The sequence below is a fragment of the Chitinophagales bacterium genome (genome assembly GCA_019694975.1).
In the GTDB taxonomy this organism is placed as follows: domain Bacteria; phylum Bacteroidota; class Bacteroidia; order Chitinophagales; family UBA10324; genus JACCZZ01.
Window position 1 is genome coordinate 807,401 of record JAIBAY010000001.1, and the last position, 57,671, is coordinate 865,071.

Here is a 57,671-nt window from a genome sequence, read left to right on the forward strand (position 1 = left end):
TTTCCATGGCAGCGCTTCACGGTAAACGGATTCACTTATCGGAAAGACCGCGGCTATATTTTTGAGAGAAGGTTCAGCCAGAATACCGGCTTCGTGATGGACCGTTCTTTGGAAGATTACCGTCTGTATGAAGAGAACGCCACTATCCCCATCCTGCTGTTCTCACCCACCATCATCGACGACGGCCGCAGGCTGCTGATTTCTTCCACTCCGCTCTCTTACCTCACCGAACCTCCACAGCGGAGAACATCTTCGAATGATATGAAGGTGGACGGCATCGAAATTCATTCCTTCTTTGGCAGGCAGCAGGGCGCCGGCCTGCCCTTTCTCACGGCCGTGAGGATGAATTCAACCTTCCCGTACATCATGCCGAATGTTTACCTGCCTACTGTTCCCGCAGTACAGACGATGGATGCAGGCCTGCGCGACAACTATGGTTTTGAAACTACCTACCGTTTTCTGTTTGAATGTAAAGACTGGATTAATAAAAACTGTTCGCGCGTAATTATCGTGCAGGCCCGCGGCGACTATGAAAAAAATTATGAACCGGTGGTGGTGGAACATCCCTCACTCATGCAGAAAATGCTCGACCCGATCAGCAGCCTGTATGCCATCTGGAGCGATTACCAGGATTATCACCAGGATGAATTGACCGGCATGGCCGACAGCTGGCTGAACGTTGACCTGAATCTGCTTTCCTTCGAATATGTTCCGGAACAGAAAGATGAAGTGGCATCGATGAGCTTACACCTCACCACGCGTGAGAAACAAAATGTACTGAGCACCCTGCAAAATGCAGAGAACAGTGCAAAGCTGAATAAGCTGGTGATCCTGCTGTCGCGATAAATAAATAATGCCCTCACGGGAATCAGGTATTAAAGCTGCAACGAAATTTCATACCGTGCAATGAAAATAAAACCCGGTGAATTAGCGGAAAACAATTATGTGCTGCTGGAGCAACTGGCACATCATGAACTCGTTCCGTTTATTCAGACTTACATCCGTAAACGTACGATGTACTCCGTAATTTATTACCTGTGTAATCTGCTGCTGCTGGTACTTACCGGATATTTCATTCTTGACGGCTATAACCTGGCCGGTTACAATGTAGGTGACCGGCTGACTGATTTCTCTTATGGCATTGCCATTGCTTTTGCCTTAGTACCCCTGCACGAATACATTCATGTTTTGGCTTATAAATCGCAGGGAGCCGTCAATACTTCGTATGCAGCTAACCTGAAAAAATTTTACTTCATGGCCCTGGCCGATAAATTTGTCGCGGATAAAAAAGAATTTGAAGTGGTAGCACTTGCTCCATTTGTAGCCATCACGGCTATGTTTAGCCTGTTGCTCTGCGTTGCAGGTGAACCCTGGACATTAATCATTACCGGAATTTTATTGGCACATACGGCCATGTGTTCCGGAGATTTTGGCCTCCTCAGCTACTTTGCATGCCACAGGGATAAACAGGTAGTCACCTTCGATGATGTTGCAGGGAAGACATCATATTTTTATGTAAGAAGCAATGAAACAAAAAATGGAATGATCCATAACCATTGAATGCTGATCCGTTAACAATAGTGAACAGCATTATTTCAGCAGTAGATTCGTAACCTTTTTTGTTGCTGTGTTACATTGTCGTGATGCCCTGGTGATTGATATTTCACGCCATGATACAAATGCAAAACGTGATGCCGCTACCAATCAGTGCTGATTTCTTCCCTTCCGCTTTGTTTACCCGCTGCACAAGTCGCTTATTAATGGCGCAAAAGTCACAGCAGCAACTTACTTTCATTTTGCCTTGCGTTATAAGATTGCTGCAGGATAAATACCTTTCTTCGCTTCCTTCATTTTTTGCTGAACAACACCTGACTTTTGCAGCAGCGATGCAGCGCCAGTAACCTTCGTATGAAAAACAAAATTTGCGTATTGCTTATGCTGCTGGCAGGACAGCTTTCCGGCCAAAATAAAAAACCGGAAGACTATGGCTTCCGGCATCTGCAGATGGTATTCAGGACCGATACTGTTGACATACTGATAAAATCAGAAAAGGGTGAAGAAAATGTAAGGAAACCGCTTTTTCTTTTCTGCCAGGGCAGTCTGCCGCAACCATTGATTAAGCTGAGTGCTCAGGGAGTATATGGCGTTTACCCATTCTACACAGACAGTTTAGTTGCAGAATATCACCTTGCCATTATCAGCAAACCTTACATTCCGCTTATTGCTGATGTCAGAACACTTAACAGTGATATGACTTATAGGGACTCGACTACCGGAAGATTTCCCGCAGCGTACAGCGACAGAAATCACCTCGATTATTATGTTGACAGAAATAGTGCTGTAATTGACTACCTGCTGAAACAGGATTTTATTGACCATAAAAAATTAGTTGTCGCAGGCCATTCGGAGGGAAGTACAATCGCTGCGAAACTTGCATTGAAAAACAAAAAAGTGACACACCTGATTTACGCAAGCGGAAACCCGTTAGGCAGAATGCAGTCAATCATCAATCAAAGCCGGACCACTGAAACGGACACTGACAGCACGCGCTATGCAGAAAGTAATTTTGCATACTGGCAACAGGTTGTGACGGATAAGGACAACTTAGATGCTACACATGGTGATACGTATAAAGCAACCTATGACTTCTCTTATCCGCCCATTAACTATTTGATGCAACTGAAGATTCCCGTGCTGGTTTGTTACGGAACAAAAGATATTGCATTGCCTTTTAATGATTACTTACGGGTGGAAGCCATTCGACAAGGGAAAAATAATTTTACTTTCAAGGCATACATCGGCCTTGAACACAATTATTTCCCTTTGACGGAAACAGGACAAATCGATTATGACAGATTCAACTGGGATACCGTAGCGGATGACTGGCGGAAATGGGCAGCAATAAAGTGAAATCCAGTAACCCCGGAAAATAAACTACACTTATTATCCAGTTTGCATGGTGCCGTCGCAGCAGCGCTTGCTCATTGAATGACTAACTTCCTGGCCAAAGCGGCATTTTCCATTTCCATTACCAGGTAATACATGCTGGCAGGTAATACGCCATTAAAATCTAACGCAAATTCATGTTTGCCAGTGGACACTAACAGGCCGGAAAACACCTGCACCCTTTTTCCCGATTGATCATATAAAGAAACTACTGCTCCGGCATTGATCTGCGACATGCAGGAAATGACCACCTTATCGTGCACCAGGTTTCCGCGGAGCTCAAAACTAAATGGCAACTGTAATACAGGGGAAATACCGGCGGGGCCGGGCAACGTAAACTGTCCTGCCATCGAAGGCAGATCAGGTATACTGATATAATGATAGGTGCCTGCTTTGTTCACCACATAGCTGAAACTCGTATGGGCGCTGTCGAGCAATGCATTCCATTGCTGTGCACCATCCGGAATGCCATTCGCCGTAGTGGTATGTATGCCGGATTCCCACTGCCAGGTGATGGTATCACCACTTGCAACCGTCATCGTGTCAGGCGAAAACTGGAAATCAGCGGCGGTAATGATATGTGTCGCAGCGGTGGCAATACCCTGCAGGCAAAATGACAAGGCAGTGAGGAAAATCAAATGGTAAATATTTTTCTTCATCATGCAGTTTTTATGGCAGTAGCGAAAACAACTTCAAAATTATGTTTTAATAAAGCAGTCAGTAAAAATCAATAAAAGATCACTTCACGCAAGCTGTTCTCCCGCAACATCAGAAGAAAGCGGTTTTATAAGGATAACGCTCCATGTAAAGCTGCTTCACCAAATCATATATCTTAGTTCGAAGCGCATCAATGTTTTGCTTTTGTGCAGCCGAAATAAAAATCGCATTGCCATTCGTTTGCTTCGACCAGCTTTGCTTTAAATTGCGAAGTAACTCTTCTTTCACTTCAGGTGGCAGTAATTCATCAAATTGCTTTTCCTCATAAACATCCATTTTGTTAAACACCAGCAATGTGGCTTTCTCCAGCGCACCCAATTCCGCCAACGTTTCATTCACTACCCGAATCTGTTCTTCAAACTGCGGATGCGAAATATCCACCACGTGTAACAGGATATCTGATTCGCGCACCTCATCCAATGTTGACTTAAAGCTTTCCACCAGGTGATGCGGCAGTTTCCTGATGAAGCCGACGGTATCACTTAACAGGAAAGGCATCCTGTCCATCACCACCTTACGCGTTGTGGTATCAAGTGTTGCAAAAAGTTTATTCTCTGCAAACACTTCCGATTTGCTGAGCACATTCATCAAGGTTGATTTACCCACATTGGTGTAACCCACGAGGGCCACGCGGATCAACTCACCGCGCGACTTCCGTTGCGTGCGGCTTTGCAGATCAATTTTCTCCAGTTCCTTTTTCAGCAAAGAGATTTCCTGTTTTACAATACGGCGGTCAGTTTCAATTTCTTTTTCACCCGGGCCGCGCATACCGATACCGCCACGTTGCCTTTCGAGGTGTGTCCACAATCCCTTCAACCTTGGCAATAAATATTGTAATTGTGCCAGCTCCACCTGCGCGCGGGCCTGCGCGGTGCGTGCCCTGCTGGCAAAAATGTCGAGTATCAGGTTGCTGCGGTCGAGTATTTTGATCTTCAGCTCCTTTTCAATATTAAAGATCTGCTTGCCGGTGAGGTCATCATCGAAGATGGCAAGATCCACCTGCTTTTCCGACACATATTGCCGGATCTCCTCCAGCTTGCCTTCGCCGATAAATGTACGCGGATGCGGTGCAGGTAATCTTTGCGTGAAGCGCTTTAATGTGATGGCTCCGGCGGTTTCTGCCAGGAAAGCCAGTTCATCGAGATACTCTGTGAGCTGTTCTTCCTTTTGTCCCTGGTAAAGAAGACCAATCAATACTGCCTTTTCCTGCTGATGCTCTGCTTTTTGAATTAACGACATGTAGGTGTTACCCGGATAGTTGGTAAATTGAGGTTGCAAGATAAAGGTTTATACACTTACGACTGATTACCGCGTGCAACTCTCTTTCAATGTCCACTGAGCATATTTCAAAATTCCCCTGACGGGAATCAGCAACTGCTGCGGAGAGATCAGCTGAACGCAGCTTCTTGATGCATGATACCCGGGTTCATTAAAAATTGTTTTTATTCACCGGCACTTTATACAAGCAATTGGTGGAGCTCTGTTGCGGCATGATATTTCTCTTTCACGTCTGTTTTAATTCCTGAAATCAACGCTTGATGCTAATTCCATTTAAACGTATATTGTATGTGTTATACCCGGGATTTTCACCATTTGGATTTTGTGGAAATACCTCATTATGAAACGTGGTAGCACAGGGAAAGGCAAACAAAAAAATGCAAAGCATATTTATTGACAGTGATGCAAAAGAAAATTCGCGGACACAAGAAAATACACCGACAAATTGAGTCCTGGCGCAATGCTTATCTGCATCCCGACCTCGATTTGTTAAACGAGTACAAGCGCTTGTATGTAAAAATTATGATTCATCCGTTTTGTGATATTTCTGTCACGAACAGTAAAATCCCGTCTCCTAAGGGAAAGACTAAAATCCTGATGCTCTCCGCATTACTTGACATCTATGACAGTTGGAAAAACAAACTTGATAAAACAGGGCAACCTTACTATCTAAAACTTTGGCTTTTTGAACCAAGGTTTTCAAAGTCTCAGGTAGTCTGTGCCATGGGCGACCTGGTTGATTTTTATAACAACACATTCAGGAAATCAGCGAAAGCGGAACCACTGAACACAACGCAGTATGGAAAGTTGCATGCTAGATTGAAAAATTATTATTGGGAATTGCATCTAGACGAAGACATATATGCAAAGGAAGAAAAAGGCGAACCGGGTTTGGATGAACCCTCCAACAATAGCGACATAGCAAAAAAATCAAATGAATCAACAGGTGATATGCTGGATTGTTTTGTAATTTTAAAAGGGAATGTTTGGTTAGGCAGCAGACAATAAATTGAAAGCGGACTTTGCTGTCATAAACCTTAGTGATGAAATAAAGCATTTAACACCCGTCCGAATCTGTTTTTTATTGGTGCTTAACAAGATTGTTGAGACGCAGTGATGCTTCATCAAAGGGTAACAACCTTCTATTTCAAAACCTATATTCATAAAACGGCATGCTGAACGCTCAAAAGACAATGATAAAAAACTCAACCATTCAGCAAAATGGACAAACAACATTTTTTCCTGAAACTTAATCCGCCGCGCACCACATTTATGATGGATATGACGGCCGATGAAAAAGCGATCATGCAAAAACACGTTGTCTATTGGAACGGACTGCTCAATGAAAATATTGCCATTGTATTTGGCCCTGTCATGGATCCGAATGGCGGGTATGGCGCAGGTGTGGTTTCGGTGGACAATGAACAGCACCTGCTGCAGATTATCGCAAACGACCCTGCCAATGGATTGAACCAATATGAATATTATCCAATGAGGGCTGTATACAAAAAAGCATAGCCATGGCAACTGCTGATCTAAAAGACGGGAACTACTGCAGGGTAGTTGCTGGTACACATAAAGGAAAATCAGGGATTGTGCGGGACATTAAAACCAGCAAAACCGGATATCTTACCCTCACGGTTGTACAGGAAAACGGTGTACGGTTTAAAACATTGGGTAAAAATGTGGTTGTGATAAAAGACCGGTGAATCACCCTGTATCAGCAAATGCTCACATTGCCTTGCAAGCCTGCATGGCAGGTACATCATGCCACAGGCAGCATGCGCAGTCTGTTTACCTGTATGCCCGTTATTTCTCCTTTTTTGAAGTAAATTTACGTTCCTTTTTCATTTTGGTGGCGGCTGCCCTGTATGATTTGATAAACAGCTGTACACCAGGTGTCAGTTGTAAAAATGCCACACAAAAAAGCCATTGCGATACTTGTTATTCTTTTTCTGTTGCCCGGTTTTCTGCGGCATGCAACGGCGCAATATTGCATTCCCGCTTATACAAACAGTTGCAACACGGGTGCGTATATCAACAAGTTCACTTTCAACACCCTCATTAATTCAGGCAGCGGCTGTAACGGTAACCCTGAAAATTACATCTTATATCCAGCCATCGGCAATACCACCACCGCTGTAGTGCTTGGCGGTTCATTCAGCCTGTCGGTGAAGTCAAACAATGCTGACGGCATCGGCATCTGGATTGATTATAACAACGATGAGGATTTTGATGACGCAGGCGAATTTGTTTACACTTCACCATTCTATTCGAATACACTGTTTACCGGCACCATCATTATACCCAACAACACCGCCTTTATCGGTGAGCGGCGGTTGCGTGTGCGCGGAGTGCTGCAGACATTACTTTACGAGAATCATGCCTGCGAAACATTTACCAGTGGTGAAACGGAAGACTATATCATCACCATCAATCCGGCGCCACCCTGCACGGGTACTCCGGTGGCCGGCAACCTCACCGCATTCCCCTCTTCCATCTGTGCGGAAGGAAACACCAGTGAATTGAACCTTAGCGGTTATAGTGTTGCTTCAGGCATCGGCATAACATGGGATTCCTCCGCTGACGGCGCTGCATGGAATACCATCAGCGGAGCCACGAACAGCAACTACACAACAGCGCCATTGTTTACTTCCGCTTACTACCGGGCAAAGGTTGCGTGCATAGAAAGCGGACAGTTTTCCTATTCCAATGAGATAAAGATTAACGTGGGCGAAGTAAAAATCCTTTCGGTAACTAATGACTCATTATGCGGCCCGGGCACAGCCGAACTGCAGGTGCTCTCCAATGCTACCACGGTAGCATGGTTTGCCACCGCAACATCTGTTTCGCCGCTCTTCAGCAGCACCTTTCCGTTTAAGTTTTCACCCGCAGTAACGGGTACCTCCACATTTTATGCATCCGGAGCATCCGGTACAACTTACATCGACAGTGTGGGCATGAAAGATAACCTGACAGGCAGCGGATCCGATGCTTATGAGAGCGACTACCTTGTTTTCAATACGCTGCATGCCTGTAAACTTACCGGTGTTCACGTCTATCCTTCCGAAGAAGGGCTGGTAATCATACAACTGAGGGATAAGAATTTTATTCCCTTGAAAACGGATACATTCCAGGTGATTGCATCGCAGGTTAATCAGAAGGTTTACATCGAATTAAATTTCAACCTGGAACCCGGCAATGGCTTTCAGCTCACCTTGCTCGATGGCAGCGTTCCTTTGTGGAGTAATCAGTCCGGCGTAAATTTTCCCTATGATATTCCCAACGTGCTCTCCCTATACACCAGCAACCTCGGGCCCAACTATTATTTCTATTTCTATGACTGGCTGCTTAATTATACCAACCAATGTGAAACTCCCCGTGTGCCGGTTACGGCTGTGGTCAGCGTTCCTCCTCCACTATCAGTTGTCACAACACCTGCCAACGCGTCTATTTGCGGTAACAGCGGCCAACAGGTGGAGATCAATGCATCGCAGGGCTTCCTGTATTATGCATGGTCGCCTTCCACAGGATTATCTGTCACCACAGGCATGCAGGTGAATGCCACACCGCTTGTAACAACCACATACACAGTTTGGGCATCAGACAGTATCTGTCAGAATGAAACCACCGTAACCGTGGTAGTAGCCAACACACCTTCCGTCAGCGTTATTTCCTCAGCAGATTCCATCTGTGCGGGTACCTCCGCACAACTATTTGCTACTGCAACACCGTTGCTCAATTATGCTGTTGATGAAATTACTTTCAGCCCTGAAACAGGAGCAGGCGACACGGTCTTATTGCAGGAAGACGAGTTGAGCAGCCCGCTGCCTATTGGCTTCACTTTTAAATTTTTCGGGAATTACTACGATCATTTTGAAATTGGCTCCAATGGCTTTATCACCTTTGATCCCGCTGCTGCGGATGGATGTTGTGCCGGACAGAAATTACCGGAGATAATCTCACCTAATAATCTCATAGCTTTTGCCTGGGAAGATCTCTCGCCGCAGCTGGGCGGTTCCGTATCTTATTTCACCACAGGCACTGCACCGCACCGTAAACTGGTAGTGCGCTTTGACGGGGTGCCTCATTTTTCCAATAGCGGCAGCAGCGATCCGGTCACCGCACAGGTGCAACTGTATGAAGGCAGTAACCTGATTGAAATTCATACCACTTCCATGCCCGGCAATCCATCCGGCTTCTGGTTGAATCATACCATGGGCATTGAAAATGCCAACGGCACGCTTGCTGCAGTGGTGCCCGGAAGAAATGCCAATGCAACGTGGACGGCCGCTGCCGATGCATGGCGCTTTTCGCCCAATGAGTATGCCTACAGCTGGCTGCCTGCCGGCACACTGAATAACCCCAATGTATCAGATCCTATTGCCACGCCGGCAGGTACAACGATCTATACGGTGACAGTGCTCGATACCGCAACGCAATGTGCCGGCACTGCTGCTGTTCAGCTCAAGCTGATCAATAAGCCGGTGCCCGGTGAAATCAGCCCTGCCTTTAATGCATTTTGCGAAGAGGGCAGCGACACCCTGCAGCTGGAAGGTTATACTTCAGGCGCCACCATACAATGGTTACAATCATTCAATAGCGGCGGGCCGTATACAGCAACCGGTGTTACAGGTGCTGAGTATGCTATTTCCCTGCTCGATACTTCATCGTATTTTATTGCTGAAGTTTCCTGCAGCAGCACTTCGTATACAGAAGAAGCCGCCTTGCAGGTGCTGCCTGTTCCGCCACCGCCTTCCGGCGATTCGGTTCACCGGTGCGGCGCCGGGAAGGTGGTACTCGTGGCCCAAGGTTCAGGTGGCAGCATCTGCTGGTACGATGCAGCAGCAGGAGGCAATTACCTGGGTCAAGGTGAATCATTTACTACGCCTTCCATTGCACAGCCAACCATATTCTGGGCGGAAGAAGGCCCGCCACCGGCAGCGCCATTGCCTACCACATTCATTGGCGGAAATATTACTGATGGAAATATGTTTAGTATCACAGCTATTGAGAATATAATGATCACCGGATTCGATGGACATATGAGCACCGGACAGTCCGCTGATATAGAATTATACTATAAAAAAGGATCGTATGCAGGATATGAAAACGATCCTTCGGCATGGCATTTTTCAGGCGTTGCCAATGCTGTGGCTGGCATGGGCGTCGGTATTCCCACGCCTTATCCACTGCCGCTGAACCTGATGATACCGGCAGGAAACACCTATTCATTTTATATCACATCAAAAACAAACAACATAAATTATACACTGGGCACACTGGAAGGAAGTGTGTTTGCTGCTGATGATATGCTGGAAGTGAAGGAAGGCATTGCCATCACTTACCCATTTGGTGCTGAAGTGCATCCTGTAAAATGGAATGGTATCATCCATTATCAGCAGGTAGGTTGCGCCAGTGAACGTACACCGGTTAATGCCATCGTATATCTGCCGCAGATTATTGCTGCTGCTGACAACAACAGTATCTGCCTCGGTGATACGATTATGTTAACTGCTCAAAACACAGGATGGGGAAACTACAGCTATCAGTGGCAGCCGGTTCTGCCATCAATGGTTCCGGCGGACGGCACAGGCGACGTGGTGACTATTGCTCCGCTTACCAGCGTCACATTCACGCTCACAGCCACAGCAGTGAATACCGTTTGCGATACCTTGCTGTCGGTGCCGGTAGCTGTGCACCTGCCGCCTTCCGTAACTTTTGCGGGTTTGCCTGATACGGTCTTTTTGAATGATGCTCCTTTGCTGCTAACAGGCAATCCCGCCGGAGGAACATTTTCCGGTATCGGCGTTTCCGGCAATATGTTTGATCCGGCTGCAGCGGGAGCCGGTGGTCCATATACTGTTTCATATTCCTACACCGATAGCTATGGATGCACCGGCGACACTTCGCAATCAACCATAGTGTTAATCAATACAGGCACCGGAGACTGCAATGACGTATACCTGTTCAGCGTTGCACCCAATCCATCGGCCGGTGTATTTATGATGGATGTATATCTGCCAACAGCCGCCGGAGAAATCCGGATCATCATACAGGATATGTATGGAAGACTGGTGTATGATAAACAATCAGATCTTTCTGATGGACGGTTGCAGCAAGCATTTGACTTCAGCTATGCGCCAAAGGGTAATTACCTTGTTGAACTGAAGGCCGGTGACATCATGCTGCACCGGAAAATAACTTTGCAATAGACGCTGCTGTTGCGGACAGGTACTTCTCAGGTTTTATTTCAAACCATATTTCTGCTTATAAACCTGGTACAACTGTTTTTGCGAATTGTCGAGATTGATGTCGCGGCCCTGAATAAATGCACGTTCGATATTGCTGCTGCGCATATCCAGCACATCTCCGGTGGAGATGATAATGTTTGCATCTTTCCCTGTTTCCAGCGTACCAGTTCTGTTTTCAATGCCGAGAATTTTTGCCGTATTGGCGGTCACTGATTTCAGCGCATCCTCTTTACTCACACCGTGCGCCGCAGTAGTGCCTGCGATGAAAGGCAGGTTGCGTTGCTGCCAGTATCCGCCGGTGCTGAGGCAATACAGCACACCGGCCTGTTGCAACATGGCTGCGGTATGATAAGGCACATCCACTTTTGTATCATCGCCATCGGGCAGTGAATGTGCGTCGCCTAAAATCACAGCCACACCACTCTCTTTCAGCAAGGGAGCACATTTGTATGCGTCACTGCCTCCCACCAATACCATTTTTATTCCGAAGTCCTTGGCAAACTCCACGGCATTCATGATTTCGCGCACGTAATTAGTATGGATAAATACGGTTTTGGATTTGTCGAACACACCTTTCATCGCCTCAAAGTTGATGTTGCGCTCGGCATGTGCAGGCTGCAGATTGTATTGTTGCGCCTGGGAGAAATAGCTGCGTATCTGCTGCACCTGCTTTTCATAGTCATCGCTGGTGGTTACGGCTGCGCCGTTATCGTTGAAATCAAACCGGAACCATGAAGGCCAGTTGAGATGAATGCCATCATCGGCTTTATACTGCGCGTCTTCCCAGTTCCACGCATCGAGCTGCATGATGGAAGAGGCGCCCGATATGATACTACCTTGCGGCGCCACCTGTGCCAGCAAGATACCGTTGGAGCGCACCGTCGGGATCACTTTTGAATCGGTGTTGTAAGCAATAAGGCTGCGTGTGCCGGGATTATAGTCGCCCACCTCCGCATAATCATTCGTGGCGCGTGCTGCCTCAATCTCATTCAACCCAATGTTGGTGCAAGGCGCGATCAAACCGGGATATACTTGTTTGCCGGTTGCATCAATCACTGTTGCGCCTGCAACAGGTGCATTGGCAGCTGTGCCGACATAGGTAATGATACCACCGGAAAAGCCAATGGCTCCCCTTTCAATCACCTGTCCGTTGCCGGTATGAATGGTTGCACCGGTAATTAAAACAGGTGTGGACTGTGCTGCAACAGGCGCAATACGCTGCGCAGTGGATCTTACTGAAAATGAAAATAGCAGCGCGATGGTGATAGCAAAATATTTCATGGTTAAAAGGTCAGCATTTTATGGTAAGAAAAAAGTAGAGATAACGGATCATTGAAAATGTACAAACGGTGAGCAGGCATTTTACTACTGCCCGACGTCCGTTCCATCAGTCATCGAATCGCAATCCCATTCCCGGTTGAATTCAATTTTTATTTTTTCAGTCGGTGCACCGTTCTTTTTCGCCTGCAGCATCTTATTAATCAGTCGCATGCGTTCCTGCTGCATCTGCTGCTGATGTTGTGCGTCCTTTTCCAGGCTGAAAAAACAAATACCATCCACCAGTGTCATCTCCGGCGAGGCGTAAATGGAAAGCGGATCATTATTCCATAACACTACGTCAGCATCTTTGCCGGCTTTAATGCTGCCGACCCTGTCATCCACATGCAGCATCTTTGCAGGGTTGAGCGTGCATAACTTCCAGGCTTCTTCTTCACTCAATCCGCCGTATTTGATGCTCTTTGCCGCTTCCTGGTTCAGCCTGCGCGCCATTTCAGCATCATCGGAATTGACGGCTGTAACCACACCCACGCCGGTAAGCAGGGCGGAGTTATAGGGAATGGCATCATACACTTCATATTTATATGCCCACCAGTCGGAGAAGTTGGATGCATTGATATTCCTTGCCTTCATCTTATCCGCTACCTTATAACCCTCAAGAATATGAGTGAAGGTATTTACCCTGAAGCCCATCGAATCTCCGACATGCATCAGCATATTTATTTCCGACTGCACATAGGAATGACAGGTGATGAATCTTTTTCCATCGAGAATCTCCACCAATGCATCCAGCTCAAGATCGCGGCGCGGCGCCACGGCTGATGCCTTCTGCTTTGCAGGAATCGCATTGTAAGCTGCCCATGCTGCTTTATAATCTTTGGCCCTGATGAACGCATCATACATGGTTTGCTCCACACCCATCCTCGTTTGCGGAAAACGGCTCGTATTCATGTCGCCCCAATTGGATTGCTTCACATTTTCACCCAATGCAAATTTGATGAAGCCCGGCCAGCCTTCGAATTTCATGGCTTCCGGTGAATAACCCCACCGCAGTTTGATCAGTTGCGTCTGCCCTCCAATGGAATTTGCCGAACCGTGCAAAACCTGCGCAGCGGTGACGCCTCCGGAAAGCTGCCGGTAGATGTTGATGTCGCCCGGATAAATGATATCGGCCACTCTCACTTCCGAGGTAACCGATTGTGTTCCTTCATTCAGTCCCTGTGCCGCGGCGATATGCGAATGCTCATCTATAATGCCCGATGTCAGGAATTTTCCGGTGGCATCATATACCTTCACATCGCCTTGCGGTACCGGCAGGTTCTTCCCGATCTTCTGAATCTTTCCACCGGAAATAAAAACATCCGTATTACTTAAAATACCTTCACTTTCATTGGTCCATACCGTTGCATTCCTGAACAGAAAACTTTCCTGCTTCGGCAGCGTGGCATTTCCATATCCGACAAAAGGATATAAAACAGCTCCTTCTGCTTCAGGTTTTTCCTTTTGTTTCGAGGTATCGGCTTTTTCACGGTAGGGTGCAGTAAGATTCGCTGTCCAGCTGATCCAGTTGCCATTGGGGTCCTGCCCGCTGCCTGCCAGATCTTTATCTTTCCGGTAGCCGCTGAGTCGATACATCTCTTTACTGCTGTCGGCAGGATAACGGAATGAAATGGTTACAAGATCATCTTTCATGCTCATGCTTGTTTTCAGCTTTTCCTTTTCATTCAGCCTGACCGACGCTTCCGGTGCATTGGCTGTTCCTTCCACCACCAGGTTTAAGCTGGCAAGTGTGCCGGCAGTCAGCGTATAGGTGCCGCGCAGATCCTGCAGGTTATAACTGTTTACCACATAAGGAGACCCTTTTACCCAATTCTGATAAATGATGTTTTTTTCATTGAAGATGTCGGAAGAACAGATGATGAAGTTAGCCACCTTGCCTTTTTCCAGTGTGCCAACCTGATCGAGCACTCCCACCAGGGACGCCGGTGTGTAGGTGAGCGCCTTTAAAGCAGCAGCGGGACTCATGCCGTAGTCAATGGCAGCCCGCAGGTTTTTCCAGAAATCATTTTTTGATTTGAGTGAAGCAGACGTAAGGGCAAACGTGATGCCTGCCTTTTCCATGGCAGCCGGATTGGACGGTGCCATTTCCCAATGCATCAGCTGCGACAAGGGAACCTGTTCCGCATCATAAGGATCTTCGACATCCAATGCAAGCGGAAAATTCAGCGGAAGAATAAATGCATCACCGGTTGCTTTCATATCATCAATACGCTGATATTCATCGCCGGCTCCTTTTATGATGTACCGGATGCCGAACTCATCACCGATTTTGTCGGCACGTAAGACAGAATACACATCGCCCACTTCGAAAACCTGCGGCAGCTGCAACTCTTTGTTCAGCGCATCCAGCGAGATATTCGCCTCTGCCTTGCCATTTGTTGATTTATACCATTGCGCATCATAATACGTCTGCCGCAGCAAAGCGATACTGCCCATCAGCGAGGAAGGATAATCCTGCGTAGAAACACCTTTGTTGAAGGAGTAATAAGCTGCCGCCTGATCCTTCAGTAGCATCTCATTGCTTTTTTCTTCTCCCAGTAACACTACGGCTCCTGTGCCACGCATGATGCCATCTTTCTGATGGGATGACACGGTACCAAATCCCAGCTCGCGGAGATCTTTAGCCTGATCGGCTTTCACTTCAAATAAGCTGCTGCCCTGTACTTCCGGATGCACGGCCTGATTCCAGCTATATGCACCGCCTTTATTCGTCAGAAACTGTGGCCCTCTCGGACCCTGATCCTGCGACCTCACTACTGCAGGCATGCCATAATCCGAATAGATATCAATGAAGGAAGGGTAGATAAATTTTCCCTGCATATCCTGCACTATTGCTCCTTTCGGAACCGGCAGATTCAGTCCGACTGCTTCAATTTTTCCATCACGGATTATCATCGTAGCGTCTGCCACCAACGTCTGATAGTCGGTGTAAATGTTGGCGTGGGTAAACGCATACAGTTTTTCACGTTCATCTTTTACGCCGTTACGCGGAAAGGTTGGCTGCGAAAACAAGGGCTGCGCAACAATCAGCAACAGGAAGGTGGTAACTATTTTCATAGCAGGATAAGAATTGAAATGATTTGCAGGCATGCAAGTTCTGTTCTGCACAAATGTGCGACAATGTAAAAAGAAAATCCTCCTTTGCATTTATCCTTCGACAAGCAGTTGATTTCAGGCAACGTACTGCATGTAATACAAAATGAATTGCGCTGACAACGGCAAGGCATCTTATACTATTTATTCGTTGCGCATGTTTCATTTCCATTTTTTCAGGAAAACAATACAAAACAGCGCAGGGCTGATTCTGCTGTCGTGTTTTCTTTTGCTGAATAGTAGAAGATATCTCAAAACAGGCAATCAATGCTGTCATACCGCATTTATTCCGGCATCTGTCAATGCATGTAAGTGATACTGATCCCGGTCAATCCGAACAGGATGACTCCGGTTATTTTTGATATAGCTTCTATGTGGATGAAACTATACAACTATAAATCTTGCCGGATGCCCTGAATATTCAGGATGATGGCTCATTTAACCTGCCAATAAGCCGTGAAAAGTGATAAAACCCCGTTTTTCCACCCTACATCAGTTATCAACATTTTTATAAATATTCCGGATAGAAATGATCCCAGCTCAACCACCGGAATGAGCAGCTCCGAAATGGCTCCAATCATCTAAAGTTATTGCTGGACAAGCGTTTTACGAAGATCATCCATTCGAAATACCCTGCCTGAAATCACCGGTTTTATACTTCCAAAAATGTTGATAAAAATATTATTGCTATCTTGGAAATCCGTTTGAGTTGATACCAGACGACATTCCCTTAAAAAGCGCCGTTCAATGAATTTCGAAAAGGACGTATTTATCAGCTACGCTCATGTGGACGATGTGCCGATGACGGAAGGCATGAAGGGCTGGATTTCAGAGCTGCATGAGTACCTGCAAAACCGAGTTTTCCAGATCACCGGTGTCAAGCCTGTCATCTGGCGTGATGCAAGGTTGCAGGGCAACGACTTCTTTGCACCTGAGATCGTTGCACAGTTTCCCAAGCTGAAAGTGCTGGTGTCTGTCATCACACCAAGATATCTGAAATCGTCGTGGTGCACCAAGGAGGTGGAAGAGTTTTTCAAAGCTGCCAACGAAAACGGAGGTATCAGTGTAGAGAACAAGGCACGTATCTTCAAAATAATTAAGACACCCGTCAAGCGCGATGAACAACCTGAAAAGATCCGCGAAATATTAGGATATGAATTCTATAAAATAGATTCCGCATCAGGCAAGTTTACGGAGTTCGACAAAATGTACGGGCAGGAGATGCAGCAGGCTTATTGGGCAAAGGCCAATGATGTGGCACAGGACATCGCTAAACTCATCATGGCACTCGACGGCTATGATCCGTCTAAGTCGAATGGAAACGGACAGCATGCCTCCGCCGCAATAACCTATGATCCCGGAAAAGTAAATACCGGCAAGAAAATCTACCTCGCTGATACTTCTTATGATCTGAAGGAATACCATGAAAATCTGAAGCGGGAACTCGAAGATACCGGCTTTACAGTACTGCCGAACAAGCACCTGACACCCGTAGCAGCATTGATGAAAGAGGAAGTGGAAAGCTTTATGAAGGAATGCACGCTTTCTATCCATGTCGTCGGTGCTTCTTACGGGCTGGTGCCGGAAGGATCGGAACAATCCATTCTCGCTATTCAAAATGAAATTGCCGCCAGACAGAGTGCAGAGCACGGATTAAGCCGTTTGATCTGGATACCACCTAACATGGTGGCAGAGGATGCAAGGCAGATAGCTTTTCTTGATCAGTTGCGACACCACGAAGTATTGCAAAGCGGTTCTGACCTGCTCGAAGGCACTATTGAAGAATTCAAGTTTGCCATCTTCGATACGATTCGTAAAAAGGAGGCTAAAGAGAAAGAAGAGAAGGAAAAGGTGATGGAAGAAGCACGCCGTAAAGCGGAGGAAGAAGAGAAACGGCAGCAGGCTAATAATAACACAACGGCTGCAGCATCGGATGCCGCTGATACCGGCCCAAGAATGGTCTACTTCATCTGCGATCAGCGTGATTTGAATGATACGAAAGTGATAGAAGATTTCCTGTTCGACAGCGGCTTTGAGGTGATATTGCCGGTTTTTGAAGGAGCTGAAGCCGACCTGAGAAAAGAGCACGAAGAAAACCTGCGCACCTGTGATGCCATTCTTGTTTACTATGGCAATGCCAATGAGCTCTGGCTGCGCAGCATGACACGCGATATGTTACGCATTCCGGCACTCGGCCGCACTAAACCTTTGCTTGCCGGCATCGCCTACCTCGCCGGCCCTTCATCACCACAGAAAGAAAGATTCCGCTCTCATGAGCTTACCGTAGTGAATGGACTGGCCGGATTTAATCCTGATCTGTTTAACGACTTCAAGGCAAAACTCAAATAACCACGGCATTTGATGGCTGACAGCACCAAAATGAAAAATCCATTTGTCGGGTTACGCGCGTTTGAGGAAAACGAGGACTATCTCTTTTTTGGAAGAAGCAATGAAATAAATGATTTGCTGAAGAAGTTTGCAGCAAGCCGCTTCCTGGCTGTCATCGGCTCTTCCGGCAGCGGCAAATCATCCCTGGTCAAGTCGGGTTTATTGCCGGCCGTTTACAGCGGGTTTCTGTCTGTGGGCACCAACTGGCGCGTTATCACTTTCCGGCCGGGTAATGATCCTATCGGGAATATGTCAAAAGAACTTGCGCGGGAAAGCGTTTTGTATGAAGACGTTGCTGCATCACGTATTCCTTATCAGCCGATCATCGAATCCACCTTGCGGCGCAGCGGCGGCGGACTGATTCAGGCATACCGGCAGGCACACCTGGCGCCGACGGAAAACCTGCTCGTGGTGATTGATCAGTTTGAAGAACTCTTCCGCTTCAGCCGGTATGAAGCTGAAGCCAATGACGGGAAAAGTGATGCACTGAATTTTGTCAATCTCCTGCTGACTGCCACGCAACAGCAGGATTTCCCCGTTTATGTGCTGCTGACGATGCGCTCTGATTTCCTCGGCGACTGTGCGCAGTTCCGCGGTCTGCCTGAAGCCATCAATGCAGGTCAATACCTCGTGCCACGCATGACGCGCGAAGAAATCCGCGAGGCTATCACCGGCCCGGTTGCCGTCAGTGGTGCGCAAATCGCTCCGCGTCTCGTTACGCGCGTGCTGAATGACATCGGTAATAATCTTGACCAGTTGCCGATCCTGCAGCATGCCATGATGCGTACATGGGATAACTGGTATAGAAAAAAACAACCTGCCGTTCCCATTGATATCGCGGATTATGAACAGATCGGTACCATGGACAAGGCACTGTCGCAACATGCGGAAGAGGCCTTTGCCGAATTAAAAACAGAAAAGCAGCAACACACCTGTGAGCTGATGTTTAAAGCGCTCACCGATAAGGCAGCCGACGTGCGCGGCACGCGCAGGCCGACGAGCGTGGAAGATCTCAGTGTACTGAGCAATGCCGGCGCAGAACAGGTAATAGATATTGTTGAAGTGTTCAGAAAACCGGGACGTACCTTTTTAATGCCGCCGCCGGATGTTCCGCTAACTGAAAAATCTATCATAGACATCTCGCATGAGAGCATCATGCGGGTGTGGGAACGATTGTCAAAATGGACTGATGAAGAGGCGATGAATGCGGAGGTTTACCTGCGGCTGTCGGCAGCGGCACAATTGTATGAACAGGGAAAAACAGACCTCTGGCGCAACCCGGAGCTCGATATTGGTCTGAAGTGGTATAAGACGAATCAACCCACGGCGCTGTGGGCGGAGCGTTATGACAATAACTTCGCGAAAGCAAAAGCCTTTCTGTTTAAGAGTGAGGAAGAAGCCATTGCGCTGCAGAAAGCGAAAGAGCGCGCTGCCCGTAACAGGCGCCGCATTGCCGCCGGAGCCATCATCATCCTGGCACTCTTCTCCGCCACTGCCTTATGGCTTTGGCTGCAGGCAGACGCTGCCAGGAACAGGGCGGAGATCGCTCAGCAGGCGACCGTTGTGGCGCTCGATTCTGCAGAGGTGAGAAAGACAAGAGCGGATACACAGAAAGAAATAGCCGTAGCAGCAAAGCTGAAAGCAGATACTGCCAAAATAGTGGCCGACTCACTGAGGCTTGTAGCAGAAGAGCAGACAAAGATCGCCAACGCCGAGAAAAGCAGAGCGGTGATACTAAAAAACAAAGCAGACAGCCTGCTGCAGGAGACCTTAAAACAAAACCGCCGCATCGCCGCATCAGAGTATCAGAAGTTGATACGCGAAGGGCCAACCGATGCGGATTCCATCAACCATGGATGGAACTATAATTATTACTCTTACTGGTGGCATCTCGTAAATCTGCAACAAGACCCGGGCAACAAAGCGGATGTCCGCAATAATGAACTCTACGACAAACTCTATTACAGCCTCGTGCTGGGTAATTACAAAAATGACAGCAAGAAGAAAAACAAAGATTTCGTGATGGATAAAATCAGTGACGGTGGCCCGACCGGCTACCTGCCTGATGCCTGTTCACTTGGAAATGGTCATGCCGTAACTATCAGCAACGACAAGCTCAGGGTGCAATACAACAATTCGTATCAGCTCTTGCCGCGCAGGATCAGCGCGCTTGACGCCGACAGTACTGATCTGATGCTGCTGATCGCCACAGAAGATAATGTGCTCACGGTTGAAAAACTCAACAATGCATTGGAGCCCGTCAGCACCTACAAAATTCCCATGGGCGGACAGGTAACGGCGGTAGATTACGATGCCGGCAGCGACGTGATTTTTTTCGGTTTGCTAACTGGTGAAATCGGTTATATCAATTTCATGAAAGACAGCAGGAATCAACCGGTCTATAAAAATCAGCTCGACTCGAAAGTTACCGCCATCGATTTTTTTATCCGCGAAAAAAACCAGGCCTGTTGCCTGCTGGCTACGAGTATAAGGGGCAAAGCCATCGTGTATGAGCTGGGCGCATCACCGGCGCTGCTGACTACCTACCTGAGAGCTAACAAAGAACTCACCGGCATTGAATTACCGGAAAACATCGGTGATATCAGGAGCGCAAGGTACCTTGCATCAGCGAGCCGGGTTGAACTGCTGACCACAAAAAACAGCACGTACCGGTGGAACCCGTTTGTGGATGAATTACTGAAAGAACTGCAGGCGCAACTGGATACCGCTGTGCTTTCCAACACAACCAAAAACAATAAATATTACTGATGAAGCTCTACAGGCTGTTGTTTTTCTTATTGGTTATTGCAGGATGGCACGGTACCGCACTGGCAGCATGCACCATGTCAGTAAGCGGTGTGAAGTCTAATATTACCTGCAACGGAGCAGCCGATGGAGCAGTTGATGTTTCCGTCACAGGAGCAGTAGGAACAGTGACATATGAATGGAATGACGGCGCAACAACAGAAGACAGGACCGGCCTCTCACCCGGCACTTACACCATCACCGTAACGGATGACAATTGTTCCCGGCAGAAAACATTTAACATCACAGAGCCTTCCGCACTCAGCATCAGCAGCATCGTGAACAATGCCACCACACCCGGCGGTTCAGATGGTTCCATCACTTTAACGGTTTCAGGTGGAACCCAACCTTACGATTTTCTCTGGAATACAGGCGCTGTAACACAGGACCTGAGCAATTTGCCGGCAGGCACCTATGCCGTAATTATTACGGATAAGAACGATTGTGCGCTTGCTGATACATTCTCTGTATTCGATGCCTCCTGCCAGATACAGGTATTTCCTTCCTCGCCTTCCATTTGCGAAGGCAGCAGCAGCGGTGTGCAGCTGATCGTTACTTCATTTGGTGCAACCGGCTACGACTGGTCTCCTTCAACAGGATTATCGGCTACAACCGGTGCTTCTGTGGTAGCAACGCCCGATTCCACGCAAACCTATACGGTTACTGCTAATAATCTCAGCGACTGTTCCGCCAGCATCACCGTGGTAGTGAACCCTGTGCCCGTAGTGAATCAGATTGCTGATACGGCCTACTGCAATGGCGTTGCCGCAAAGATCATCAAGTTCAGCAGCGCTACAGCCGGTGCTGCGTTTCATTGGACCAGCGACCGGAATATCGGCTTCGGCACATCAGGCGACAATAACAATATATCCTACACCGCAACAAATGGTGGCAATGAAACAGATACCGCTACCATAACAGTCTATGCAACTGCGAATGACTGCCAGGGCCCGGGCATGCAGTTTAAAATAATGGTACATCCGACTCCCTTACTCGATTCCATTGCCAACATTACGTATTGCAATGGCGAAAACAGTCCGGGAGTGATGTTCACCAGCAATGTTACCGGTTCCACCTTTCAATGGACGAGCTCACAGGATGTAGGATTTGGTAACAGCGGCAATGGCAATATCGGTGCTTTTGTAGCTGCGAACAGCGGTAACATTACCAAGACAGCCACGATCAAGGTGGTGGTGACGGCCAATGGCTGTAAAAGCGCCAAACCGCAGGCAGACTTCTCCATCAACGTGGAACCGTCACCGCTCATGATTGCTGTTCCCAACAAGATCTACTGTAATGGAGAAACGATCAGTGGCATCACTTTCAGCAGCAATCCTGCCGGTGATGAGTTTCACTGGACCAGCAGCCTCAATATCGGCTTTGGCATCAGCGGCGTAGGTAATATCCCGGGCTTTGTGGTACTGAATGCCGACACCGTCACGGTTACAGACACCGTTAAAGTGTATGCAACAAAAGCCGGTTGTGACGGTCCGGTTTCCATCTTTATTATCTCCGTCGTTCCCACACCGTACTTCACCAGCCCAACCATCAAAAATGTCTGCAACGGAGTTCCATTCACTTATCAGGCGACTGCCAACATCAACACTTCCTTCAGCTGGACAAGGCCATTGGTAACTGGCATCAGCAACAGCGCGGCTTCCGGTAACGGCAGCTTCATCAGCGAGACGCTGAACAACACCACGAATCATGATGTCGTGGTCGGTTATAATTTCCAAATGAATACCGGCGGCAGTTGTATCAGCTACGATACATTGCTGGTAACGGTAACGCCTACTGCCTCCGTAAGCAGTTCATTGACTGAATCCGTTTGTGATGATGCGCCTTTTGTTTATCTCGCCACGAGTGAAACTCCTGGTACGATCTTCAGCTGGAGCAGAGCCGCTGTGCCGGGCATCAGTAATCTGGCATCGTCTGATACCAGTAACCTCATCAATGAATCACTCGACAATACCACAGCGAATAACATTACCGTAACCTACACTTTCACGGTAGGTGCCGGCGGCTGCCCTGCCACCAATCAGCAGCTGAATGTTACCGTGAAAGCCACACCGGAACTCACCGACTCCGTGCTTTTCTATTCCATTTGCAACGATGCGGTTTTCTCCACCACACTTTCTTCCGCCACCGCTAACACCACTTTCTCCTGGGAAAGGCCTGCTGTGCCGGGCATCATTCCTGAATCTAACCAGGATGAGAGCATCATCATCAGCGAGTCGCTGCAGGACACAACATCCAACCCTGTCACCACTTTGTACATCGTTACGCTATCGCATGAAAACTGCGAAAACATCAGCTTACTCTTCGTCACCGTAAATCCAGTATTGCGCTTATCATCAGACACTGCCTTCACTATTTGCGACAGCATACCGTTTGTTTACCAGGCCGAGAGCGCAACGGTTGGCACCACATTCAGCTGGACCAGGGCATTGACACCTGGCATCAGCAATGCCGCTGCTTCCGGCAATAGCAACCTGATTAATGAAACACTGACCAATACCACCAACCTGCCGGTGGATGTTACTTACCTTTTCACACTTACCATTGACACCTGCTTTTATGTGCAGCCGATTCATGTCACTGTTAATCCTTCGCCGAAAGTGGATGCCGTTGCGAATAAGAATTATTGTAACGATGTGGCTGTTGCCGGCATACAGTTCAGCAGTAATGTCGCCGGCGCAACCTTCTCATGGACGAGCACACAGGACATCGGCTTTGGCACCAGCGGCAGCGGTGACATTCCCGCCTTTGTTGCAATGAATGCAGGCTTCACTCCAATCGTAGATACTATTGCAGTGTATGCCAGCGCCTATCTGTGTGACGGCCCGTTGTCCTTTTTTACCATTACCATTAACCCCACGCCGGTGCTGAACAGCTATACTGATACCACACTCTGCAACAATGTGCTTTACGTTTACCAGGCAGGCAGCCCGACACCGGGCACTACCTTCAGCTGGATCAGGCCGCATGTGGATGGCATTAATCCATTTGCCGGTTCGGGCACCAACAGCTTTATCAATGAGACACTGACCAATACAACCCAGGCGCCGATTACGATTAGCTATATTTTTTCACTGACCATTGATACCTGCACAAACCTGCAATACCTGCAGGTGACGGTGAACCCCACACCGGAAATGAGCAGCACGGCAGATACCGCCATCTGCGACGGAGTGCTCTTCCATTACCTCGCCACTGGTGCAACGAACGGCACGAACTTCAGCTGGAGCCGCGACAGCATTGCCGGCATCGCCAACGCTCCGGGTTTGGGCAACGACAGCCTCATTCATGAAACGCTGGATAACATCACCCTGGCACCGGTTACGGTGGCCTATGATTTCACATTAACGTATACCAATGTGGTCACTTGCGTGAACCATGCATTGCTCGAGGTAAAGGTGAACCCATCACCGCCATTGCCTTCTTTCACATCCCTGTCTCCTGATTCATTACCCATCACCGTTTGTGGCGGAGCCGCCAACATAAATTTCAATATCAATCAGCCACAGGGCGCTAATGGTGTCACCTATCTCTGGACAGCGACGCCCGGGGATGCAGCGGATATCGGCAACAGCAGCAACCCCAACACCGTGATCACATTTCACAACACGGCAGGCAAGGTTAAAATAAAAGTGTATGCGATGAACAGCGATTCATTAGGCGGATGCCCCGATTCTGTAGAGCAGGTGGTGAATGTGACGGCTAACCCGGATTCCATCTCCGCCCGAAAGATCATACTGAAACAGCCCGGTAACCTGCTGGTATATCCCGACAACTCCATGAATGCCGGAAGCGGTGAGCACAACTATCAATGGGGTTATGATGAGATCGTGGGCATTGATGCCGTTACGCTGGATACACTGCTCGGCCCTCCGCAGGAAATTGCAGGACAGGTGTACCAGTTTTTTGTTCCCGAAGAAAAATTCATCAACAGCTCCGGTACTGATGTTGCTACCGATAAATATTGTTTCTGGGTATTGCTGAAAAGAGGAGACTGCCAGAGCAAGGTGTATTACAACGGGCCCTATGCTCCGCCCGGAAAACTTGTGGATGAAGGCACGGATGCTTCTATCAGCGTTAAAGCATTTCCCAACCCTACAACCGGCAGCTTCCGCGTTTTGCTTTCGGGCAATATGTACGGAAGCATAGCAGCCAGGATGTACAACACATTGGGAGCCGTGGTCTTCAGCTCCGTTTTCATCAAAAACAATTATGAAAGCAGCGAATACTTTGAAGACCTGAACCTGCCGGACGGCATCTACCACCTTGAGCTGATCAGCACCGATGAACAACGGGCTGTTGCACGGATCGTGGTGGCCCAATAAATAAAAAGACGCATGAGAAATACATATATATTGCTGATCCTGCTGCTGATCCTGCCCGCCATCGCACGGTCACAGTCAAGCCATGCGAGGTCGGATACCGCTGTCATCAATGAGCTGCTCGGCTCCTGGAATGTGGGTTTGCATGAAGACGGAAGCGAAAGCGTGAATATCCGAAGCTTTAATAAGTTTAAAGAACTCTTCTGGCCCGGTGCTACCGTGGAGGATGAGATTGATGCGATCTTCAACCCTGCATCGACCGGTGATGCCGATCCGTATAAAACCACTGCCAAGAGTTTTGAATTTTATGCGCATGATCTCGCCCTGCATTTCCGGAATATGAAGACCGAAGCAACGGACATTACTTATGAACGAACCTTCACCGCCGCCGATTCCGTGATCAATGTGACACTCACCAAAACCACTTCCGGCGAAAAATGGCGGCAGTATGTATTCGATGCCGACTCAGGCTATGCATTGGCGATGCACCTGCTGCAGTATAAATATGAAGAGCATCCTGTTGAAACCGGTAAGGATGACACTGCTAAAATTGTTGCTGCCGTCAGTGCGGTGCGTGAAACCGGCAGCCCTGTCTATCACTTTGCTGCCAAACATACCATGCTGGTGCAGTTGCGGGTGAAACGGGATACGATGAAAATCAGCAGCATCAGCATCATCGCCACGGAATATGACAGTTGCACCAATGACCTCGACAATGATGGTGTGATTGATGAAGATGATTATTGTAAAGAGCAGCGCGGCGACCTTACCGCGCATGGCTGCACCGACAGCGACCTCGATCAGATTCCGGATACTGACGATGACTGCGATTACATTTATGGTGCAGCGGGCAACAACGGCTGCCCGTCTGATTTTTTTGTTTCCAACTTTGATTTCACGCCTTATGTAGGCTTTCAGTTAAATTCCACAAAGCTGAATATGCCCGACCCTGCATCAATGGGCTACAACCAGGTTGACCTGGATGAATCGCAACAGGGAACGATGTCCGATCCGGGACTCAGTATCAGCCCGGTAGTGGGCGCCGACCTATCTTATTACTTTGGCAAGCGAAAGAAAAATTTCGGTCTGTCCGTTGGTGCAAGTTATACCCGCTTCACTGCTTCGTATGAAGTGACTGCACCCGCCGTGTATGTTTTCCGGTCGAATGATGGCGTAACCGATTACCGCCGCATGGTGACGCTGGAGGCCGGCTCCAAAGAAGACCTCACGTACCGGATAGCCGACTTTCCTTTGTATTTCAAATACCGGAAAATAATACTGCCGAAAGACGCCACGCGTTTCTATAAGTGGGAGATAGAGTTTGCCGCCGGTCCTTCCTTCCTCCTGATGACCAACTCATCGCGTTACAACGCCACCGTTGATTTCGAAGGGTTATACCAGGTGGATACGCTCAGCCGTGATGGCTTTACCTACTACGATCACTTCGATCATGGCTCTACGTGGAATGTTTACATGACGGCCGACAGCATCAATGCGCAGTCGGAATCGCCGGGAGCACAGGCTGTGTTTGACATGCTGAACAAGAGCGGCTACGACTTCGCCGCCGGCAAGAAATACAGCGGCGAAACCAAAAATTTCAGCAGCAGCAATATTGCTTTTCATGCGAAGTTTGAGGCCTGCTATAACTTCAACGACAACGACCGGTTCGCCATCAAATTTGGCGGCAATGTAATGTATGCGCCGCTGTCTGATCAATCGACTGCCTACACCTTCGTGAATAATACAACCGACACCTATTCCTCCATCTATGAAGGCCGGGCCAAGTCAGGTTACTTTGCATTTGCTGTTATTGCGGGGCTGGTATTGCGGTGGTAAGTGCCGGCGCTCCGCAGGCGCATGGTTATCGGGTTGTTGAATAAGCTCAGGTTTCATTATCTAAAGAATTTCAAGGCGGGAAGATGAACTGTTATCGAACAATTCTTGTCTGAATGAAGTGCTTTCCCAACTTAGCTCATATCAGGCATTAAGATCAAGATCAGCGCTATCAAATTAGCCGGGACAAGATTCTAACAAACTTCCTAAATTTAGACTGCTATGCCAAAAAGCGAAACTGCCTGACGGCAAAAACTTCGCATATCTGCATTACGGAGTGCGAAAAAGCGAAAGATTGAGCGTGGAGGATATTCGACAATACCAGTGTTAGCGGTCATGCTATTGGGACAGTGCAACCATTTAACTTTACAATAGCCAAAGGCCACACATGAGTATCAGCAACTATACTCCCGCTATCATTCATCATGCAACTGAACCCATTATAGTAAAGCGATTGTGGAAGAATTATTACCCCAGGAAAAAAGCAAGTGTAAACCATTATAAGGACTAAAATCAACTTTGTAAATGAATAGCAGGATTATCTTCTAAAACTGTAAACTTTTTTCAGGACGAGTCAATGAATATTATTTGTTTGACAACTATCTTATTACTCTTGACTTTTGTTTCATTCGGACAAAGTGCAAAGTCTATCACTGAAATGTTCAAACGTGACAGCTTACCAATCTGCGTGAGTTACTCCCATGACGAACAAGTTTATTTCGGAGCTATTTATCATACCGACACAATAGAAGGCGAAGCACAAGATGTTTTTGAAAAAAACGCCAGTTATCAAAAGGACAGCTCTCTACTCCTGACAAAAGAGTTTGTAATGCAACATTTATTTCCCAAAAGCAAATATAGCTGCACCTTAGGTGGCAAGAATAATGATACGCCTGCTAAAGCATCAATTGAGGACTTCTTAAATTCTGATTTTTATGCAATCAGTTCACCGCTTACGACAAAAAGTTATTATGTGGTTTTGTATGAGCGAGTTTTTGCAATCAACGGCATTCCCGGTTCAGAAAAATATATCTGCACTCTTGACAAAAATGGAAAATATATTTCCCAAGTTTTAATTGCATCTTTTGTTTTTAGTGGAACAGGATTAAGTATTTCAGGAGCAAGAGTGCCCTGGTTTACGGACGAAAATGGTTGCATCAATAAAGACCTGACAATAAAGTTCGCTTCACAGGTTCACGGAGAGAAAAGATATAAGATCCAAGCAGACGGAAAAATAGTTGAAACAGAATGACAGTAAATCTGAGACATGATAACCAACTTCCATTGAACAGTTGTGCGAACTTTGAGCAGACGAACTACGAACAGACAGCAGCACGAACGCATAACAGCACATCTGCAATAGGCGGGGTTTCGTGCTCCGCAGACAGTTTTGTGGGTAAAGGAAGTCTGTTCTCCGGATAAGCTTTTGTGCTGAAAGTCCACCCATTGCAAATCTGAAAATGTAATGCGAAACCGCTAACGCTCCGATTGAACATTTTGCAGACATCAAAGTTTATCGCTCCGGACTTTTCGGCAAAGCCGTCTGGCTATCGCTCCTGCAAATTATGAAGCGCTGCAGGCCATGGCCCAAACCCATGCCATTGGCAGCACATTTTGTTTTGCCCCAACGCTCCAAGACACCACATCAATTATTTCTTTACCTTTGAACCATGTCTTTGCGACTGAAAAAGTATCTGTCTGTTTTTTTCCTGCTGTTGATTTTATTTCCAACAGTAACAGAGGCTGTTCACCAGTATAATCACCGCAACGATTTTCATTGCACCCAAAGAAGTGTCGTTCACTTTCATCCAATGGAGCATCATTGCTTCATTTGCGACTTTGTACCGGCGGCGGCAGATAAGCCCGCACTAAAAAATTCTGTTTCTTTCGTTACACACATTGTTCAAAATTATTTTCATTTCTATCAGGCGGTTTCCTTTGAACATAACAAGTTCAATTTTTCGCTGCGAGGTCCGCCAACTGTTTCCTGATTTCTTATTGTACTTTTTTTGTTACACGCATGGGTGAAGCCCGAGTGTGCGGCAGCATTTAACAAACAATCAGTTTAACAGCTAATCATAAGTAAAAATGAAAAAATTAATGCTCCTTATTGCTGTGTGTGCAGCAACCATCACCACCAGCTATGCCATTGGCAAAACTACACTCACGGGTAAAATCACCGACCACAAAACAGGTGAAGCATTGGCCGGGGTTTCAATTTATTTTCCTGATTTGAAAACGGGAACAACATCCGGTATTGACGGAACTTATAAAATTGAAAACCTTCCTCAGACAAAAGCATTGGTTCAGATAAGTTTCATTGGCTACAAACTCATAGCAGAACAAATAGATCTGGCTGCAATTACAACAAAAGATTTTGCATTGGATGAATCTGTTGCGGAGTTGAACGAAGTGGTTGTAACAGGACTTTCAAAATCGGCTGAGAAAAACAGAACACCAACTCCTATCACAACCATTTCATCCATCCAGCTCAAACAACTTTCCGCAACCAACATCATTGATGCAATTGCTACCCAGCCCGGAGTTTCACAGGTAACGACAGGTTCAGGAATTTCAAAACCTGTTATCCGCGGACTTGGTTACAACAGGGTGGTAGTTGTGAATGATGGTATTCGTCAGGAAGGACAGCAATGGGGAGATGAGCATGGCATTGAGATTGACGAATATGGCGTAAACCGTGTGGAGATCTTAAAAGGGCCGGCGAGCCTGGCTTATGGCAGTGATGCAATGGCAGGAGTTATCAATATGCTTCCTGCTCCAACTTTGCCCGATGGAAAAATTCAGGGAAACCTTTTAGCGAACTACCAAACCAACAACGGACAGATTGGCGGATCACTCAACCTTGCGGGAAATCAAAATGGTTTTATCTGGGATATCCGTTACTCAAACAAAATGGCTCATGCTTATCAGAACAAGTATGACGGCTATGTTTTCAATTCGGGTTACAAGGAAAATAATTTCGGAGGAATTCTCGGACTGAATAAATCATGGGGTTATGCTCATTTGCATTTCAGTCTTTACAATCTAACTCCCGGCATTGTTGAGGGAGAAAGAGACAGCGCGACAGGAAGCTTTATCAAACCCATTGCAGAAAACGACACAACAGAAGGAACGGCCATTGCCACCAGCACGGATTTTCATGATTACACTCCGTTTACTCCCTATCAGAAAATTCATCACTACAAGGCAGTGCTCAACAACAGTTTCATTTTAGGGGATGGAAGTTTGAAAGTGGTAATTGGCTGGCAACAGAATCAGCGACAGGAGTATGCAGACATTTTGGAAGAAGGACAATACGGACTTTACTTTTTCATGAACACCATCAACTATGATGTGCGTTATATTCTGCCGGATAAAAATAATCTCAACATTTCCTTCGGTGCAAACGGCATGTATCAGAACTCTCAAAACAAGGGAACAGAATTTCTCATCCCGGATTACAATCTTTTTGATATTGGTATTTTTGCCATTGCAAAAAAATCGTGGAAGAAATTAGATGTGAGCGGTGGCCTGCGTTACGACTCCCGGAACGAACACGGACAAGATTTATGGCTTGATTCAAACGGAGAGGAAACGGAAACGCCTGATGAAACTTCGTTGCATCAATTCTCACTTTTCAATTCAACCTATCAGGGAATTTCGGGAAGCATCGGAGCAGCTTATCAGTTCAATGAAAAAGTATTCACCAAGTTCAATGTGTCAAAAGGATTTCGTGCACCAAACATTGCCGAGATTTCTGCAAATGGAGTGCACGAAGGAACGGTGAATTACATCATCGGAGATCCTGCGCTCAAGCCCGAAAACAGTTTTCAACTGGATTATGCACTTGGCCTGAACGCTCATCATATAACAGCCGAAGCTGATTTATTCTATAACTACATCAATAGCTTCATCTATCTGCAAAAATTAAACAGCGTTAGTGGCGGTGACTCGCTTTCTGATGGATTCAGCACTTTCAAATACACTTCAGGCAATGCAAATCTTTTCGGAGGAGAAATTACAATAGACATTCATCCGCATCCATTGGACTGGCTGCACTTTGAAAACAGTTTTTCTTATGTGCAATCTGTGCAGCAGCATCAACCCGATTCCATGAAGTATTTGCCGTTTACTCCCGCTCCAAAATTTTCTTCTGAATTACGGGCAAACAAAAAGAAGCTGGGAAAATGGTTTAACAATGCTTACATGAAATTCGGATTGGATTATTACTTTGACCAAAATCATTTCTATGCAGCATTCGGAACAGAGACGGCAACGAAAGGTTATACCCTTTTGAATTTGGGCGTTGGAACAGATGTCGTTTCAAAATCACGAACATTATTTTCGCTCTACATCACGGCAAACAATCTGGCTGATGTTGCTTATCAAAGTCATTTGAGCCGTTTGAAATACGAAGCAGTAAATAATGTGACAGGTCGCACGGGCGTTTACAATATGGGACGAAATTTTTCCATTAAGCTGATAGTGCCGGTTGACTTCAAAAACTAAGCTCAGTGCTTATGCTTTCGCCCTTGCAAGCCGCATGAACCACCGCTTGAATCAAAACTTGTGAGCGAAGGCAAGCCTCCGGACACCGGCACTGCCAATGATTACCTTTGAAGCAATGAATGCAACCCGATTCGCAGAGGCATGTAGGCGGAATACAAACGGAATTGCTTTGTGGTGAGCGCAGCAGTATGCTGGCAACTTAGATGCTGTGCAATCCGCTCACCAGGTTATTACGAGGTTAACCGTTTTTCTATTTCGTTTTTTTTCAATTCATCTTTTGCCTTATTAAAAAAGGGTGTTCAAATGCGGGAAACGACGGTTGCGTTTACGGCTCTGCCCGTTTTCTATATTTGAACACCATTTTTCCTTTTATGAGCATCGCTCAGGCTGCTATTTGCAGTTCCCGGCGCCGTGGCTGCGACGACCAGTACCGGTGTGGGGTTGATGCCTCAAAAATGCAGCTGCCTGCTTAAACGGTGTGATAGTTCCTCTTGCAAGAACTTCACCCTTTATGTATTGCAGTCAGCATTCATTTTTGCGAGCTGATAATCATTGCTAATTATTGGGTTTCAGTTTTAGATTTGATTTTGGTTTTGGTTACAGTGGCGCCTTCTGTTTGAGCGGTAGTTTCGGTTGCTGTTTGATGCGTACCGCTTTTTTGATTGTAGTTGATGCGGTATGGTATTTCCTTCTTGATCACCGACAGCATCCGGTTAAGCAACTTGTGTAGTAGCAGGTAACCACTCGTCGGCATGGTCATACTCTTGCGATCGCTGATATAGGTCTGCAGGTGCACCTGCCAGTTCTTTTGTGGATGTCGATGCCGATAAATAAGTGCGGAGAGGAAGCATGGTGTGCTGGCTGCAATTCAGGATAAGTCACAATGCACTATAACAGTTCTGGTTTACACCAACTACTTATGAAAATCATCAAATTGGATGATTGACAAAAGGTTTCACGCAATTTATCTTTGATTAATATTCAACATACAGATTGCTGCATCTGTATTACGATATCGAACTGAGGCTTATCATTTTACCATTTTTGTTTCTATTGCCTCAGGGAATCATAATTAATATTTATTTATCTCATTATATAATGTTCTATGAAGAAGGGCATATTTCTTTTCATTGTATTGATTTTCGTATGCAGGAATTTGATACATGGCCAGCTATCGAATTCACCGAATGTATCCATCATTCCTCCTTCACCAACGGCATCAGCACTTGGGAAGTATGCAGATGTGCCGGTTTCACTAAGTACCGGCATACCTCAAATCAGTGTACCGGTTTACACCATACAGTCTAATGGCCTGCAGGTGCCTGTTTCACTTAGCTACCATGCCGGAGGTATTAAGGTAGAAGACATCGCATCCTATGTCGGTTTAGGCTGGAGTCTTTTGGCAGGCGGAATGATAAGCCGTACGGTGATTGGCAAGCCCGATGAGCAACCGAATGTCGGGTACTTAAGTACCCATGCCCTTCTTCCTGCAGATCACCTTCTGAGTAACTACGTAGAAGATGAGTTTAACATGATGGTGAATATCGCTTACTGGAAAACACTGGATAGTGAACCGGATGAGTTCTATTATAACTTCAATGGACATTCCGGGAAGTTCGTACTCAGCGGAATTGATGATGAAGGTTTTGTGATCCCTCATCTGATCCCTTATTCAAACATAAAAATTATTGCCGGCGCCGGGCTTGCCAGCTTTGAAGCAATTACCGAAGATGGCACGAAGTATATTTTTGGCAGATATGATCCTGCATACCTTATTGATCCTGAATTTGATTCCACGCAAAGCGCTGATCCGATTGAAAAAACCATCGCTGAATCAACTTGCTGCGGGCAATCATCGTTTACACCTCTGTTTAACTCAAGCTGGCTTCTTACCACCATTATCAGTGCAGCCGGTGATGTAATTAATTTTGAGTATGAACCCTACTATGAAAGTTATTGGTCCGGCACTTCTGAGACGCAAGTGACACCCAATACCACATTGACTTTATGCGAAGAAAGCTTTTGTGACTGCTATTCTTATATTGATGTATTGGGGTATCGCTTAAAATCAATCCGTTCCGGGAATTGTATCGTTGAATTTAAAAATGAATTTAACCGCGATGACCTGACTGACAGCAAAGCACTGAGCAAAATTGAAATCAACAGCGTTGAATACCTTAATCATGAAGAAGTGGTACAGTATCAAAAAGGATTCAATCTTTCCTATGATTATTATGTTGGAACAGGTAGTACCACAATGCCAGACGCCAAGAAAAGACTACGGCTTACAGCGGTTACAGAAGAAAGTAAGGAAGGAACATTATTGCCTCCCACAAAAATGATTTATAATGAAACGCCGATTGCCATTAGAGATTCCAAAGGGCAGGATTATTGGAGTTATTATAATGGCAAAAATTCCAACCAAACACTGATTCCAGCTGAAGAGGAAGATTGCTTTTTGTTTGATGATACCAGGTCTACGGTTCCTGAATTTACTCAGGCCGGAATTATAACGGAGATTCAATATCCAACCGGCGGATCGCTTGAATTTGAATATGAAGTAAATGATTATGGAGAAAGCAGCACCGGCGCAATCGTAAATGACTATGAAAAGGAGAATACCTCAGCATTTGCCTACGTAGCAACAGATGCGACAACCAGTAAAGTTGTTCAATTTTCAATTGACCATGATCAATATGCGGAGATGGTTATTGATTACACCTACCCATGTAATTGCGATATTTTTTATCAGATTAAGAAGGTGGAGACCAACCAGGAGATAACGGCTAATAAAGGTACCAGTTGCAACTACCTTACGGCAGGAAATTATACCATTGAAGCTCAGATAACGGGCAATGTAAATTTTCATCACTACATATCCGTGCATATTAACTTCAGGAAATTTACAGGAACGGTGCTAAAAAGCAAGCTTGCGAGCGGTTTGCGTATTAAGTCTATAACATCGAGAGCTACTGCCGGCACTACGGATATCTCAGATCAGGTTATTCAATATCGCTATCAACTTTCTTCAGATGCTGAACGGTCAAGCGGTGTGCTGATTTCGAAAATGAAGATGGAATACCCCTTTACCTCATTTGCTTATGATGAGATCGGATATAGAACAGAATGTAATTTTCTGAACAGGTCTTCTATCAGTCATGCTGCCATATCAAGTGCAAATGGGAACATTGTCAGCTACCGTGAAGTAAAAGTGATACAGGGCGCCAGCATTACGGGAGCAGCAGTAGAGAATGGAGAATACGGATATACCCTTCATAAGTTCAGTTATTCGCCCAACAATGGTGATTTCATATTCCCATTTGCCATGCCACTGTCACCGGATTGGAAAAGAGGGCTTGAGCTGGAACAAAGTGAGTATGATAAAAACAATGTCCTAGTTGCAAAAACTACTAATGAATGGGATGTGGATGATCAGGTGAATAACTATTCAGAGGTATGGGGAATTAAGGTGAGTCAGAATCAATCAGATCCTTCCACAGGACCGACATTCAACAATGGGGCTCCACAAAATTTGTTTGCTGCAGAAGCTTATCTATACGTGAGTCAATGGATCCGGTTATCCAAGTCAACTCAAGTAAGCTATTTCTACGATGGTTCAAGCGTATCCAATACCACCAATTACTACTATGACAATCCGGCACATACGCAACTCACAAGAAAGGTAACTACCCGATCGGACGGTATTACAGAAGTAATTTTGAAAAGGTTTCCGCTTGATTACAACATAAGCGGTTACACCGGTAGTGATCCCATGCTGATTAGTTTAGATACTATGATTAACCGGAAACGAATGATCAATAATGTAATTGAAGAACTCACCTGTATTTTCAAGAATAAGAGCACTATAAAATCAACCAATATCAATGGCAGCATTAAACCGATGGGTAGCATTTTGAATGGCAGTATCATTAACAGCAGCGCTAATTCTACCTGGGTAATTCAGAACGGCGCTAAGGGTATAGTAGCGCAGGACACCTTAATTGTTAGCGGATCATTATTCAGGTATCGGATGGACGGTCAAAATGTGGTTATGGATACAGTCTTTAGGCTTGACCTGAAGGAACCGGCACTTATGTCTTCATTTACATTATCGAAATCATCAAACAATACCTTCAGGCACGATGCAAGGTATCGTAGCACACAAAAGTTTGATTACTATAATGAAAAAGCACAGCCCATCGAGTTTCATGAACCTTATGGTAAAGCAACGGCTGTTATATATGAAAGCAAATCCGGCATGGTGAGTGCGGTTTTCAATAATGCCCCTATTTCATCCGTTGCTTATACAGGATTTGAAAATGACAACCAGAGTCAGTTTGTATTTTCACTAGCGAATGTGGGCATAGAAAATGTTTCCGGTCCTGTTACAAGAACCATTGCAGGAAACAGGTATTACAAAGCCGGCACTGTATCGCTGGCGGTTTCATTGCCGGGAAAGTACGTGTTTAGTTATTGGGCTACAGCAACAGTTAGTTTAACAGGAAATGAATTTACGGTTATCAGGAGTTATGCCGGAGAAACGATTTATGGATTTACCTTTTATGAATATATTGTTGCATTCAATAATCCGGGTACCATTGCAATTAGCTGCGGAGGTGCAATGGACGAGCTGCGTTTTTATCCGCACGAAGCAACAGTGACATCCTACAGCTATAGTCCTGCCGGCGCAATTTCAGAAATACTTGATGAGAATAACTATTTGAGTTACTTTAAATATGATGGGTATAGCAGGCTTCAATATGCTGAAGATCATTTTGGCAATGGAATAAATTATACAGACTATCATTATAGATCCTCAAATAATCCATCAGATCAAAACTATGTTCGAACGGAAGTGGCTACTGTTCCGGGCTTATCAGCATCCTCACTGGCCACCGCCACGTTGCCTTCTGCACAAAGCCGGCGTTCCTTTACATTTGTTGATGGATTGGCAAGGCCAATACAGCAACTGAAGGTTGGTCAGAGTCCTTCGGGAAAGGATGTGGTTACCCATCTGGAATATGATGCTTATGGCAGACAACCTAAGACTTACCTGCCATTTACTACTTCACAATCACCGGGACAATACAAGAGTAATGCAAAAGCAGATCAACTGAATTTTTATTCAGCCGGTTTGGAATGCGAGCAAACAGCTTTCCCGTATAAGGAAACTTCGTATGAAAATACACCCGCCGGAAGAACCAGGAAGGAAGCAAATCCAGGTGAAACCTGGAAACTTGGCAACCATAATATTGGGTATAACTATCGGGGCAACTACGCTAACGAAGTCAGGCTTTTTACTACAAATGCCGGTGTTGCCGGATGGAAGGGCACAACATTTTATGCAGCCGGCACCTTAACAGTTACTGAAACAACGGATGAAAATGAGAATCTGCAAATCACTTATTTTGATAATAAAGGACGGGTTGTGCTGGAGAAGCGTCCCAGGAATGTGAGTACAGGTGGCGGCCAGAAAGAATTTATTTTCACCAGTACCTACTTTATATATGATGACATTGGCAGGTTGGTTGTAGTCATTTCACCGGAAGGTTTTAATCAGTTGGTGTATGAAGGCAATTTTTCAGTTAGTGCTTCCTATGATCATTGGAATTATTTCTATAACTATAATAAGCGAGGATTTATTAGTGCAAAGAAATTACCGGGCATTGACTGGAGTTACATTGTTTATGATCAATTGAACCGGGCAGCACTGACTCAAGATCCTAACCAGTCTATTTCGGGCAACTGGTCCTATCAGAAATTTGATGTATCAGGAAGATCCATCATTACCGGCCTGGTAACTTTAGCTGGGAAAACACCTTCTCAGCTGCAGGATGAGCTTTGGCTTTCCACAGCGGTTTGCAGCGAGTCAAGAAGTGAATCTGTTGATGGATATACCAATCTGTCCTTTCCGACCACATCATTGGAAAAACTTACACTGGTCTATTACGACGACTATGATTTCAACAGAGATGGCAATGCAGATTTTTCGCCGGTTAGCGGTAACGTGGCAAGGGCTAGAAACAGGACTACCGGGATTTATACAAAAGTGTTGGGAAGCATGCCGGAACTGTTTGAAAAACTTGATTATTTCTATGACTACAAGGGAAGAGTAGTGGAAACAAATGGAAGTAACCATGAAGGAAAGGAAGAAACTGAGTTATTCACTTACAATTTTGAAGGTGCCGTACTTGAAAGCAACCGAATTCATCACTTCACATATTATCCTCCCGGAGGAGGTCTTGGATATAGTGCAGACCTCATCCGAAAAGTGCGAAATGAGTATGATCATGCAGCCCGGCTAAAAAATACCTGGTTCCAGGTAGATGAACAGCCGGAAATTTGGACAAGCAGCAATACTTATAATGAGCTTAGTCAGCTTTTAACGCTAAGACTGCATAACAGGATATCCGGCACCGGAAACATACCTGTGCAAAAGGCAGCACAGACCCTGAATTTCCGGTATAATGTACGTGGCTGGCTCACTTCAATAAACGATCTGGAAGATGTAAAAGAGCGTGGTGACTATTGGGGAATGGAGCTGCATTATGATGATGGTTACCCTTTGATTAGCGCACCTTCACAGTTTTCGGGAAATGTTTCATGGATGGCCTGGAAGAGCAGTATGGACGAAGCTACCCGTGTTTACGGCTATACCTATGATCCGATTAACCGTTTGCAGAAGGCGGTGTATGCTACTCTTGCCGGTCCTGGAATTACTGAAGCGGATCAGTACACAGTTGATGAACTGAGCTATGATGACAATGGCAATATAAAAACCATGCGTGTTCATGGAGCACTGACCTATGATGAGGAAACAGAAGTATTTACTTATGGAGTAAATGATGATTTATCGTACACCTATAACGGCAATCAGCTTGTTGCGGTGTCTGATGCCGGTTCTTTGGTGGCATGGAACAATAGTAGTGATTTCAAAGATATTGCCAATGCCACCGACTATAGTTATGATGGGAATGGTAACCTGGTTGCTGATGCAAATAAAACGATTACTGTAAACTACAATCATCTAAACCTGCCTTCGCTCATACATAAACCCTCGGAGGAATTGAAAATTACCTATTCATCAGATGGCATAAAACAGAAGGAAGAAATCACAGAAAACCTTCAACAGAAAACAACCGGCTACTTCGGAGATATTATCCACGAAAACGGTAAACCCGGACGTATTCTTTTCGATAACGGCTATTTGTTGCTTGATACGCTTGGTAACTGGAAGCCTTACTATTTTATCAAAGATCACCTCGGTAATGTAAGAGTGGTTTTTAAGGGCGATGACATTGACTGGGTAACAAGTAAGTTGACATTTGAACTGAACGCAGATGAAGAGGGCACTGAGTTTCCAAAATTTACCCATGTAAGCGCAGTACGAGACAATGAAATAGCCTTGCAGGGGGAATCATCAGGAAAGCTTAACAATACAGAGGGGCCTTATACTGAGATCCCCGTAAATTCAGGAGATACATTAGAAGTGTCGCTTTACTATTTCTATGCGGAAGAGCACCAGCAAAAGGCATCTCCGGCAAAAACAGACAGGGAGCATCCGTTACCTGCTGCGCTAAATTTAGAACTGAAACCATGGACGATAAAACCTCCTCCCAACGATTTGCACTATACACTCAATAAACCGGTGTATGGCTTACAGTTGAATATTGTAGGTCTGTTTGAAGCATTTTACACTAAGAAGCGGAATCCGGGATCGGCGTCGCCGAACGATTTGACCAGTGATACACCGGAAGCCTACCTTGAATTGTCTTTGCGTGATACCTCAGGTGAAGAGGTTAATCAATGGCGTCTTGAAGTAGACAATGCCAATAGCTGGACCCGCCTGACAGATTCCATTGGAATTCATGTGCCTGATACGCTGCAGCAATACACACTGAGGGTGTCATTGCATAATGAAAGTGAGTGTGATACCTGGTTTGATACCTTATTCTTAAAACTCGGCCAGACCGGCAATCCTATAATCCAGGTTAATCACTATTATCCTTATGGTAACATCATTGCAGACATAAGCTGGCAGGAGGAAAATTCTGATACAAACAATTATCTTTATAACGGTAAGGAGTTTCATCGCTCTTTGAATTTGAATTGGTTTGATTATGGAGCGAGGTGGTATGATCCTCAGGTGGGGAGGTGGTGGGTGGTGGATCCGTTTGGGGAGATTGGTAAGTCGTGGTCGATGTATAGTTATGTATTTGATAATCCGATAGTGCATACTGATCCGGATGGCAGATGGCCAGACCCACCAGTATTTGGTGGCAACCCACTTTATTATATGGCTGAAGGATTTAGGCAATATCTACAAGCTGGAGGAGCTATTGTGGATAAGGTCTTTTTTAGTTTAACAATTTCAAATACTCAACCTCTTTATAAGATTCATAAAACAGTCGGTTATTCAGAAGCTGAACTATCTACTACTCGCGAAGTAACGAATACGACGATCGCGAGAACGAATCTTGAAGAATTCTATTCACTGGCTTTAAACAATAAACCTGCTGTATCAATATACAAAGTGACAAATGAATCTTCAGTCTCCATTAGTAACAATATGATTGCAAAAACAACAGCAAACGGTATAGACCTCATAGTGAAAAATTCGACTTCCGTGAATCTTTTTGATGGAGAGGTTAAAAATGTTTCTTCAGTTATTGCTGGAAAAGCTGAAAATGGTGCATTTATCTCTTACAGCAATACAAAGGGGAGTGTAAAAACAGATGTTGGATTGCAGGGAAAAGTAGGATTTAGGTCGAAAGATTCGTCATTCACACTAAAAATGAAAGCAGGATTAACTATTTCAGACTCAAAAAAATAACATATGGTTAGCAATCTAACTAAATGGTTTTTAATTGTCTCCATGTTGCCTTTCAATATTGCCTGCAAGAGTAAAATTAGGGCAAATCAAGAGTCTATTGAAGATAGTGTGAAAGTGAATACGCTACGAATCCGACAAGAAAAAACGGTTAGTCCAAAATCCTGGAATTGTTTTGATTTGCAATATGATAAGATTTGTTGTCCAAATTACTGGCAACCTGTAAAGCAAAACAAATGCTTATTCTTCACGCAGCTTCTTGATTCAAATGAAAATTCCTTTTTTTTGGTTTTAAGACTTGATACAATGATGTACAACCTAACTCTTGACAATTATCTCCGCCAAGTTAATGTTCAGCTAAACGAAGATTCAGTTGAAATATTCAAGGAGTATAACGTTAGTAAATTATTATTTGATGATAAAAAGGCATACTATGGGGAGTTTACTACTTCAATTGCAGACACTTTATATTTATCTTTTGCGATGTATACAGAAGTGCATGGTATGATTTATGATTTTACGCTAAAGATACCAATTATAGAGAAACAGGTTTATCGTGAAATCTTTCAGGATATCCTATATAACTATCAAGCTAATGGTAATTATATTTTTAGCAAGTCTGATGAATTAGTCTCTATAGAGGAAATTGATATGGCGACATTCTAGTGCTTATTTAGCGGGTACAGCGATTACATATTATACCTGGTTTGATACCTTTTTCTTAAAACTCGGCCAGGCCGGCAATCCTGAGATAGAGTAATGAAATTAAATCATCCTATAACCCGCTAAAAAACAATTTCAAGATTCCGCAATGAAAATTGAATCCAAGAGTATTGGTTATCTAATTATCGGAGTATATCAGATATTATGTGCTTTCTGGGAAAAATACGTACTGACGACAGCTTCTTCATTACTAAACATCCTGCTGTTTATTTGTAGAAGCTAAAATTTAATCTGACAGTCAGGGATTAATTTAGAGTTGAGTTAAAACAATTCATTAACCCCAAAACCGATAGATTAAATGATAGCTAATACTCTTCCAGACAGCTGAAGGTTACCAGTTCTCTGTTTTGGGGTTGTACATATTGCATATCTCAACGATCCATAGTCACTTGATTCTGGCGGCATCTATTTCGATATCTTTATAAACGCATTTTTTAACATGCTGGTCAATTGGTTTTTTTTCAGACTGCCGTTCGCTGCTGTGCTATGACGACGTGCTAACATCAAACTGACTGCATAAAAGAAACAAGAAATGGAGATTGATTTTCAGAAATTAATGTCGGGTAAGTCTGACGAAGGGCTGCAAGAATACCTTGACAACCGTTCAAAGTTTACACCCGACGCGGTTGAAGCTGCCATTGCAGAGTTCAGAAAAGAGGGCGAACGTTTTCTGAAGAAGAACTAAATACAATCAGGCAAGAACTGCAACAACGAAGGACTGAAGCAGAAAAAAACCTGAAAGTGATGATAAAACAGGGAAAGTGCATTACTGGTGGGGACTGCTTGGTTTAATCCTACTCCTGGGAGCTATAGTTGGTGTTGTTTTAATCCTTCTCGGCATCTTCCGTTTTGGGAACAAAACACTTGTATATATCGGAACAGCTTGCATTTTATTTACAGTTGGTCTTTATTCTTACTTGTTTTATGTTGGGAATAATAGTGATGCAGTTGCGACAGGTTTTGCAACAATTGCACAAATGCAGGTAAATGATTTAATTAAAGATATCGAGTTTTATAAAATTCAACATGGAGTTTATCCGAATAAGTTAGAAGACCTCCAGGAAGATGATAAACTGGTTTCAATCGTTGACCCGATACTTTAAAATCATTCAACGAAAGGAAATTTAAATTATCGTTATAAAAAAGTTAGAGATAGATACAAACTTTATTCAGTAGGAGTTGATTTAATTGATAATATAGCAGACGACATTTATCCTTTTCTTACAATTTCAGATACTACAAAAATTGGTTTTATAAGTAAGCAATGATAGAGAAGCACATGCCGCTAACATAAAGATGCTTTGTAAGCCCCTCACCAGGCCATCACGAAGTTATTCGTTTTATATGTCGTTTTTTTCAATTCATCTTTGTCGTTATTAAGCGTGTTCAAAGCTTGGAAACGATGCCTGCCTTGCCGGCTCTGCCCGTTTTCCATATTTGAATTCCATTTTCTTTTTAGGACCATCGCTCAGGCTGCTATAGGTAGTTCCCGGTTCCGTGGCCGTGACTCAGCCCGACAACAAAAGGCGCCCGGTCCGCCCATACAATAAAATTCCAATGCTGCGTTTAAGTAATTCCAAACCCAAGTTATGAGGACAACAACCATCGTAACACTCAGCATTGCTTTAACAACTGCTTTTTCATCCTGTAAGAAGGACATAACAGATCCGCCAGCCTCAACAACCTACCCCAACTTTTCACAGCTGAAAGCGGGTAATTATTGGATCTATGAACGGTTTGATGTCGACAGCGCCGGAAACGCCACTGCTACGGGTATTACCGACAGTTGCTATGTGGAGAAGGACACGATGATCAATAACACACGCTATTTTAAAGTCATTCGGCCTGCTATAGCCGGCACCATCTATAACGATAAATTTGTCCGTGATTCACTTCACTATATTGTAAACCATTTAGGACAGATCCTCTTTTCTTCACAGAACTTTACGGATACTTTCTACCACTATTTTATCACCGCCGGCCCGGCAGACACCGTATGTGCCGTGGTAGTAAAGATGGCAGATAAAAACTATCTGCTCAATACACCGGCCGGACCATTTCAAACACAGAGTTTCAAACAATCTTTCGCCATGTATCCAAAATGGTCATCACAAGGCAACCCAAGAAATGTTGATACCCGTTATGCGGAAAATGTCGGCATCGTATCTGAAACATTTCCGTTCTATGCGAGCAATCCAAATTATATCGAAAGACGACTGGTGAGATATAAAGTGGACTGATGATCACCTGCCAGGGTCAGTTTCAGCTGATGGATCAACGCAGCGGCTGACAGCGATGGAACATACGGCGCGCCGACTAACTACTCTTCAAATTTTGCAGATATTTGTATTGCGGTATTTCGCAGCATGCGCCGGACTGAAAAGCCCGACAAGGCATAATGCCGTAAAGCATTTCGTGCAGGCGCCTGACAGCAGCGCCATTACACATTTCTCTAAGGAACCAACAAACATTCTTCCACCGAAATGAACCTGAAAGACGAAACAGATGTAAACATTTTGTTGCAGAATAACACACCGCTGGACGACTTTTTGGGGTTGAGTCCGACAGATATTCACCATCTGCTGTACAACACCTTCTCGGACAACTCCCCTGTTCATCTCCGTTCAGACATTGACCATACCACCCTGGACCGCATACCATTTTTCAGGATTGCTGAGGCCTTTTTAAAAATCCTGCAACGTGACAAGTTCATCAAGCTGACACCACTTGGCGCGTTACCCAGGAAACCGATGGTTGAACTTTATGCTCACGGTTTTCTGCCTGACGAGCATATCGAGAGTGGCGTTGTAAAACTCTGGAAGCAACAGGACTGCATTTCCATCCAGACCGCCAGGTTCGTTTGTGAGATTGCACGGCTTGTGAAGAAATCAAACGGTAAGCTTTCACTGACTAAAAACGGAGCAACACTTTTACAGCCCGAAAACCGGCTGCAGCTTTTCAAGGAAATCCTCGCCGCCTTTACGATGGGTTTTAACTGGGACGCTAATGACCGTTATCCTCAGCAACCGGTCGGACAACTTGGCTGGGCTTTCTCAGTTTATATGCTGAACAAGTTTGGCAGTGAGGCCAGGCCTGTTCATTTTTATGCCGACAAATACCTGACTGCATTTCCCATGTTTATTACATTCTTCGACACTCAATCAGGCGCATCGCAACAACATTTCACCTTATGCTATTATATACGCACATTTAGCCGTTTTCTTCTTTGGTTTGGTTTCGTGACAGTAAAAAAAGAAAAAGCGTATTCGGATGCGGATACAAACAAATACACGGCTACCGATTTAGTACAACGGGTTTTTACTTTTGAATAAAAACACGGCATGACAAATATCTGCACGCCTTCGCATCTGCAATACACCGGTAGGCGAATTGGTGTATGGAGGTAAGTTGAAAAATACTGGAAGCAGTTAACCGATCATCCAAACAAACTATTCATAATGATGAAAAAAATAAAATTCACCATCAGCATACAGTCACCGGCAAAAAAAGTATTTGATAGGATGCTGGGCATCAGCAACAAATCCACCTATGAGCAATGGACGGCCATATTCAATCCGACATCTACCTACGAAGGAAACTGGAACAAGGGCAGTAAAATGTTATTCACAGGAACTGATGAGAAGGGAGAAAGAGGTGGAATGATTTCGGCAATAGCTGATAATATTCCGAACCAGTTTATTTCAATCCGCCATTACGGTCTTGTAAAAGCGAATGAAGAAATAACGGAAGGGCCGGAAGCAGAAAAATGGGCCAATGGATTTGAAAACTACACCTTCTCTGAATACAACGGAACAACCACCGTAACGGTTGAATTAGACACTTCACCGGATTTTTGGGATTATATGCAGGAGACCTACCCTAAGGCACTCGACAAACTGAAGGAAATATGTGAAACGTAAAATGTCATGCAATACTGACTATATCGAAAAACTGCCGCTGACAGGAGCTGTAGTTACTCTTCCTGAGCACCCACCGGCATGAATAAACAGTAATGTCTGTATATTCCTAATCATAAAAGGTTAAGGCACTCTATTAACAATTACCTATTAATGTGTATGCCGCATATCACATCATTTATGTATTAATGACCAGGAAATTGTTACAATATCATTACATCAAATGTGGTATTTTATTAATTTAATATTGGTACTACATTGGCCAAATGAAAAACACCTCCATCTGGCTGAGATACCTTAGCCTGTCAGGCATGCTGTGCTTAAATATTTTTCCTGCTGTGGCACAGTACGCTGAGATTGAATGGAATCTTTACTTCTATGAAAAGAACGTGAAGATGGCTGACTCGGAGCTGGTGGAAAATATATTAGTCACCACAGAGAGCAATAAAGAGTATATCTACATCGTAGGCAGAACTAATTCAACCACAAGCACACAGCAGTTTTGTAATACCGGCCTTGGGAATGGCGATGTTTTTCTGGGAAAGTTTGATGCCAAAGGGAAAACGGTCTGGATACGTTATCTCGGAGGTCCGGGACTTGATGAGGATACCCTCGTGGCCGACAAGTATGACTGGGGTTATGCACTCGCCTATGATAAAGCACCCAATGGTAAACCGAGAATTTATGTAGGCGGAACCACCTTAAAAAACAACAGTGTATTGAACTGCGGACAGGCATGTACGCAGGGTGTCTATCAGCCGGAGGCTGCAGATAGCTGGGATGGCTTTGTGGCAAAATATGATGGCAACGGCAACCTGCTGCGCTGGACATATCTCGGTGGCGGTGAAGCCGGCAGAACGGATACTGATGAAGTACTCTCACTCGACGTGTATGATCACAAGGTGTTTGTATCCGGCTATGCCGAAGGTCCGCACAGCACATTGCTTCAAAAAGAGAAAGTCAGCAAGGTTTATGACAGCACCTATAATGGTGGTGGCGATGCATTTATCGCTGTTTTCGACACCTGCCTGTCCTCTATGAGTTTCTTCACCTACTATAATGCATCTGCAAACCCGGCTGATACAGCACAGGATCCTGATGCGCAGGATAGAATACATGGAATGAAAATCGGTAAAGACGGATCTGTTTATCTGAACGGCACGACTAACAGTGATGCGGGCATTTCTACCAATCCGGCTAATGCCCGAGGCGGTAACCTGGATCAGTTTGTCGCCCGGTGGATACCAGATGAAACACTTGGATATAAACCACTCTGGAGTATATATCAGGGAGGGAGCAACAGGGAACGTGGCAGAATGCTGGCACTCGATGCCGATGATAATGTTTTTGTGACCGGACTGACTTATAGTGACAGCACTACGTTCCCAACAATTGGAAATGTTATTCAAAAAAATAATGCCGGAGATCCCGATGCTTTTATCACAAAGATTGATAACGCAGGCAATATAAAGTGGAGAACCTACTTTGGAGGATATGGCAGTGACATCTCCAATGGTATACAGACAAGAAGATCGGCGGACGGGCTCCATCAGTATGTGGCTATTGCAGGACTAACTAAAAATTGCGACCTGTTTACATCGAAGCAATATGCGCCGCTTCCTGTTACCGCTTTAAACGGAGCATCCACGGAAGCATGTAACCCGTTGGATACTGCTAACCAAAAAAACGATGCTTTTGTAGTGCTCGTCACGGATCCTGATTACGGAACGGATACGGTAATGCGCATCAGCTTCGGAACATATGCCGGAGGATCAAAGGGCGAGACCTATGGCCCTTCCACAGAATTTACCGGCTACGGGCCAACGGTGGCTTTTGCCAAAAACGGGAATATGTACCTGACTTTTTCATCAGCCAGTAAAGATATCGGTGATGCCAATCATGGCAATGCCGGGAAAATAAAAAGCAAGTTTCATGGTGAGTATGATGCCGTCGTGCAGAAGTATCCATTGAATGCCATCATGAAGGAAATGCAGGGTAATGATTTGGATGCGCCCGGAGACATTGCCACAAAGCCTTTGATGGAAGTGTACCCGATGCCATTTGATCAGGGCTTTACCGTTAAACTGCAGGAAGAAGTTGCGGGAGTTGCAGATTGGAAACTCTTTAGTGTTACCGGTGAATGCATGGGAAACATCGTGCCTCATAAGGATGATGCCCTTCACGTTAGTTATGACTGTGCACCGTTGCGCAGCGGCGTTTATATCCTCCGCTATGCCGACAGCAAAAAAGTAATCATCACAAAACTAATAAAGCAATAAATGTCAGATCAATGATCACCGGTACCGGGAGCGGTGTATTATAAATGGGCATCCTTATTTCACTTACTAAGTCAAGCCACATAATTTTTAACCTTTAAAAAAAAGCACCATGAAGAAATCAATTGCCATCTCTACTTTGCTTACGGCAGTAATTCTAATGTTTTCTACTGCATTGATCTCTGTTCCGAAGAAACCACCTATTGCTGTCACCGGCGCACCGGGAGAAGGCACGTGCTCAGATTGTCATTCCGGAGCAGGACTTAATATGGGCCCTGGTTTTGTGACGCTGGCATTCAGCGGCTCCAATAATGAATATAAGCTGAATAAGAACTATGTAATCACCGTCAGCGTCTTTGATACCACTAAATCAAGATTTGGCTTTGAAACGGTATCGCTGGATATAAATAATGTGCAGGCGGGCAAGCCGGTTGAAACCGATCACGATCACACCACACGCCGCACAGATGATGCCACCGGAAGAATTTACATGAGTAACTACACCGGTACAGCACTTAATGTGTGGACCTATAAATGGAAGTCACCTGCCACCAATATCGGCAATGTTATTTTTTATGCATCAGGTAATGCTGCAGACTGGAATGACAATCTGGAAGGAGATAACATCTACACCACAACCATGCAAGTGAAGCCGAAAGGCGGAATAAGTGAAGATATGGACAGCGAGCAGGCAACAGCCTTGAAAACTGAATTATCAATATACCCAAATCCTGTTACATCCGGATATTTCAATGCCGCTTATAATTTGTCATCGGACAAAATGATCACGATTGATCTGTATAGTCTTAGCGGTGAACACCTCCAAACTCTTTACCGGGCATATAAAGAAGCGGGAAATCATGATCAGACAGTACACCTGATGAAGCCGGTACCTGCCGGCCTTTACCTGGTAGGGCTCACCGCAGGCAGTGAACGAACTTTTCACAAGGTTGTATTCGGACTTTGATTCTCTGCAACCTGATTTGAAACGCTAAATCCTTTGTTAAGCGATGGACTTTTTAATAATCAATAGTTATGCAGGGTGGCACCGTACAGCAACAGACCATGTGAATATCACATTTTCACAGCATGCGGGGCAGGTGGCTGCCGTGCAACCACTCAGGCAAGGTTCAGTACATGTTTTTGAGTTAACCGGCAACAGCAGCAACACGGTTGTAATGCAGCAGTACCCTGCGAACGTTTACTTAAATAAGTCCGCACTTCCGGAAAAAATTGTTTCCTCTATTTTTTTGTGCATTCATGAAACCGCACTTCCTGGTCACCGCGCAACCCAAAAGTTTATGTATCGTCTCTCCGTAAAGCATCAGCCATAAACCAATATTATAAGCTCTAAATATTCATCGTGCCGGAAAGGAAACCGTAGCAATGCCCGGATATCATTTACCCGCAATCAAAATGAAAACGCCATAACACCTTAGTATAGCTGATGAAATCGTTTCTATGCACTTTAATGATGCTCATCGTAACCACCACCTTTTGCAAGGCCGTGGTTACCGGCCTTTCCGGGTTTTACCGTAACGGCCAGGTTTTTCTTACCTGGAATAAGATAAGCGGCAGTTCAATTTATTATAAAGTCTATCGCTCCCCGGAACCTATATCAGCTACTACCCTCCTGAATGAGTGTGAGTACCTTGGCAAAACTGATTCAAAGTCGGCCAAAGACTTTGATTTATCCTACCACGACGGAGCAGATGTTTATTTCCGGATAGACTCTGCCGGTCCTCGCCTTTCTTCCACCACCTCCCTTTTTGTGGCCACTACGCTTTTCGACGGAACCTACTACTACGCTGTAACAACGGAAACGAATGGCATAGAAGACAAAACGATGCTGCCGGGCAGCAATACGCTGATCAATCCTTTGACTGAAACGGTCTTGACACCACAACCTGTGTTCCAGGAACAACGGTCTGCAGATGGAATTCCGTATGACATCTATGCCTGTTTTTTAAGCACAAAGATTTCTGCTGATAAAAGCGTTTTGAAGCAAACAGGATTTTTCGGTTCAGATTTCGCAGTGCTCAGAAACACCACCGCGGGGTTGCATCCATTAAGAATGAAGTTTCATGGTGGCGGAGTTGACTTTCTGAGCGGGATAACCTCCCCGCAACAAGGCGAGTTAATATTAAGCTGTGAAGACAATTTTCCCAGCGGCGAAACATCCGCCTGGTGGGGAACCAATGAGAATTTTGATATCTACAATGCAAAGAACAATGTAACCCCGCCTGTTTCAGGCATCAACTATAGCTTCACATTAAGACGATTATCCGCAATTATCGACTGGGCCATCGCACACCTGCCGGTTGATACCAACCGGATTTACATGGATGGCGTTTCATTTGGCGCACCGGGTGCTTATTTCTATACCATCACCTATCCTGAGAAAATCGCCGCCAGCAAAATAACCGTGGGTGTCTTCGACTTCTCATTTCAGAATGACTATCAGTCAAGCTGTTCGCTCAATCCGGGCAAGAAAAACAGGAAATCCGGCAATAGCCGTTTTGGAACAGTAAGCAGTAACCTGATGTCTGATTTTGGTTATCCAACTTATAATATGTTGAATGGCGGATGGATGATTCATCAGTTCAAAACCAAATCCTATCCGGTTATGTACTGCATCAATGGCAAGCGCGATGACCTGATGGGCTGGTCGGAGAAGCCTGTTTACTACGACTCCATTAATGCAAACCAAATTGGTGGCTACTATTTCTGGGACAACCGCGACCACGGCGGAAATGGCAAGACCTGGGAGACCAACAACTTCGATTTTTATCGTTACAGAAGAGATTTATCCTTTCCGGCATTTTCCGATTGCAGCCTGAACGAAGACTATGGTACGGGGAACGGCGCTGTCGGCCCGGAGTATGGCAGCGTGAACGGATCGCTGGATTGGGAAAATGAGATCTATGAAGATAGTGCCAACTGGGCATCAAAGATCTTTGTTCGCAATATTGTGAAAGCCAACGGAAGTTATGAGGTCTATCCTGATTCATGCACGGTAACCATAACACCCCGAAGGCTTCAGCATTTTAATATATCAGGCCCCGCGCCGGTTAACTGGGCGGTAATACATAATCACCAGCTTATCCAATCAGGCACGGCCTTGCCTGTTGACGGGATGGTTACCATTCCGGGTATTAAAATTTTCAGGGATACCTCCACTGTACTACTGAATACCGGTCAGGTGCTCAATACTTTTTTTCTTGACAGGGATGGCGACGGCTTTGGCATTGCATCAGACATGACTGTTTCATTTATTGCACCACCTGGTTACAGCCCTTTATCCACCGACTGTAACGATACCGTCGCAGCCATTCATCCGGGAGCAGTGGAACTTTGCAATTACACTGACGATAATTGCGATGGCATGCTGGATAGCCTGCTCTACGGTGTTTTTTATGTAGATGCCGATGCTGATGGATTTGGAAATCCCCTGGATTCCATGTTTGCCTGTTTCGCAATACCAGGTTACACGCCGGATCATTCGGATTGTAACGACAATGCAGCTTCGATTAATCCAATGGCTGCTGAAATATGCAATAACACAGATGACAATTGTGATGGCCTGTTCACCGACCCGATGCTGACCTATTATATTGACACTGATCACGATGGATTCGGAAGTCTTTCAGATTCGCTCCTTTCCTGTGTAAAGCCGGAAGGTTATGTAATAAATCATTCAGATTGCAATGATCTGGATACGCTGACCAATCCTGCTGCAACAGAAATCTGTAATGGAATGGATGATGATTGCAATGGCGTCTACGACGAAGTGCCTACGATTTACTACCTGGATAACGACAGTGACAGCTTCGCAGGAACACCGGTAATAATTGCCACTTGTAACCTGCCTAACGGTTATGCCACCATACAGGAAGACTGTGACGATGAACAACCATTGGTATTTCCCGGCGCTATTGACCTATGCAATGGTATCGATGACAATTGCAATGCTGTTGTTGATGAAAATCAGCTTTACCCGGTTGTGGGCGTATCCGGAAATACAGAAATATGCTTCTACGATACATTGTTGCTGGCAGCATGGCCTGATACTGCGGGATTGCTGTTTCAATGGATGATAAATAATGCACTCATTGATGGTGCAACCGGCAGTCAGTATCACTGTACGGTAACAGGTGATTATGCTGTAACCATTTCAAATAGTATTTGCGATGCAACTTCCCCTACGCAAACGGTAACCGTTCATGCGCCACCGCTTGTATCTGTTACACCGGCTGATACGATTAACCTGTGCAAAGGAACTACCCTGGTGCTTTCTGCAAACACCGGTACAGGCCTCACTTATCAATGGTACAAAAACAATTTGCCCATACCCGGCAAGGTAAAAGCAACCTATACAGTTCCAAAGAATGAAGGAGGAAGCTTTAGCGCATCGGTTACTGATACCTATGGATGCAGGGATACTTCAGCTGCAACCGTCGTCAATAAAATCAATAAACCTGCTTCCAGTATCACGGTATCTGGAGATCCGGATCTCTGCCACTCCGGTTCAGTAGTATTGCAAGCCAACAGTAAACCCGGTTATAGCTATAAATGGTTTAAAGACGAGGTAAAAATTACTAATGAACCCAATCCAACTTATACTGCGTCCAGTGCCGGTTCTTATACAGTGAAAGTTACTGAAAATATCGGGGGTTGTAATAAAACCTCTGCGCCTGTGCTTTTGTTTTCTTCGTGCAAATTACTTGATAGTGTGCCACCTGATCATCCAACCACTGTAATTGAAATTTTTCCTAATCCTACCTCCGGGCTATTTCAACTGAAAACAGACAATGTGCAAACCGATGCTGCCGGCTTACTGGAGATAATGACATTATACGGAACTACAGTATACAGCGAAAACTTAGCTTTTATTCCGGGTTCCAATGTACACCGGGTAAAACTTCCTGCTACCTGCACCACAGGTGTATACTTTCTTCAACTGACTATTGGCATGGAAAAATTCAGGTTGCCGCTGACCATGCTGGAGTAAATATTTCATCCATATTAAGTCCAAACATTTTCCAACTTTCCGTATATCGAAACATGCGCCCCTGCTGATTGATTAAATTGATAATCCAACATGCACAGATCCCGAAATAAATCCGGGATGACGTTGATGAGGCCGCATTCGTTAGACAAAGCAATGCAAACTCGCTGCACTGTGATGCGTAAAAACCAGGTGTCTTAAACTACAATGGTAAATCAGTCCGGCTTTTCCTGGGCGCAGTAAGTCCAACCCTTTACCACTTCCACTGCAAACAGCTATATTCACCTGACATTACTGCCTATGACACCGGTTTCCATAACGCATGCAGGCATTACCCTGCGCTACTATAAAGAAGGCGATGGATTTCCATTGGTGTTCATTCATGGCTTTTGTGAAGACCATACTGTCTGGACGGATTTTGTGGAACCGTTTACTGCACGCTACACCTTACTGCTGCCCGACCTGCCGGGCTTCGGACATTCTGGCCTGCCGCCGCATGGCCTCACCATGGATTTTTATGCCGATTGTATCATGGCGATGCTGGCTGCCGAAAAGTTGAGCAGGTTCGCTATTGTTGGTCACAGCATGGGTGGCTATGTGACCATGAACATCGCCGAACGATTCCCGCAGCAACTGGCGGGCTTTGGCTTGTTTCACTCGTTCGCCTCAGCAGATGATGCAGCAAAAAAGAAGGATCGCGAACGTGTGGCCGACTTTGTGACGGTGAACGGCAGCGCGCTGTTTGTGCGTGAGTTGTTTAAAGTGCTGTTCGGGCAGCGCTTCGTCAAAGATCATCAGCATACGATTGATGTCCTGGTAAAACATGCGGAAGCAACGTCATCCGCCAGGGGAGTGGCATATGCTGCATTGGCCATGCGCGACCGGCGCGATACCACAGCCGTGCTGAAAAAAACGAAGGTGCCTGTTTTGTTTATTATCGGGAAGGAAGACAAAGCCATCCCCGTCGAGAAATCGCTGCAGCAGTCGCACCTGCCGGCTCACTCCGTGATCAGTGTGCTTAAAAACACGGGCCACATGGGCATGGTGGAAACACCCGCCGACTGCAGGCTGGCCCTGCATGAATGGTTGTCACTTATTGCCTGAAGGCGAAGCCTTTGCTTCCCTGATCTTCACGAGCAGCGCTTTGGTTTCATCAACATTCTTATCATCATCTTCTCCGGCTTGTATCGCTTTCATTGCATACTTCTCTGCATCTTCCAGCCGGTTGCCTTTATACAACAATGCAGCATATGTATCGAGCACCTCATACGATCTGATCTTTGCGGCCCTTGCATCCAGCCATCCTATCGCCTGCCTGATCACTGCGGGATCATCGCATTTTTCATAGATCGGCCAGCAGAACTGATTGAGGTATTCCACATCAATCGTGGGATCACGCTGCAGCTCCGCATCAATGGCATCTGCATATTGCTTCCATTGCCCCATACTCCTGTAAAAATTGATCTGCCAGCCGGGCAGAAACGCTGAAGACTGCTCAGGAATATATTTCATCACCATGGCAGTGGCCATATTGAATTCCTTCTCGTCCCTGCTTTTCATGGCATTGCCTACGTGCTTATATGCCACTTTCTTCACTGCATCCGCCGCTTCATCATTGTACAGCGACTGCAGCTTCGTGAAGTTGTCGAGCAGGAACTGTTCATACTTGCCCGGGAAGGAATAGATGTACATGACGGCCCAGTTCACCTCGGAGAATTTATCCTTCTGCCCATCGAGGTATTGCACCACCTCATCGGCCGGATGACGAACCGGCGTTACACCGTCCACTTTAAACACATCTTTGTATATGGCTGGAAAACCGGGGTCAAGCACCTTCGAGTCGAAAGCATACACCTGTTGTGCCTTAATAGTGAGTGCCTGTTGTAATGGCTTCAAGAATTCCTGCTGATCTGAAGTATAACCAAGACTTCTCATAACGAGCGCGCCCTGCGGATTGAAAAACAACAATGTGGGATAACTCATAACCTTAAACTTCATGGCAATGGCTGCTGTAGGCGACTTCTCACAATCGGCTTTGAAAGCAATGAAATTCGCATTCACCAACTCCGCCACCTTTGTATTGTTGCGAAACATTTCAGCATCCATTCGCTTGCAGGGACCACACCAGTCGGTGAAAGCATCCACCATGATGAATTTATTTTCCGACTTTGCCTTTTGCTGCGCCTCTTCCCAGGTGCCGCTGAAAAAATTTACGTTTTGCGCGAAGGCAGTGGTGGCAACACAGAAGATGAGTATGGAAATGAAACTTCTTTTCATGGTATTGAATTTTCCGCAAGTTAATAATTTGATACGATGCGGGTAGGGAGCAAGTAAACCCTGTGGTACCCTGATGGATGCATTCCATCACATTGTGTTCCCGGCTGTCAGATGAAGCGATGCTTTCCATCGTTTTATTGAACTGCTTAGGTTGCAGATAGGGTGAAATGAGCGGCTGGCATCGCTACTCTTCGAACCTGCGCAGACCTGAAAAACTTCACGTATCTTCCACGCAGCATTAATCTTGAGCAGCAGGCATGACCTGAACGATTTAGTGAAAACACCAATGACGCATGTGATAAATTTTGCCCTGCTTTTTGAGCAAAGAAGCCAAAGCATGATGCGTAAATCAAACAGCCAAAACAGGATTTTACTTTAATGTTCATCGTACCAGCTCAATATTCAAAAACAGCTTGTAACAAAATTCCCTAGTCGTCCTATTCAGCTTCCCTAAAACAAACTCCCATGTTCATCGTCATACTTGCCATCATAGGAATAATTGCCGGTTTCATCCTGCAAGCCAATGAACGCACCCGTACCGCTTCGCGGATAGTAAAAGTGATTGCCGTTGTGATGCTGGCCACGGGCCTTGCCTTTTCCTGCATTGTGCAGATTGAAGCAGGCGAAGTCGGCGTTCCCACCTTGTTTGGTAAAGTCAGCGGCCGTATTCTCAGCAGTGGTTTAAATTTCGTCAATCCGTTTGTGGTGGTGAAGAAGTTCGATATCCGCACGCAGAATTATACCATGGCCGGCGCTTATGATGAAGGCGACCGCGTGGGAGAAGATGCGATGCGTGTGCTGACATCTGACGGGCTGGAGTTAGTGCTCGATGTTTCCGTGTTGTATCGCGTGATACCGTCGGAAACGCCCAAAATCCTTACGACGATAGGAGAAAGCTATGAAGATGTAATTGTGCGGCCGATTGCACGCACCAAAATCCGCGATAATGCGACAGGCTACACGGCGATTGATCTTTACTCGTTCAAACGTGAAGAGTTTCAGCAGAAAGTTTTTACCAGCATAGAAAAAGAATTCAGGACGCGCGGTATGGAACTGGAACAGCTGCTCGTGCGTAACATCACGCTTCCCGAATCGGTGAAAACATCTATTGAGTCAAAAATACAGGCAGAGCAGGAAGCGCAAAAGATGGAATTCGTACTGCAGAAAGAAAAACAGGAAGCGGAACGCAAGCGCGTGGAAGCTCAAGGTATCGCTGACTATCAGCGTATCGTGAGCCAGACCTTAACGAACAATCAGTTGCAATATGAAATGATTAAGGCGTATAAAGAACTTGCGCTTTCAGGTAACAGCAAAGTCCTGATCATGGGTGATATGAAAGGTGGCGTTCCCATTATCCTGGGCGACAAATAACGGAGGCTGCTCACCACTTCGTATAAGCGGATCATGATTTTACCGCATTAATAAAAGAATGCAAGGCAGTGGCAATTAATATTGCTCGGTATCCATTGCTGATTAGACGGGAAACAACTTTGGTCGCTTGCAAAATCGTGGCTGGAAAATTGATGTGTCACGGAACTTACATCAGCATGAGTCCGCTGTCTTTTTTGTCCTATTTTTGCCGCTACATTGTTGATATCAATTAAATGGAGATGAAAGGCTACTCGCCGGAACAACTGGCGAAAATTGTAAAAGGGAAGCTCATACAGAAAGCAGCTGATAACAATGTTGAACATATTGTGCTGGACAGCCGGAAGGTCAGCTATTCCACGCATGCTGTTTTTTTTGCGCTGAAAGGCGTACGCAGAGACGGTCATCATTACATCGCAGAGCTTTATCAGAAAGGTGTCCGCAATTTTATTGTGAGCGACGTGCCGGAAGAAGGCGCGTTTGACGAAGCAAATATTATCAAGGTAAAGGATACGGTGCAGGCACTGCAACTGCTGGCCGCGAACCACCGGAGCAGGTTTGCCATACCCGTGATTGGTGTCACCGGCAGTAACGGAAAAACCATTGTGAAAGAATGGCTCTACCAGCTGATGCAGCCTGACTATAACATCATCCGCAGCCCGAAAAGCTACAATTCACAGATTGGTGTGCCGCTGTCGGTATGGCAAATGAATGAGATGCATCAGCTCGCCATCTTCGAAGCCGGCATTTCACAACCGGATGAAATGCAGAACCTGCAGAAGATCATTCAGCCCACCATCGGCATCTTCACTAATATCGGGAAAGCACACGGTGAAGGATTCCTGAACATACGGCAGAAGATCAATGAGAAGCTCAAACTCTTCATTCATGCCGATATCATCATTTTTTGCCGCGACTATCTCGACATCAATGAATGCCTGATGACGGCCAAGGCGCAGATGAAAAAAGCAGATCCTGATTTTGAAGGACTGAAAACATTTTCATGGTCAAAGAACAACCTCGATGCCGATGTGCAGGTGAAGAGTATCGTGAAAAACAGCGGCCTCACCCACCTGGTGCTGGAAGAAAAAGGAGAGCAGTTCTCCTTTTCCATTCCGTTTATGGATGACGCCTCCATTGAAAATGCCATTCATTGCTGGATGCTGATGCATTATCTCGGCGTGGCGCCTGCCATCACTGCCCACCGGATGCTCGACCTCAACCGCGTGGCAATGCGGCTGGAGATGAATGATGCCATCAACAACTGTTCACTGATCAACGACAGCTATAACTCTGATCTGAATTCACTGGCCATCGCACTCGATTTCCTCGATCAGCAAAAACAGCATGAGAAAAAGACGCTGATACTTTCCGATATCCTGGAAAGCGGTGTGGCAGACGAAAAACTTTACCGCGATGTGAGCCAGCTGGTTTCATCGAAAGGAGTCGACCGCCTGATCGGCATCGGCGAAAATATCTCGAGACAGCAGGCACTCTTCACAGGCAACCCGCGGCTCACCGCTTCCTTCTATCCTTCCACAGAAGATTTTCTTCATGTGTTTTCAGGTGATCAGTTTGCCGATGAGACGATCCTGCTCAAGGGCGCGCGTCCTTTTGCATTTGAACGGATCGGCAAGCGGCTCGAACAAAAGGCTCATGAGACCATCCTGGAAATCGACCTGAATGCACTGCTGCATAACCTCTCCGTATTCCAGGGATTGCTGAAGCCGGAAACGAAAATTATGGTGATGGTGAAAGCATTTTCCTACGG

General features: G+C 45.5%; 33 protein-coding genes (2 of these 33 running past the window's edge). 26 read left to right on the forward strand and 7 right to left on the reverse strand.

The window, feature by feature from the left end; genetic code table 11:
• The 3 genes from K1X61_03115 to K1X61_03125 all read left to right on the forward strand — a co-directional run.
• Positions 1–846, forward strand: partial view of a hypothetical protein gene (locus K1X61_03115; GenBank protein ID MBX7107617.1) — the end only. Its footprint begins 1,392 nt before the window's first position; only the last 846 of its 2,238 coding nucleotides appear in the window; its start codon lies off the left edge, out of view; the stop codon is at positions 844–846.
• A gap of 60 nt (positions 847–906) precedes the next feature.
• Positions 907–1,560, forward strand: a complete 654-nt coding sequence (locus K1X61_03120; protein ID MBX7107618.1) for a DUF3267 domain-containing protein — start codon at positions 907–909, stop codon at positions 1,558–1,560.
• Between the two features lie 348 nt (positions 1,561–1,908).
• A complete protein-coding gene (locus K1X61_03125) occupies positions 1,909–2,910 on the forward strand; it encodes an alpha/beta hydrolase fold domain-containing protein (protein ID MBX7107619.1) in 1,002 nt (333 codons plus the stop codon).
• Positions 2,911–2,981: 71 nt separating this feature from the next.
• Here K1X61_03125 and K1X61_03130 read toward each other — a convergent pair whose 3' ends face one another.
• Both K1X61_03130 and hflX read right to left on the reverse strand, forming a co-directional pair.
• A complete protein-coding gene (locus tag K1X61_03130; GenBank protein ID MBX7107620.1) occupies positions 2,982–3,605 on the reverse strand; it encodes a hypothetical protein in 624 nt (207 codons plus the stop codon).
• A 109-nt stretch (positions 3,606–3,714) separates the two neighbouring features.
• Entirely contained in the window at positions 3,715–4,902 is a 1,188-nt protein-coding gene (gene hflX, locus K1X61_03135) for a GTPase HflX (protein MBX7107621.1), read from the reverse strand.
• Positions 4,903–5,343: 441 nt separating this feature from the next.
• Between hflX and K1X61_03140 the strand changes: the two genes are divergently transcribed.
• The 4 genes from K1X61_03140 to K1X61_03155 all read left to right on the forward strand — a co-directional run bounded on the left by K1X61_03140 (position 5,344) and on the right by K1X61_03155 (position 11,156).
• Positions 5,344–5,949 carry a hypothetical protein gene (locus K1X61_03140; protein MBX7107622.1) on the forward strand — a complete coding sequence of 202 codons (606 nt, stop codon included), beginning with the start codon at positions 5,344–5,346 and terminating at the stop codon, positions 5,947–5,949.
• Between the two features lie 213 nt (positions 5,950–6,162).
• Positions 6,163–6,459: a hypothetical protein gene (locus tag K1X61_03145; protein MBX7107623.1), complete on the forward strand. Its 297-nt coding sequence runs from the start codon at positions 6,163–6,165 to the stop codon at positions 6,457–6,459.
• Positions 6,460–6,461: 2 nt separating this feature from the next.
• Entirely contained in the window at positions 6,462–6,650 is a 189-nt protein-coding gene (locus K1X61_03150; protein ID MBX7107624.1) for a KOW motif-containing protein, read from the forward strand.
• 204 nt (positions 6,651–6,854) lie between these two features.
• Positions 6,855–11,156, forward strand: coding sequence for a hypothetical protein (locus K1X61_03155; protein ID MBX7107625.1), 4,302 nt, complete (start codon positions 6,855–6,857; stop codon positions 11,154–11,156).
• Positions 11,157–11,189: 33 nt separating this feature from the next.
• On the opposite strand, the gene K1X61_03160 is transcribed toward K1X61_03155, so the two are convergent.
• Both K1X61_03160 and K1X61_03165 read right to left on the reverse strand, forming a co-directional pair.
• A complete protein-coding gene (locus tag K1X61_03160) occupies positions 11,190–12,476 on the reverse strand; it encodes an amidohydrolase family protein (protein MBX7107626.1) in 1,287 nt (428 codons plus the stop codon).
• Positions 12,477–12,560: 84 nt separating this feature from the next.
• Entirely contained in the window at positions 12,561–15,590 is a 3,030-nt protein-coding gene (locus K1X61_03165; GenBank protein MBX7107627.1) for an amidohydrolase family protein, read from the reverse strand.
• Between the two features lie 783 nt (positions 15,591–16,373).
• Here K1X61_03165 and K1X61_03170 point away from each other — a divergent pair.
• The 5 genes from K1X61_03170 to K1X61_03190 all read left to right on the forward strand — a co-directional run bounded on the left by K1X61_03170 (position 16,374) and on the right by K1X61_03190 (position 28,244).
• Positions 16,374–17,975, forward strand: coding sequence for a TIR domain-containing protein (locus K1X61_03170; GenBank protein ID MBX7107628.1), 1,602 nt, complete (start codon positions 16,374–16,376; stop codon positions 17,973–17,975).
• Between the two features lie 12 nt (positions 17,976–17,987).
• On the forward strand, positions 17,988–20,783 hold the full coding sequence (locus tag K1X61_03175; GenBank protein ID MBX7107629.1) for a hypothetical protein: 2,796 nt from the start codon (positions 17,988–17,990) through the stop codon (positions 20,781–20,783).
• The gene (locus K1X61_03180; GenBank protein ID MBX7107630.1) at positions 20,783–25,162 is read left to right on the forward strand and encodes a T9SS type A sorting domain-containing protein; all 4,380 of its coding nucleotides are present in this window, start codon (positions 20,783–20,785) and stop codon (positions 25,160–25,162) included. The genes K1X61_03175 and K1X61_03180 overlap by 1 nt, the downstream gene beginning before the upstream one ends.
• A 12-nt stretch (positions 25,163–25,174) precedes the next feature.
• Entirely contained in the window at positions 25,175–26,995 is a 1,821-nt protein-coding gene (locus K1X61_03185) for a hypothetical protein (protein MBX7107631.1), read from the forward strand.
• 589 nt (positions 26,996–27,584) lie between these two features.
• Positions 27,585–28,244 carry a hypothetical protein gene (locus tag K1X61_03190; protein MBX7107632.1) on the forward strand — a complete coding sequence of 220 codons (660 nt, stop codon included), beginning with the start codon at positions 27,585–27,587 and terminating at the stop codon, positions 28,242–28,244.
• 311 nt (positions 28,245–28,555) lie between these two features.
• Here K1X61_03190 and K1X61_03195 read toward each other — a convergent pair whose 3' ends face one another.
• Positions 28,556–28,804, reverse strand: coding sequence for a hypothetical protein (locus tag K1X61_03195; GenBank protein MBX7107633.1), 249 nt, complete (start codon positions 28,802–28,804; stop codon positions 28,556–28,558).
• A gap of 276 nt (positions 28,805–29,080) precedes the next feature.
• Here K1X61_03195 and K1X61_03200 point away from each other — a divergent pair, with 276 nt between their 5' ends.
• Positions 29,081–31,501 (forward strand): TonB-dependent receptor, encoded by a 2,421-nt coding sequence (locus K1X61_03200; protein ID MBX7107634.1) that lies wholly within the window; start codon positions 29,081–29,083, stop codon positions 31,499–31,501.
• Positions 31,502–32,060: 559 nt separating this feature from the next.
• Here K1X61_03200 and K1X61_03205 read toward each other — a convergent pair.
• Entirely contained in the window at positions 32,061–32,297 is a 237-nt protein-coding gene (locus tag K1X61_03205; GenBank protein ID MBX7107635.1) for a hypothetical protein, read from the reverse strand.
• Positions 32,298–32,606: 309 nt separating this feature from the next.
• On the opposite strand from K1X61_03205, the gene K1X61_03210 reads away from it, so the two are divergent.
• The 11 genes from K1X61_03210 (at position 32,607) to K1X61_03260 (ending at position 53,359) form a co-directional block, all read left to right on the forward strand.
• Positions 32,607–40,334, forward strand: coding sequence for an RHS repeat-associated core domain-containing protein (locus K1X61_03210; GenBank protein ID MBX7107636.1), 7,728 nt, complete (start codon positions 32,607–32,609; stop codon positions 40,332–40,334).
• 3 nt (positions 40,335–40,337) lie between these two features.
• Positions 40,338–40,997 (forward strand): hypothetical protein, encoded by a 660-nt coding sequence (locus tag K1X61_03215; protein ID MBX7107637.1) that lies wholly within the window; start codon positions 40,338–40,340, stop codon positions 40,995–40,997.
• A gap of 589 nt (positions 40,998–41,586) precedes the next feature.
• Entirely contained in the window at positions 41,587–41,739 is a 153-nt protein-coding gene (locus K1X61_03220; protein MBX7107638.1) for a hypothetical protein, read from the forward strand.
• A 76-nt stretch (positions 41,740–41,815) separates the two neighbouring features.
• On the forward strand, positions 41,816–42,157 hold the full coding sequence (locus tag K1X61_03225; protein ID MBX7107639.1) for a hypothetical protein: 342 nt from the start codon (positions 41,816–41,818) through the stop codon (positions 42,155–42,157).
• 486 nt (positions 42,158–42,643) lie between these two features.
• Positions 42,644–43,294 (forward strand): hypothetical protein, encoded by a 651-nt coding sequence (locus K1X61_03230; GenBank protein MBX7107640.1) that lies wholly within the window; start codon positions 42,644–42,646, stop codon positions 43,292–43,294.
• Between the two features lie 243 nt (positions 43,295–43,537).
• A complete protein-coding gene (locus K1X61_03235; protein MBX7107641.1) occupies positions 43,538–44,386 on the forward strand; it encodes a hypothetical protein in 849 nt (282 codons plus the stop codon).
• Positions 44,387–44,512: 126 nt separating this feature from the next.
• Complete coding sequence (locus K1X61_03240; protein MBX7107642.1) at positions 44,513–44,974, forward strand: hypothetical protein; 462 nt, start codon at positions 44,513–44,515, stop codon at positions 44,972–44,974.
• 263 nt (positions 44,975–45,237) lie between these two features.
• The gene (locus tag K1X61_03245) at positions 45,238–47,250 is read left to right on the forward strand and encodes a T9SS type A sorting domain-containing protein (protein ID MBX7107643.1); all 2,013 of its coding nucleotides are present in this window, start codon (positions 45,238–45,240) and stop codon (positions 47,248–47,250) included.
• A gap of 109 nt (positions 47,251–47,359) precedes the next feature.
• On the forward strand, positions 47,360–48,214 hold the full coding sequence (locus K1X61_03250; protein MBX7107644.1) for a T9SS type A sorting domain-containing protein: 855 nt from the start codon (positions 47,360–47,362) through the stop codon (positions 48,212–48,214).
• Positions 48,215–48,694: 480 nt separating this feature from the next.
• The gene (locus K1X61_03255) at positions 48,695–52,258 is read left to right on the forward strand and encodes a hypothetical protein (protein MBX7107645.1); all 3,564 of its coding nucleotides are present in this window, start codon (positions 48,695–48,697) and stop codon (positions 52,256–52,258) included.
• A gap of 297 nt (positions 52,259–52,555) precedes the next feature.
• Entirely contained in the window at positions 52,556–53,359 is an 804-nt protein-coding gene (locus K1X61_03260) for an alpha/beta hydrolase (protein ID MBX7107646.1), read from the forward strand.
• On the opposite strand, the gene K1X61_03265 is transcribed toward K1X61_03260, so the two are convergent.
• Positions 53,345–54,532, reverse strand: coding sequence for a thioredoxin family protein (locus K1X61_03265; GenBank protein ID MBX7107647.1), 1,188 nt, complete (start codon positions 54,530–54,532; stop codon positions 53,345–53,347). The two genes, K1X61_03260 and K1X61_03265, sit on opposite strands and share 15 nt — an antisense overlap.
• 465 nt (positions 54,533–54,997) lie before the next feature.
• Between K1X61_03265 and K1X61_03270 the strand changes: the two genes are divergently transcribed.
• Positions 54,998–55,903: a prohibitin family protein gene (locus K1X61_03270; GenBank protein ID MBX7107648.1), complete on the forward strand. Its 906-nt coding sequence runs from the start codon at positions 54,998–55,000 to the stop codon at positions 55,901–55,903.
• A gap of 233 nt (positions 55,904–56,136) precedes the next feature.
• On the forward strand, positions 56,137–57,671 hold the 5' portion of the coding sequence (locus tag K1X61_03275; GenBank protein ID MBX7107649.1) for a bifunctional UDP-N-acetylmuramoyl-tripeptide:D-alanyl-D-alanine ligase/alanine racemase. It continues 994 nt past the right edge of the window; 1,535 of the gene's 2,529 nt are visible here — the first part of the coding sequence; the start codon lies at positions 56,137–56,139; its stop codon lies off the right edge, out of view.

What these genes read in the sequence shown, in the direction of transcription:
- K1X61_03140 (MBX7107622.1), top strand. Translation starts at nt 5,344, where the DNA reads ATGCAAAAGAAAATTCGCGGACACAAGAAAATACACCGACAAATTGAG.
- K1X61_03150 (MBX7107624.1), top strand. Translation starts at nt 6,462, where the DNA reads ATGGCAACTGCTGATCTAAAAGACGGGAACTACTGCAGGGTAGTTGCT.
- K1X61_03220 (MBX7107638.1), top strand. Translation starts at nt 41,587, where the DNA reads ATGGAGATTGATTTTCAGAAATTAATGTCGGGTAAGTCTGACGAAGGG.
- K1X61_03240 (MBX7107642.1), top strand. Translation starts at nt 44,513, where the DNA reads ATGATGAAAAAAATAAAATTCACCATCAGCATACAGTCACCGGCAAAA.
- K1X61_03155 (MBX7107625.1), top strand. Translation starts at nt 6,855, where the DNA reads ATGCCACACAAAAAAGCCATTGCGATACTTGTTATTCTTTTTCTGTTG.
- K1X61_03185 (MBX7107631.1), top strand. Translation starts at nt 25,175, where the DNA reads ATGAGAAATACATATATATTGCTGATCCTGCTGCTGATCCTGCCCGCC.
- K1X61_03200 (MBX7107634.1), top strand. Translation starts at nt 29,081, where the DNA reads ATGAAAAAATTAATGCTCCTTATTGCTGTGTGTGCAGCAACCATCACC.
- K1X61_03265 (MBX7107647.1), bottom strand. Translation starts at nt 54,532, where the DNA reads ATGAAAAGAAGTTTCATTTCCATACTCATCTTCTGTGTTGCCACCACT.
- K1X61_03125 (MBX7107619.1), top strand. Translation starts at nt 1,909, where the DNA reads ATGAAAAACAAAATTTGCGTATTGCTTATGCTGCTGGCAGGACAGCTT.
- K1X61_03235 (MBX7107641.1), top strand. Translation starts at nt 43,538, where the DNA reads ATGAACCTGAAAGACGAAACAGATGTAAACATTTTGTTGCAGAATAAC.
- K1X61_03165 (MBX7107627.1), bottom strand. Translation starts at nt 15,590, where the DNA reads ATGAAAATAGTTACCACCTTCCTGTTGCTGATTGTTGCGCAGCCCTTG.
- K1X61_03175 (MBX7107629.1), top strand. Translation starts at nt 17,988, where the DNA reads ATGGCTGACAGCACCAAAATGAAAAATCCATTTGTCGGGTTACGCGCG.
- K1X61_03230 (MBX7107640.1), top strand. Translation starts at nt 42,644, where the DNA reads ATGAGGACAACAACCATCGTAACACTCAGCATTGCTTTAACAACTGCT.
- hflX (MBX7107621.1), bottom strand. Translation starts at nt 4,902, where the DNA reads ATGTCGTTAATTCAAAAAGCAGAGCATCAGCAGGAAAAGGCAGTATTG.
- K1X61_03250 (MBX7107644.1), top strand. Translation starts at nt 47,360, where the DNA reads ATGAAGAAATCAATTGCCATCTCTACTTTGCTTACGGCAGTAATTCTA.
- K1X61_03245 (MBX7107643.1), top strand. Translation starts at nt 45,238, where the DNA reads ATGAAAAACACCTCCATCTGGCTGAGATACCTTAGCCTGTCAGGCATG.
- K1X61_03170 (MBX7107628.1), top strand. Translation starts at nt 16,374, where the DNA reads ATGAATTTCGAAAAGGACGTATTTATCAGCTACGCTCATGTGGACGAT.
- K1X61_03210 (MBX7107636.1), top strand. Translation starts at nt 32,607, where the DNA reads ATGAAGAAGGGCATATTTCTTTTCATTGTATTGATTTTCGTATGCAGG.
- K1X61_03180 (MBX7107630.1), top strand. Translation starts at nt 20,783, where the DNA reads ATGAAGCTCTACAGGCTGTTGTTTTTCTTATTGGTTATTGCAGGATGG.
- K1X61_03145 (MBX7107623.1), top strand. Translation starts at nt 6,163, where the DNA reads ATGGACAAACAACATTTTTTCCTGAAACTTAATCCGCCGCGCACCACA.
- K1X61_03215 (MBX7107637.1), top strand. Translation starts at nt 40,338, where the DNA reads ATGGTTAGCAATCTAACTAAATGGTTTTTAATTGTCTCCATGTTGCCT.
- K1X61_03130 (MBX7107620.1), bottom strand. Translation starts at nt 3,605, where the DNA reads ATGAAGAAAAATATTTACCATTTGATTTTCCTCACTGCCTTGTCATTT.
- K1X61_03270 (MBX7107648.1), top strand. Translation starts at nt 54,998, where the DNA reads ATGTTCATCGTCATACTTGCCATCATAGGAATAATTGCCGGTTTCATC.
- K1X61_03255 (MBX7107645.1), top strand. Translation starts at nt 48,695, where the DNA reads ATGAAATCGTTTCTATGCACTTTAATGATGCTCATCGTAACCACCACC.
- K1X61_03160 (MBX7107626.1), bottom strand. Translation starts at nt 12,476, where the DNA reads ATGAAATATTTTGCTATCACCATCGCGCTGCTATTTTCATTTTCAGTA.
- K1X61_03120 (MBX7107618.1), top strand. Translation starts at nt 907, where the DNA reads ATGAAAATAAAACCCGGTGAATTAGCGGAAAACAATTATGTGCTGCTG.
- K1X61_03260 (MBX7107646.1), top strand. Translation starts at nt 52,556, where the DNA reads ATGACACCGGTTTCCATAACGCATGCAGGCATTACCCTGCGCTACTAT.